Origin of the sequence: Nonomuraea sp. NPDC050547 (assembly GCF_044457345.1) — a bacterium.
Classification (GTDB): Bacteria; Actinomycetota; Actinomycetes; order Streptosporangiales; family Streptosporangiaceae; genus Nonomuraea.
This window is the reverse complement of the sequence record NZ_JBITGW010000009.1, coordinates 333,830-386,867: the sequence shown is the minus strand read 5'-3', so window position 1 is coordinate 386,867 and position 53,038 is coordinate 333,830. Positions and strand designations below refer to the sequence as shown.

General features: G+C 70.8%; 59 protein-coding genes (2 of these 59 cut by a window edge). 27 read left to right on the top strand and 32 right to left on the bottom strand.

Features of this window, described 5'->3' with window-relative positions; translation table 11 throughout:
- The 3 genes from ACIBHY_RS24585 to ACIBHY_RS24575 all read left to right on the top strand — a co-directional run.
- A protein-coding gene (locus ACIBHY_RS24585; protein WP_397307777.1) for a sensor histidine kinase crosses the window boundary here: on the top strand, positions 1-104 show its end. Its footprint begins 1,033 nt before the window's first position; the window shows 104 of its 1,137 coding nt (coding positions 1,034-1,137); the start codon falls outside the window, past its left edge; the stop codon is at positions 102-104.
- Positions 101-766 carry a response regulator gene (locus tag ACIBHY_RS24580; RefSeq protein ID WP_397307776.1) on the top strand — a complete coding sequence of 222 codons (666 nt, stop codon included), beginning with the start codon at positions 101-103 and terminating at the stop codon, positions 764-766. Before ACIBHY_RS24585 ends, ACIBHY_RS24580 begins: the two co-directional genes overlap by 4 nt.
- Before the next feature lie 354 nt (positions 767-1,120).
- Positions 1,121-1,507: a hypothetical protein gene (locus tag ACIBHY_RS24575; protein ID WP_397307775.1), complete on the top strand. Its 387-nt coding sequence runs from the start codon at positions 1,121-1,123 to the stop codon at positions 1,505-1,507.
- Here ACIBHY_RS24575 and ACIBHY_RS24570 read toward each other — a convergent pair.
- On the bottom strand, positions 1,497-1,883 hold the full coding sequence (locus ACIBHY_RS24570; protein ID WP_397247968.1) for an SgcJ/EcaC family oxidoreductase: 387 nt from the start codon (positions 1,881-1,883) through the stop codon (positions 1,497-1,499). The two genes, ACIBHY_RS24575 and ACIBHY_RS24570, sit on opposite strands and share 11 nt — an antisense overlap.
- Positions 1,884-1,967: 84 nt before the next feature.
- On the opposite strand from ACIBHY_RS24570, the gene ACIBHY_RS24565 reads away from it, so the two are divergent.
- Complete coding sequence (locus ACIBHY_RS24565) at positions 1,968-2,201, top strand: hypothetical protein (protein WP_397307774.1); 234 nt, start codon at positions 1,968-1,970, stop codon at positions 2,199-2,201.
- 13 nt (positions 2,202-2,214) lie between these two features.
- Here ACIBHY_RS24565 and ACIBHY_RS24560 read toward each other — a convergent pair whose 3' ends face one another.
- From ACIBHY_RS24560 to ACIBHY_RS24550, 3 genes are all read right to left on the bottom strand, one after another.
- Positions 2,215-5,511, bottom strand: coding sequence for a S8 family serine peptidase (locus ACIBHY_RS24560; RefSeq protein WP_397307773.1), 3,297 nt, complete (start codon positions 5,509-5,511; stop codon positions 2,215-2,217).
- A 270-nt stretch (positions 5,512-5,781) separates the two neighbouring features.
- On the bottom strand, positions 5,782-7,155 hold the full coding sequence (locus ACIBHY_RS24555; RefSeq protein WP_397247962.1) for a carbohydrate-binding protein: 1,374 nt from the start codon (positions 7,153-7,155) through the stop codon (positions 5,782-5,784).
- Between the two features lie 193 nt (positions 7,156-7,348).
- Entirely contained in the window at positions 7,349-8,185 is an 837-nt protein-coding gene (locus tag ACIBHY_RS24550; RefSeq protein ID WP_397247960.1) for an AraC family transcriptional regulator, read from the bottom strand.
- A 35-nt stretch (positions 8,186-8,220) separates the two neighbouring features.
- Between ACIBHY_RS24550 and ACIBHY_RS24545 the strand changes: the two genes are divergently transcribed.
- The gene (locus ACIBHY_RS24545; protein ID WP_397247958.1) at positions 8,221-8,625 is read left to right on the top strand and encodes a DUF2000 family protein; all 405 of its coding nucleotides are present in this window, start codon (positions 8,221-8,223) and stop codon (positions 8,623-8,625) included.
- Here the strand turns inward: ACIBHY_RS24545 and ACIBHY_RS24540 are convergent.
- Both ACIBHY_RS24540 and ACIBHY_RS24535 read right to left on the bottom strand, forming a co-directional pair.
- Positions 8,611-9,279 carry a response regulator gene (locus ACIBHY_RS24540; RefSeq protein WP_397307772.1) on the bottom strand — a complete coding sequence of 223 codons (669 nt, stop codon included), beginning with the start codon at positions 9,277-9,279 and terminating at the stop codon, positions 8,611-8,613. The two genes, ACIBHY_RS24545 and ACIBHY_RS24540, sit on opposite strands and share 15 nt — an antisense overlap.
- The gene (locus ACIBHY_RS24535) at positions 9,276-10,385 is read right to left on the bottom strand and encodes a sensor histidine kinase (RefSeq protein ID WP_397248034.1); all 1,110 of its coding nucleotides are present in this window, start codon (positions 10,383-10,385) and stop codon (positions 9,276-9,278) included. The genes ACIBHY_RS24540 and ACIBHY_RS24535 overlap by 4 nt, the downstream gene beginning before the upstream one ends.
- Positions 10,386-10,507: 122 nt before the next feature.
- Here ACIBHY_RS24535 and ACIBHY_RS24530 point away from each other — a divergent pair, with 122 nt between their 5' ends.
- From ACIBHY_RS24530 to ACIBHY_RS24515, 4 genes are read left to right on the top strand one after another with little or no spacing between them, the layout of a single operon-like run.
- Positions 10,508-11,800: an alpha/beta hydrolase family protein gene (locus tag ACIBHY_RS24530; RefSeq protein WP_397307771.1), complete on the top strand. Its 1,293-nt coding sequence runs from the start codon at positions 10,508-10,510 to the stop codon at positions 11,798-11,800.
- 4 nt (positions 11,801-11,804) lie between these two features.
- On the top strand, positions 11,805-12,449 hold the full coding sequence (locus tag ACIBHY_RS24525; protein ID WP_397307770.1) for an HAD family hydrolase: 645 nt from the start codon (positions 11,805-11,807) through the stop codon (positions 12,447-12,449).
- 19 nt (positions 12,450-12,468) lie between these two features.
- On the top strand, positions 12,469-12,945 hold the full coding sequence (locus ACIBHY_RS24520; RefSeq protein ID WP_397307769.1) for a GNAT family N-acetyltransferase: 477 nt from the start codon (positions 12,469-12,471) through the stop codon (positions 12,943-12,945).
- Positions 12,946-12,992: 47 nt separating this feature from the next.
- Positions 12,993-13,415, top strand: coding sequence for an ester cyclase (locus ACIBHY_RS24515; protein ID WP_397247948.1), 423 nt, complete (start codon positions 12,993-12,995; stop codon positions 13,413-13,415).
- On the opposite strand, the gene ACIBHY_RS24510 is transcribed toward ACIBHY_RS24515, so the two are convergent.
- A complete protein-coding gene (locus ACIBHY_RS24510) occupies positions 13,399-14,430 on the bottom strand; it encodes an AI-2E family transporter (RefSeq protein ID WP_397247946.1) in 1,032 nt (343 codons plus the stop codon). The two genes, ACIBHY_RS24515 and ACIBHY_RS24510, sit on opposite strands and share 17 nt — an antisense overlap.
- A gap of 68 nt (positions 14,431-14,498) precedes the next feature.
- Between ACIBHY_RS24510 and ACIBHY_RS24505 the strand changes: the two genes are divergently transcribed.
- Both ACIBHY_RS24505 and ACIBHY_RS24500 read left to right on the top strand, forming a co-directional pair.
- A complete protein-coding gene (locus ACIBHY_RS24505) occupies positions 14,499-15,434 on the top strand; it encodes a ribose-phosphate diphosphokinase (protein WP_397307768.1) in 936 nt (311 codons plus the stop codon).
- A gap of 1 nt (position 15,435) precedes the next feature.
- Positions 15,436-16,155: a nucleotidyltransferase domain-containing protein gene (locus ACIBHY_RS24500; protein WP_397307767.1), complete on the top strand. Its 720-nt coding sequence runs from the start codon at positions 15,436-15,438 to the stop codon at positions 16,153-16,155.
- Positions 16,156-16,183: 28 nt separating this feature from the next.
- Here the strand turns inward: ACIBHY_RS24500 and ACIBHY_RS24495 are convergent, their stop codons facing one another.
- The gene (locus ACIBHY_RS24495; protein ID WP_397247940.1) at positions 16,184-16,729 is read right to left on the bottom strand and encodes a TetR/AcrR family transcriptional regulator; all 546 of its coding nucleotides are present in this window, start codon (positions 16,727-16,729) and stop codon (positions 16,184-16,186) included.
- 70 nt (positions 16,730-16,799) lie between these two features.
- Between ACIBHY_RS24495 and ACIBHY_RS24490 the strand changes: the two genes are divergently transcribed.
- From ACIBHY_RS24490 to ACIBHY_RS24480, 3 genes are read left to right on the top strand one after another with little or no spacing between them, the layout of a single operon-like run.
- Positions 16,800-17,426, top strand: coding sequence for an FMN-dependent NADH-azoreductase (locus tag ACIBHY_RS24490; RefSeq protein WP_397247938.1), 627 nt, complete (start codon positions 16,800-16,802; stop codon positions 17,424-17,426).
- The gene (locus ACIBHY_RS24485) at positions 17,423-17,737 is read left to right on the top strand and encodes a multidrug efflux SMR transporter (RefSeq protein ID WP_184958408.1); all 315 of its coding nucleotides are present in this window, start codon (positions 17,423-17,425) and stop codon (positions 17,735-17,737) included. Before ACIBHY_RS24490 ends, ACIBHY_RS24485 begins: the two co-directional genes overlap by 4 nt.
- A 20-nt stretch (positions 17,738-17,757) precedes the next feature.
- Complete coding sequence (locus ACIBHY_RS24480; RefSeq protein ID WP_397247936.1) at positions 17,758-18,393, top strand: maleylpyruvate isomerase N-terminal domain-containing protein; 636 nt, start codon at positions 17,758-17,760, stop codon at positions 18,391-18,393.
- Positions 18,394-18,440: 47 nt separating this feature from the next.
- On the opposite strand, the gene ACIBHY_RS24475 is transcribed toward ACIBHY_RS24480, so the two are convergent.
- The 4 genes from ACIBHY_RS24475 to ACIBHY_RS24460 all read right to left on the bottom strand — a co-directional run bounded on the left by ACIBHY_RS24475 (position 18,441) and on the right by ACIBHY_RS24460 (position 22,233).
- Entirely contained in the window at positions 18,441-19,283 is an 843-nt protein-coding gene (locus ACIBHY_RS24475) for an NAD(P)H-binding protein (protein ID WP_397307766.1), read from the bottom strand.
- Entirely contained in the window at positions 19,280-20,200 is a 921-nt protein-coding gene (locus ACIBHY_RS24470; RefSeq protein ID WP_397247932.1) for an NAD(P)H-binding protein, read from the bottom strand. The genes ACIBHY_RS24475 and ACIBHY_RS24470 overlap by 4 nt, the downstream gene beginning before the upstream one ends.
- Positions 20,201-20,352: 152 nt before the next feature.
- Entirely contained in the window at positions 20,353-21,540 is a 1,188-nt protein-coding gene (locus ACIBHY_RS24465; protein WP_397247930.1) for a cation:proton antiporter, read from the bottom strand.
- Between the two features lie 126 nt (positions 21,541-21,666).
- Complete coding sequence (locus ACIBHY_RS24460) at positions 21,667-22,233, bottom strand: TetR/AcrR family transcriptional regulator (protein ID WP_397247928.1); 567 nt, start codon at positions 22,231-22,233, stop codon at positions 21,667-21,669.
- Positions 22,234-22,293: 60 nt separating this feature from the next.
- Here ACIBHY_RS24460 and ACIBHY_RS24455 point away from each other — a divergent pair, with 60 nt between their 5' ends.
- Together ACIBHY_RS24455 and ACIBHY_RS24450 are read left to right on the top strand one after the other, a co-directional pair.
- Positions 22,294-23,427, top strand: a complete 1,134-nt coding sequence (locus tag ACIBHY_RS24455) for an FAD-dependent monooxygenase (RefSeq protein ID WP_397247926.1) — start codon at positions 22,294-22,296, stop codon at positions 23,425-23,427.
- A gap of 65 nt (positions 23,428-23,492) precedes the next feature.
- Positions 23,493-24,311: an NAD(P)H-binding protein gene (locus tag ACIBHY_RS24450; protein ID WP_397307765.1), complete on the top strand. Its 819-nt coding sequence runs from the start codon at positions 23,493-23,495 to the stop codon at positions 24,309-24,311.
- A gap of 36 nt (positions 24,312-24,347) precedes the next feature.
- Here ACIBHY_RS24450 and ACIBHY_RS24445 read toward each other — a convergent pair whose 3' ends face one another.
- The gene (locus ACIBHY_RS24445) at positions 24,348-25,400 is read right to left on the bottom strand and encodes an alpha/beta hydrolase family protein (protein ID WP_397307764.1); all 1,053 of its coding nucleotides are present in this window, start codon (positions 25,398-25,400) and stop codon (positions 24,348-24,350) included.
- A gap of 108 nt (positions 25,401-25,508) precedes the next feature.
- On the opposite strand from ACIBHY_RS24445, the gene ACIBHY_RS24440 reads away from it, so the two are divergent.
- Both ACIBHY_RS24440 and ACIBHY_RS24435 read left to right on the top strand, forming a co-directional pair.
- Complete coding sequence (locus tag ACIBHY_RS24440) at positions 25,509-26,618, top strand: sensor histidine kinase (protein WP_397307763.1); 1,110 nt, start codon at positions 25,509-25,511, stop codon at positions 26,616-26,618.
- A complete protein-coding gene (locus tag ACIBHY_RS24435; RefSeq protein ID WP_397307762.1) occupies positions 26,615-27,262 on the top strand; it encodes a response regulator in 648 nt (215 codons plus the stop codon). The genes ACIBHY_RS24440 and ACIBHY_RS24435 overlap by 4 nt, the downstream gene beginning before the upstream one ends.
- Positions 27,263-27,269: 7 nt before the next feature.
- Here ACIBHY_RS24435 and ACIBHY_RS24430 read toward each other — a convergent pair whose 3' ends face one another.
- From ACIBHY_RS24430 to ACIBHY_RS24405, 6 genes are all read right to left on the bottom strand, one after another.
- A complete protein-coding gene (locus ACIBHY_RS24430) occupies positions 27,270-28,274 on the bottom strand; it encodes an ABC transporter ATP-binding protein (protein WP_397307761.1) in 1,005 nt (334 codons plus the stop codon).
- Positions 28,271-29,236, bottom strand: a complete 966-nt coding sequence (locus tag ACIBHY_RS24425) for an ABC transporter ATP-binding protein (protein ID WP_397247914.1) — start codon at positions 29,234-29,236, stop codon at positions 28,271-28,273. Before ACIBHY_RS24425 ends, ACIBHY_RS24430 begins: the two co-directional genes overlap by 4 nt.
- Complete coding sequence (locus ACIBHY_RS24420; RefSeq protein WP_397247912.1) at positions 29,233-30,105, bottom strand: ABC transporter permease; 873 nt, start codon at positions 30,103-30,105, stop codon at positions 29,233-29,235. Before ACIBHY_RS24420 ends, ACIBHY_RS24425 begins: the two co-directional genes overlap by 4 nt.
- The gene (locus ACIBHY_RS24415; protein ID WP_397247910.1) at positions 30,102-31,157 is read right to left on the bottom strand and encodes an ABC transporter permease; all 1,056 of its coding nucleotides are present in this window, start codon (positions 31,155-31,157) and stop codon (positions 30,102-30,104) included. The genes ACIBHY_RS24420 and ACIBHY_RS24415 overlap by 4 nt, the downstream gene beginning before the upstream one ends.
- Positions 31,154-32,968, bottom strand: a complete 1,815-nt coding sequence (locus tag ACIBHY_RS24410) for an ABC transporter substrate-binding protein (RefSeq protein WP_397247908.1) — start codon at positions 32,966-32,968, stop codon at positions 31,154-31,156. The genes ACIBHY_RS24415 and ACIBHY_RS24410 overlap by 4 nt, the downstream gene beginning before the upstream one ends.
- Positions 32,969-33,081: 113 nt before the next feature.
- The gene (locus tag ACIBHY_RS24405) at positions 33,082-34,716 is read right to left on the bottom strand and encodes an ABC-F family ATP-binding cassette domain-containing protein (protein WP_397247906.1); all 1,635 of its coding nucleotides are present in this window, start codon (positions 34,714-34,716) and stop codon (positions 33,082-33,084) included.
- A gap of 58 nt (positions 34,717-34,774) precedes the next feature.
- Here ACIBHY_RS24405 and ACIBHY_RS24400 point away from each other — a divergent pair, with 58 nt between their 5' ends.
- From ACIBHY_RS24400 to ACIBHY_RS24390, 3 genes are read left to right on the top strand one after another with little or no spacing between them, the layout of a single operon-like run.
- On the top strand, positions 34,775-35,143 hold the full coding sequence (locus ACIBHY_RS24400; protein ID WP_397307760.1) for a DUF2809 domain-containing protein: 369 nt from the start codon (positions 34,775-34,777) through the stop codon (positions 35,141-35,143).
- A 58-nt stretch (positions 35,144-35,201) separates the two neighbouring features.
- Positions 35,202-35,813 carry a Pr6Pr family membrane protein gene (locus ACIBHY_RS24395; protein WP_397307759.1) on the top strand — a complete coding sequence of 204 codons (612 nt, stop codon included), beginning with the start codon at positions 35,202-35,204 and terminating at the stop codon, positions 35,811-35,813.
- Positions 35,788-36,315, top strand: a complete 528-nt coding sequence (locus tag ACIBHY_RS24390) for a type 1 glutamine amidotransferase domain-containing protein (protein ID WP_397247900.1) — start codon at positions 35,788-35,790, stop codon at positions 36,313-36,315. Before ACIBHY_RS24395 ends, ACIBHY_RS24390 begins: the two co-directional genes overlap by 26 nt.
- On the opposite strand, the gene ACIBHY_RS24385 is transcribed toward ACIBHY_RS24390, so the two are convergent.
- Positions 36,308-36,847 carry an AAA family ATPase gene (locus ACIBHY_RS24385; RefSeq protein ID WP_397247898.1) on the bottom strand — a complete coding sequence of 180 codons (540 nt, stop codon included), beginning with the start codon at positions 36,845-36,847 and terminating at the stop codon, positions 36,308-36,310. The genes ACIBHY_RS24390 and ACIBHY_RS24385 overlap by 8 nt on opposite strands.
- A 57-nt stretch (positions 36,848-36,904) precedes the next feature.
- Here ACIBHY_RS24385 and ACIBHY_RS24380 point away from each other — a divergent pair, with 57 nt between their 5' ends.
- A complete protein-coding gene (locus ACIBHY_RS24380; protein WP_397307758.1) occupies positions 36,905-37,411 on the top strand; it encodes a hypothetical protein in 507 nt (168 codons plus the stop codon).
- A gap of 344 nt (positions 37,412-37,755) precedes the next feature.
- Positions 37,756-39,282 carry an amino acid permease gene (locus tag ACIBHY_RS24375; RefSeq protein WP_397307757.1) on the top strand — a complete coding sequence of 509 codons (1,527 nt, stop codon included), beginning with the start codon at positions 37,756-37,758 and terminating at the stop codon, positions 39,280-39,282.
- Between the two features lie 19 nt (positions 39,283-39,301).
- Here the strand turns inward: ACIBHY_RS24375 and lipB are convergent, their stop codons facing one another.
- The 4 genes from lipB to ACIBHY_RS24355 all read right to left on the bottom strand — a co-directional run bounded on the left by lipB (position 39,302) and on the right by ACIBHY_RS24355 (position 41,608).
- Positions 39,302-39,940: a lipoyl(octanoyl) transferase LipB gene (gene lipB / locus ACIBHY_RS24370; RefSeq protein WP_397247892.1), complete on the bottom strand. Its 639-nt coding sequence runs from the start codon at positions 39,938-39,940 to the stop codon at positions 39,302-39,304.
- Between the two features lies 1 nt (position 39,941).
- Positions 39,942-40,130 carry a PspC domain-containing protein gene (locus ACIBHY_RS24365; protein WP_379615231.1) on the bottom strand — a complete coding sequence of 63 codons (189 nt, stop codon included), beginning with the start codon at positions 40,128-40,130 and terminating at the stop codon, positions 39,942-39,944.
- Between the two features lie 63 nt (positions 40,131-40,193).
- The gene (locus ACIBHY_RS24360; protein WP_379615233.1) at positions 40,194-40,700 is read right to left on the bottom strand and encodes an HAD domain-containing protein; all 507 of its coding nucleotides are present in this window, start codon (positions 40,698-40,700) and stop codon (positions 40,194-40,196) included.
- Positions 40,697-41,608 carry an AraC family transcriptional regulator gene (locus tag ACIBHY_RS24355; protein ID WP_397247890.1) on the bottom strand — a complete coding sequence of 304 codons (912 nt, stop codon included), beginning with the start codon at positions 41,606-41,608 and terminating at the stop codon, positions 40,697-40,699. The genes ACIBHY_RS24360 and ACIBHY_RS24355 overlap by 4 nt, the downstream gene beginning before the upstream one ends.
- A gap of 75 nt (positions 41,609-41,683) precedes the next feature.
- On the opposite strand from ACIBHY_RS24355, the gene ACIBHY_RS24350 reads away from it, so the two are divergent.
- The gene (locus ACIBHY_RS24350) at positions 41,684-42,493 is read left to right on the top strand and encodes an NmrA family NAD(P)-binding protein (protein ID WP_397307756.1); all 810 of its coding nucleotides are present in this window, start codon (positions 41,684-41,686) and stop codon (positions 42,491-42,493) included.
- Here ACIBHY_RS24350 and ACIBHY_RS24345 read toward each other — a convergent pair.
- Both ACIBHY_RS24345 and ACIBHY_RS24340 read right to left on the bottom strand, forming a co-directional pair.
- Positions 42,490-43,185 carry a hypothetical protein gene (locus ACIBHY_RS24345; protein WP_397307755.1) on the bottom strand — a complete coding sequence of 232 codons (696 nt, stop codon included), beginning with the start codon at positions 43,183-43,185 and terminating at the stop codon, positions 42,490-42,492. The two genes, ACIBHY_RS24350 and ACIBHY_RS24345, sit on opposite strands and share 4 nt — an antisense overlap.
- Positions 43,182-43,667, bottom strand: coding sequence for a SigE family RNA polymerase sigma factor (locus ACIBHY_RS24340; protein ID WP_397248033.1), 486 nt, complete (start codon positions 43,665-43,667; stop codon positions 43,182-43,184). Before ACIBHY_RS24340 ends, ACIBHY_RS24345 begins: the two co-directional genes overlap by 4 nt.
- A 155-nt stretch (positions 43,668-43,822) precedes the next feature.
- Between ACIBHY_RS24340 and ACIBHY_RS24335 the strand changes: the two genes are divergently transcribed.
- Entirely contained in the window at positions 43,823-44,656 is an 834-nt protein-coding gene (locus tag ACIBHY_RS24335) for an undecaprenyl-diphosphate phosphatase (RefSeq protein ID WP_360458744.1), read from the top strand.
- Here ACIBHY_RS24335 and ACIBHY_RS24330 read toward each other — a convergent pair.
- From ACIBHY_RS24330 to ACIBHY_RS24320, 3 genes are read right to left on the bottom strand one after another with little or no spacing between them, the layout of a single operon-like run.
- Complete coding sequence (locus tag ACIBHY_RS24330) at positions 44,653-46,104, bottom strand: amidase (RefSeq protein WP_397307754.1); 1,452 nt, start codon at positions 46,102-46,104, stop codon at positions 44,653-44,655. The two genes, ACIBHY_RS24335 and ACIBHY_RS24330, sit on opposite strands and share 4 nt — an antisense overlap.
- Positions 46,105-46,123: 19 nt before the next feature.
- Complete coding sequence (locus ACIBHY_RS24325; RefSeq protein ID WP_184958437.1) at positions 46,124-46,285, bottom strand: hypothetical protein; 162 nt, start codon at positions 46,283-46,285, stop codon at positions 46,124-46,126.
- Entirely contained in the window at positions 46,278-47,126 is an 849-nt protein-coding gene (locus tag ACIBHY_RS24320) for an SPFH domain-containing protein (RefSeq protein WP_397247882.1), read from the bottom strand. The genes ACIBHY_RS24325 and ACIBHY_RS24320 overlap by 8 nt, the downstream gene beginning before the upstream one ends.
- A gap of 56 nt (positions 47,127-47,182) precedes the next feature.
- Here ACIBHY_RS24320 and ACIBHY_RS24315 point away from each other — a divergent pair, with 56 nt between their 5' ends.
- Positions 47,183-48,361 (top strand): pyridoxal-phosphate dependent enzyme, encoded by a 1,179-nt coding sequence (locus ACIBHY_RS24315; protein WP_397247880.1) that lies wholly within the window; start codon positions 47,183-47,185, stop codon positions 48,359-48,361.
- 49 nt (positions 48,362-48,410) lie between these two features.
- Here ACIBHY_RS24315 and ACIBHY_RS24310 read toward each other — a convergent pair whose 3' ends face one another.
- From ACIBHY_RS24310 to ACIBHY_RS24300, 3 genes are all read right to left on the bottom strand, one after another.
- Complete coding sequence (locus ACIBHY_RS24310; protein WP_397307753.1) at positions 48,411-49,097, bottom strand: hypothetical protein; 687 nt, start codon at positions 49,095-49,097, stop codon at positions 48,411-48,413.
- On the bottom strand, positions 49,094-51,472 hold the full coding sequence (gene hrpB / locus ACIBHY_RS24305; RefSeq protein WP_397307799.1) for an ATP-dependent helicase HrpB: 2,379 nt from the start codon (positions 51,470-51,472) through the stop codon (positions 49,094-49,096). Before hrpB ends, ACIBHY_RS24310 begins: the two co-directional genes overlap by 4 nt.
- Before the next feature lie 148 nt (positions 51,473-51,620).
- Positions 51,621-51,935: an ArsR/SmtB family transcription factor gene (locus tag ACIBHY_RS24300; protein ID WP_397247876.1), complete on the bottom strand. Its 315-nt coding sequence runs from the start codon at positions 51,933-51,935 to the stop codon at positions 51,621-51,623.
- A 57-nt stretch (positions 51,936-51,992) separates the two neighbouring features.
- On the opposite strand from ACIBHY_RS24300, the gene ACIBHY_RS24295 reads away from it, so the two are divergent.
- Positions 51,993-53,038, top strand: partial view of an MFS transporter gene (locus tag ACIBHY_RS24295; protein WP_397247874.1) — the 5' portion only. Its footprint extends 103 nt past the window's final position; only the first 1,046 of its 1,149 coding nucleotides appear in the window; it begins with the start codon at positions 51,993-51,995; its stop codon lies off the right edge, out of view.

Sequence of the window (53,038 nt, the reverse complement as noted above, 5' to 3'; positions counted from 1 at the left end):
GCGAACGGGTGAGCGCACTCGGGGGCGCGCTCACCGCGGGGCCGAACTCCGGCGGCGGCTTCGCCGTGCGGGCCGACATCCCTGTGGCAGGCTCGGCCGCATGACGATCAAGGTGCTCCTCGCCGACGACCAGGCCCTCGTGCGAGCCGGATTCCGCAGCCTGCTGGCTCGCTCCCGGGACATCATGGTCGTCGGCGAAGCCCAGGACGGCGACGAAGCAGTACGGCTGGCCGCGAGCACCCGTCCCGACGTGATCCTCATGGACATCCGCATGCCGGGCACCGACGGGATCACCGCCACGCGCCGCATCGTCACCAACCCGGCCACTCAGAGCTGCCGCGTCATCATCCTCACCACGTTCGACACCGACGAACACGTCTTCGCCGCCCTGCGCGCCGGAGCCAGCGGCTTCCTCACCAAAGAGGTCGAACCCGCCGACCTGCGCCGGGCGGTCGCCGCCGTCGCCGCCGGCGACGCGCTCCTGTCTCCGGGCGTGACCCGCCGCGTCATCGAGCAGTTCGCCCACCGGCACGACCTCACCCCCAGCGCGGGGGAACGGCTGGCCGCCCTCACCTCCCGCGAACGGGAAACGGTCGAACTTGTGGCGCTCGGCCTTTCCAACCACCAGATCGCCGAACGCCTCGTCATCAGCCCGCTCACCGCCAAGACCCACATCACCAGGGCCATCACCAAGCTGAACGTGCGTGACCGGGTCCAGCTGGTCATCCTGGCCTACGAGAGCGGCCTGATCCGGCCCGGCGGATGACACCCGGACCAAAGGGCGGGGTCTTGGGGTGGGCGGGGTTGAGGTGCCGGTCGGGCTCGACCGGGAGAGCCGTCCGCATCGAAACGTCTTCTTCGGCTTCGTGAGGGCTTGGCGAGCCGGTGGACGCCTACGCGGGTTCCGGGGTCGAGGGTGTTCGGAAGCCTGACAGGCGCGTTGTTCGCGATCGTCGCCGAGTGGTGCGGGGTGATGGCGGGCGTGGCGCGGATCATGGGGTTCTTCTCGCTTGTGTCGGTGAAACGTCGGTGAGATGGGGCGGCAAGGTCGGGGCGGCAGCCTTGGGCGCAGGCGGCAGCGCATGGAGGCGGTGCCCAACCGGTCCAGGGAGATAGGCGTATGTCCAGGCTGTTGAAGGGTGCCGTGGCGTTGCACTGGGTGCAGGTCGTCTTCTTCGCGATCGCCGCCCTGGCGTTTCTCGGAGAGCAACTGGGTGGTACGCCCTCACTCACCGGCTGGTTGACCGGCCTGTTCTATCTCGGGCTGCTCGGGTTCACGATCGTCATCGCCGTCCGTGTCCATCGGGGAAAGAGCCGCCGGGGCGCGATCCTGCTTCAGGGGACCATGGCGGTGATCTTCGGGATCTCGACGGTGTACGTGCTGATCTCGGCCATCGACGGGACGGAGGCGGTGACGACGGTGCTCGCCCTGGCCGCCGTCACCGCGGTGCCGCTGGCCGCCTTCATCCTGCTCAACATGCAGAACGACCGCGAGACTAAGGCTTGAGGATCGGGGTGGTCTGGGCGGAGGCGATCTGCCACCTCCCGTCGTTCTCCACGAGCACGTAGGTCAGCCAGCCCTCGGTCGCGTGCAGCGGGTCGTCGCCGCCGTCCCGCTCGTCGGAGACCCGCTTGAGCACACCGACGATCGCCACGTCGGGACGTACGAACCGGATGTCGGCCACCTCCGCACTCGTCACCACCTTGGCCAGCGGTGTCGCCAACGCGGCCCTCATGGCCTTCTCGACGGCGTCCTTGCCCACCACGCGGCGTCCGCCGAAGTTCACGAGGCTCGTGTTGTCGGCGTGCAGGGCCAGGAACGGCTCGGGGTCGTTCTGGTGGCGGGAGGCGTCGGCCACCAGCTGACGGATCGCGTCTTCCATCACAAACATCCTCTCAAATCGGAGCGCTTCGCTCCGATAAGAACTCTAAAGCGGAGCGAAGCGCTCCGCAAGTAGCGTGGGGAGATGGCCAAGGTCGCGTACGTCGTGGGGATCGACTGCTCTCCGGCGGAGTTCCGGGTGGTCGTCGCCGAGGTTCCCGGGCTGAGGGTGCTCAGGGAGCTCCGTCCCGGCCAGGTCGTCGTGGTGGCCGACGGGCCGAAGGTGGCGGTGGGCGCGCTGCCGGGGGTGGTGTGGGTCCGCGAGGACAAGCCCCGGCACATGGATGAGGGGCCCGGCGCACGGCCGGGCCCCTCCTAGCGAATCAGGCGGATTACTGGACGGTTATCTTGTCCACCTCCACGGTGATGCCCTTCACCTGCGGGGTCGAGGTGGCCGTGGTGACCGAGCCGACTCCCTTGACCACGCCCTTCACCTTCATGGTGTAGGTGAGGGTCCCGCCGGGCGCGCCGGGCGTGCTGGTGACGCGGAGGTCGATGGTGGGCGGACCGGTGATCTGGCCGCCGGCCGTACCCTCGTCGTTCTCCGCGCCGACCGTCAGGCCGAAGCCGGCCGGCGGGTCACCGGGCAGGTTGGCCGGGTCGAAGGTGAAGCTGATGTCCTCGGTGCCGTTGACGCCGATCCACTGCTGGAAGACCTTCTGCGCCGTGGTGCCGAAGAGGTTGACCCGCCATTCGAGCACGAGCCACGTGCTGACGCCGTCGGTGAGGGTCGCGGCGTAGATGCCCGGGGCGCCGGTGCCGTCGAGGTCGGTCCAGTACGGGGCCAGGACGTTGTTCGGACGGGCCGGATCGGGCAGGGTCTGCGGCGTGAAGGAGATGTCCTCGCTGCCGTTCGTGCCACCGGCCACGCTGTAGCCGTTGGAGACGATGCCGATGCGGTTGTACGTCTTGCCCGCGTAGACGTACGGCGGGACGGTGAAGTTGAGCGCCTGCTCGTCACCGATGGGGACGGGTGTGATGCCGAAGTCGGACAACGGCAGGTAACCCGCCGGGCTGGTGCCGGGGGCGATGCCGGGCCTGTCGGGCTGACGGGCGGCCAGGGTCTGCTTGGTGGTGGCGATCTGGCTGCCCACCTTGGTGGCGCCGGTGACCGAGTTGAGGCGCAGCTTGCCGTCGAGCGTGCTGAGCGCGGTGACCTCGGCGTCCTTCAGGGTGTTGTTCTGGACGGAGACCGTGCAGACCGACTCGCCGGTGTCGCGCGGGATGGCGGCCGGGGCGCAGGTCTGGTCGATCGGGACGGCGCCTTCCTTGCGGAAGAACGCGACCGGCAGGTGCAGGTTGCGCGAGCCGCCGACCTGCTTGAGGTTGACCTGGCCGAAGTACTGGCCGTCGGGCAGTTCCGGCGCGGCGATCACGACTTCGATCTTGGCGCTCTTGCCCGGCTTGACCACCACGAGCGGCGGCAGGACGGCGATGTGCGCGCCGTTCACGGTCGTGCCGGTGGCGGTGAAGGTGAGCGTCTTGTTGGTGACGTTGGTGAGCGTGCGCTTGGCGGTGATGACACCGGGCATGGTGGGCGCGTTCACCGACGGCAGGTTGAGGTCGATGCGGTTGAGGGTGTCGGTCTCGGCGGCCACGAAGTTGGCGGCGCTCTCGTCCATGGTCAGACCGGGGTCGCCGGCCTTGGTGAGGTCGATGCGCCCGCCGCCGGTGTCGAACGGGTCGGCCGGGGTGGTCCGGTCCTGCTTGGTGACCTTGGTGGTCGCGGTGCTCTCCAGCGCCGACTTGACCTGGCCGGGCGTCCAGCCGGGGTTGAGGGCGAAGACGAGCGCGGCGGAGCCGGCCACGTGCGGCGAGGACATCGAGGTGCCGGCGATGCTCTGGTACAGGTTGCCGGGCGGGCCTTCGAGCGGGCTCTCCGGCGTCGGCGTCGTTCCGGCGAGGATGTGCAGGCCGGGCGCGGTGACGTCGGGCTTGAGGAAGTCGCCGCCGGGGCCGCGCGAGGAGAACGTGGTGATGGCGTCGCCCTGCCACGTGGTCTTCGTGCCCTGCGCGAACGTTGCGGTGGTGCCGGGGTTGGCCGCGAGGAACGCCAGCAGCGCGTCACCGTCGGGCTTGTCCAGGTGGACGGTCGGCAGCCAGTGGTTGTCGGTCATGATGTCGAGCGGCGTGGAGTTGTAGAGCAGCATGCCCGCGGCGCCGCCCTGCCGGACGTTGAAGCCCTTGAGCACGCGGTTCGGCCCGCGCTCACACGCGACGATCTTCCCGGTGAACAGTCCGGCCGGGGCCGGAGTGGTGCACAGCGCGTTCGAGTACGGCGGCGCCGAGGCGAGCACCACCTGCGCCGGAGTGGCGACACCAGCGGTGACCGTGGACCCGGAGACCGTGGCGGTGTTGGTGCCGGAACCCTTGAGCGTGACCGTGGAGCGGAACGTCCGGGTCTGCGTGGAGGCGGCGACGGTGGTCACCCACGGGCTGACGTGGTTGACGGTGGCGGCGCCGGGTCCGTCGTTGCCGGCCGAGGCCGACACCAGCACACCGGCGGCGTACGCGTCGAGGAAGGCCAGCTCGACCGGGTCGCTGTAGGGGTCGGTGCCACCGGAGATCGAGAAGTTGATCACCCGGACGCCGTCGAGGATGGCCCGGCCGACGGCCTGCGCGGAGTCGGAGGGGAAGCAGCCCTCGGCGCCGCAGACCTTGTAGACCGACACCTGCGCGGCGGGCGCGATCCCGTGGATGGGGCCGCGGCTGATGCCGAGCGGGTTGGCGTCGGCGACGGGACCGCCGGCGGAGGTGGTGGCGGTGTGGGTGCCGTGGCCGTTGGAGTCACGCGCGGAGTCCCCGTACACCTCGCCGCCGATGACGGCGTTGTAGGTGTCCAGGAACGGCCCGCCGCCGATCAGCTTGTTGTTGCAGGCGAACACGTCGGGAGCCGGCGTGAGCGGGTTGTCGCCGAAGTCGCAGATGCGCGGCGTGCCGTCCTTGGTGGGGCCGGGCGCCGGCAGGGTGCCGGGGTCGGCGAAGGACGGGTGCTCCGGCCAGGCGCCGGAGTCGAGGATGCCGACGTTGACGCCCTTGCCGGAGCTGGGCGCGCCGCCGAGCTTGTTGTAGATGGCGGGGGCGCCGATGAAGGCGGGGCTGGAGTCGGTGAGCAGTTGCTCGGGCGCGTCGGACTGGACCGCGGCGACGCCGGGCAGCTTGACCAGGTTCTTGGCCTGGTTGGCGGGCAGGCGCAGGGCGATGCCGCCGTACACGACCCGCAGCTTTTGTCCTGCCTTGGCGGCGGGGACGGTCTTGCCGAGGGCGGCGAGGAAGTCGTTCTCGATCTTCGTGATGTGCGTCTCGTACTTCTTGGCATCGGTGCTGCCCACATCGAGCGACTTGCCGGTGACCGACGGGCTGGTGCCGGGCAGGCCCTTGAGCCCGCCCCGGTACGCCGCGAGCGCGTCGTAGTCGAGCTTGACCATCACGTTCACTTCACCGGCGCTGGTGGCGCTGAGCAGCGCGGCGTCGTTCTTGGCGAGCTTGCCGGTGGCGGACTTGTCGCCGTCGACGAGCTGGCCGCCGGTGAGCGGCGTGACGCGCCACTTGTCCACCGGGGTGGGTGTCGGGCCCGCGATGGCGGGCGGCGCCGCGGTGAGGACGAGTGCGAGGGCGGCGGTGCCCACGGCTAAGCGTCCGGCGACGGATAAACGGGGATTGCTCGGCACTGAGAAACCTCCCTGAAGGGCTGCGTGAGTACCCGCCGGGAGGTGTGTCACCTCGACGCCCCGCCCCGCGGGTGACATGCCAAATGCGGAGCCTAATTCGCAGGTGGGATATGGCCTAGATGGGGAAGTTGCCAGCCCTGACGGGGTGAGCATGGCAACTGTCACCCTGGCCAAACAATGATCGAGCGCCCCCAGGAGCCGCCGCTCCGGGGGCGCTCGCCTACCGGACTAGATCCGCTGCCAGAGGGCAGGGACGGCCGGCGGTGTCCAGCCAGGCTGGGAGGTGTGGGACTGCAGGCAGCGGTAGGAGGCGCCGTCATAGGTGACGGTGGCGCCCGCCGCGTACGCGGTCCACGGTGCCCACGTCCCGCCGGGGGGTGTCCCGGTGGGGGTCGAGGTCGGGGTGGAGGTGGGAGTTCCGGTGCCGCCGGGCAGCGTGAGCCCGTACGTCTGCAGGATCTCGTTCACCGGCTGGTGGAAGGTCGTTCCGCCGCTGGAGCAGTTGCCGGAGCCACCGGAGGTGACGCCCTGCGCCTGGTTGCCGGAGAAGAAGGAGCCGCCGGAGTCGCCGGGCTCGGCGCAGACCGAGGTGCGGGTGACGCCGGTGATCGTGCCCTGCGGGTAGGTGACGCTGGTGTTGTGCGCGCCGATCGTCCCGCAGTGGTACTGGGTGGTCGAGCCGGAGCGGCAGATCGAGGCGCCGACCGCGGCCTGCGTCGATCCGGTGATGGTGATGTTGCCCTGGCTGTAGCCGTTGACCCGGTTGGTGGGCGTCCACTGGCTGTTGACCTCGACCCAGGCGTAGTCGTTGCCCGGGAAGGAGGAGCCGCGGAAGGTGCCCTGCGCGACGCGGTTGAAGCCGGTCGTGGTGGCGCCGGTGTTGCCGCAGTGGCCGGCGGTGACGAAGCCGCCCTGGCTGCCCGGCCGGTTCACGGCGAAGCCCACCGAGCAGCGGCTGCCGCTGCCGATGTAGTAGGCGTCGCCGCCGCGTACGTCGTAGAAGGGCCTGGGCTGCTCTTCCGACTTCTGCAGCTGGACCAGCGCGGCGTTGACGCCGCTCGACTCGACGAACTTCTGCGCGGCGACGAGGTCCTTGGCCTGGAGCACGACCTTGTTGGCGGTGATGTCGGCGTACCAGACGTGCACGCCGGCGGGCATGCGGCGGGCCAGCTTGTCGAAGCGGGCGGTGACGGCCTTCAGATCGTTGACCGAGTGGGACACCAGCACCGGTTTGGCGCCCAGCTCGGTGATCTGCGAGAAGCCGGCGGACTGGGTGGTGGCCAGGACCAGTTCGGCGGTCGGCCCGGTCACCCAGAGACCGCCGAAGTTCGTGCCCAGCCGGGCGGAGTAGTCCGCTTCCACCTGGGCGGCGGCGGCTTCGTTGACCAGCCGCGCGAGCGCCTGGTCAGCGGTCAGACCGAGGTCGCGCTGGAGCGCGGCGACGACCTTGGGGTCGGGGTTGGCGACGACGGCGGCCTGTTCGCGCGCCTGTGCGTAGGGGTTGGGGGGTTCGCCGGCGGAGGCGGCGAAGGCCACCACCGGGACGACTGCCAGGGTGAGGGCGAGCGCGACGCTCATCCCCACGACGTGCCTGCGGAGCATGGGGTTTCTCTCCTCGAATTGGGGGGCGCGCCGTCAACGTAAGTGGGAAAGCCGCCTTTCCGGGCATATCAACCTGTTAGGAACGGCGCGTTATGGCAGCACGGGAGAATCAGCGTTTCCGCAGGTGAAGCGCATGATTGAAGATCCGGTGAACGCGGGTGGCCGGACCATAACATCTGGTCCCAGCATCACGTTATGCCAGAGTGCTTGACAGCTGGTACGCGCCCGGGGTCAGCCCGTAGACGCGGGTGAACCACCTGGTCAGGTGGCTCTGGTCAGAGAAGCCGGCCGCGGCCGCGGCGTCGCTGATGGGCAGGCCGCCGGCGATCAGGCGGCGGGCCTCGCGCAGGCGAAGCTGGCGCTGGTAGTCGCTGGGCGGCATGCCGTACTTGGCGTGGAAGGCCCGGTAGACGGCGAACCGGCTGCGGCCGGCGGCCCCGGCCAGGTCGTCGGCGGTCAGGTCGTCGAGGAACGCCTCGTGCAGGCGGTCGCGGACGAGCGTGGCGACCTGGTCGTCGGCTCCCGCGGCGATGAGGCGGGGAGGGGTGGTGGCGGCCCGCCGTACCAGGGAGGCGAGCGTGACGGCGAGCAGTTCGTCGCGGCGCAGGGCGCTCGCGCGGTCGTCGAGCAGTGCGGTGTGCAGACGGCGCAGCGCGCCCGCGAGCACGGGGTCGGCGACCACCGGCGCCGCGAACAGCGGCAGGCCCGCGCGGTCCCCGGCGAGGTCGGCGAGGGCGCCTTCGACCAGGCTCGGCCCGATGTGCACCATGCGGTAGGTGAAGCCCAGTTCCGTGGTGGAGTGCCCGTCGTGGGGCTCGTCGGGGTTGAAGGCCATGATCATGCCGGCGGCGCTGGTGTGGGCGGCGCCGCGGCAGCTGAAGGACTGCGCGCCGTCCTCGGTCACGCCGAAGGAGTAGCTGTCGTGGCTGTGGCGGTGGTAGACGTGCTCGACGAAGTGCGCGTGCATCGCCTCCAGCGGGCGATCGGGCGCACGCCAGTAGCTCGACCAGTCCTGCGCACGAGCCTTCAAGACGTCTCCGGTACGGCGGGGCCATGCTCACGAGCATGCGTTTCGATACAAAGATAGCCATCGTGGTCCGCCCCGACCTGGCCACCTGGCAGAAGCTCAACGTGACCGCGTTCCTGGCGGGGGCGGTCGCCGGCGCGTACCCGGAGACGATCGGCGAGCCCTACGCCGACGCCTCGGACAACGGCTATCTGGCCCTGTTCCGGCAGCCGGTGCTCGTCTACGCCGCCGACGACCTGCGGCCGGTCAGGGAGAAGGCCGTGGCCAAGGGTGTGGGGACGGCCGTGTTCATCGAGGAGATGTTCAAGACCGGGCACGACGCGGACAACCGGGCGGCGGTCCGCGCCGTCGCGGCCGACGACCTGGCGCTGGTCGGGCTGGCCGTCTACGGTCCGCGCAACCTGGTGGACAAGCTGCTCAAGGGCCTGTCACTGCACCCCTGACGTGCCGGGGCGCAGCAGGCCGCTCTCGTAGGCGGCGATGACGGCCTGGACCCGGTCGCGCAGGCCGAGCTTGCTCAGCACGTTGCTGACGTGCGTCTTCACGGTGTGCTCGCTGACCACGAGCGTGGCGGCGATCTCGGCGTTGGACAGGCCGCGGCCGAGCAGGGTGAGCGTCTCGCGTTCGCGGTCGGTGAGCGGGTCGAGCGAGCGCGGCGGCGGGCCGGGGCGGGCGTTGCGCCGGACCATGTCGTCGATGAGGCGGCGGGTGACGGCGGGCGCGAGCAGGGCCTCGCCGCTGGCGGCCACGCGTACGGCGTGGACCAGGTCGTCCCTGCGCACGTCCTTCAGCAGGAAGCCGCTCGCGCCGGCCTGGAGGGCGTCGTAGACGTAGTCGTCCTGGTCGAAGGTGGTGAGCATGATGACCTTGGCCGGCGTCTGCGCGCAGATGATCCGGGCGGCCTCGATGCCGTCGAGTTCGGGCATGCGGATGTCGAGGAGGGCCACGTCGGGGGCGTGCGCGCGGACGGCCTCGACGGCCTCGCGTCCGTTGGCCGCCTCCGCCACCACGGACATGTCGGGCTGGGAGTCCACGATGAGCGCGAACCCGCTCCTGACGAGTTCCTGGTCGTCCGCGACGACGACGGTGATGGTCACTGCTGGTCTCCGATCGGCAAGTTCACGACAACCTCAAATCCCGAAATATCCGGCGTCACGGCCACCGCGCCGCCGTACGCGGCGGCCCGCTCGCGCATGCCCATCAGCCCGTGGCCGCCGCCCTTCCCCGGCGACGAACCGCGGCCATCGTCGGCGACCGTGATCAGCAGCTCGTCGTCCTTCCAGTCGAGCCGGACCACGCCGCTGGTGGCCTGCGCGTGTTTGACCATGTTCGTCAGCGCCTCCTGCACGATCCGGTAGACGGCCACCTCGGCGTCGGCCGGGAGCGGGGACGGGGTGCCCGTGACGGCCAGCCGTACCGTGGGGCCGGCTTCCGAGACCCGCGCGACCAGGCCGGCCAGGCCGGCGAGCGTGGGCTGCGGGGCGCGCGGCCCTTCCTCCTCCTTCAGGAGGTTGAGCATCCGCCGCAACTGCGCCTGCGCGTCGCGCCCGGCCGCGCCGATCGCCTCGAAGGCCTTCTCCGCGCGTTCGGGAGCGGCCCGTACGGCGAGCGGCCCCGCCTCCGCCTGCACGATCATGATGCTGATCCCGTGGGCCAGGATGTCGTGCATGTCGCGGGCGATCCTGGCCCGTTCCCGTTCGACGGCCCGCTCCTCCAGTAGCGCCGCGCGCTCGCGGTAGTGCACCGTGGCCCGGCCCAGCGCGTAGGCGCCCAGCGCGCTGAGCACGCCGCGGATGAAGGTCACCGGCGAGACGCCGATGGCCGGCGCGATGCTGAGCAGGATCGCCAGCGAACGTTTCCAGCGGGGTGACAGCGCGGCGACGGTGTAGAGCGCGACCAGCCAGCCGTACCAGATGGGCTGGGCCGGCAGGTCGGGGTCGCGCAGGGAGTAGATGGCGGCGGAGGCGACGCACAGGGTCAGCACGGTCAGCGGGTACCGGCGGCGCACCAGCAACGGCACCACCCCGAGCAGGACCGGCCAGTACTCGACCATGCTCCACGGCTCCGGGCCGAGCTTCCGCGTGGTGTAGAAGAAGGGCACGCTCTGCCCGACCAGCACCAGCAGGGCGATGGCGAAGTCGACGACGAGGGGCGGCAGCCCGCGTAGCCAGGCGGCGGCCCGCCGCTCCCAGCTACGGAACATTTCGGACACAAGGCCTCAGTATCCCCTTGTGGACGGGCGCCGAAATCCCCCGCGCGACCGAGGACGGAGATCGCCCGCACCGGCGATGCCCTCAAAGCCCGATTTTTCGAGACTTGGACTTCATGAAACTCGTCGCCACGGCGCTGCTGACCCTGTTCCTGCACACTCCGGCCGCGCAGGCGGAGGTGAAGACCACCGACATCACCTTCACCACACGGGACGGCCAGAAGCTCGGCGGCCGCATCTTCGAGCCCGCCGGAACCGCGGGCAAGCGGCCGGGGCTGGTGCTCGTGCACGGCTCCGGCGGCGGCAACAGCTGGCGCGACCTGGAGACGGAGGCGGACGCGTTCGCCCGCCAGGGCCTGGTGGTCCTGGCACCCGACAAGCGCGCGGCGGGCTACAGCTCGACCCGCCGCGACTACCACGAGCTGGCCGGCGACGCCCTCGCCGCCTTCGCGGCGCTGAAGCGGCACCCCTCGGTCGGCCGGGCCGGGCTGTGGGGCGTCAGCGAGGGCGGCTGGGTCGCGCCGATCGCCGCCAACCGGAGCACGTCCGTGGAGTTCCTGGTCACCGTGGGCGGCCCCGGGCTCAGCCCGCTGCGCACCCAGTCGTGGAACGCGGCCGGCAAGCTCGACCGCGCCGGGATCCAGGGCTCGCTGCGCAGCGCGTACGCCCGGACCTTCCACCGCCTGGCCGCCGACGCCGGGCTGTTCGCCTCTGCCTATCACGACCCGGCCCCCGAGCTGCGCCGGATCAAGCAGCCCGTGCTGGCGTTGTGGGGCGCCGACGACAACCAGGTGCCGCCCGCCGAGAGCGCGGAACGTTTCCAGGCGAACATCCCCTCCGGGCTCACCGTCAGGTTCTTCGCCGGGGCCGGCCACTCCCTGCACCAGAGCTCGGGCGCGCTCACCCCCGGCTACGCCGACGCCGTGGGCTCCTGGGTGCGCGAGGTCGCCGCGGGCAGGGTCCCGGCGGCCGTCACCGAGCCGCTGCCCGCCCAGCCGCGCAGCGTGGACACGCCGCCCTCGGCCTGGTGGGAGTCGTGGCAGCCGCAGATCGGGACCATGGCCCTGCTGTCGCTGGCGTTCCTCGCCTCCACCGTCCGGCGGCTCGGCCCCGGCAACTGGCCCGCCCGCCTGGTCGCCGTCTCCGGGTCGCTGTCGCTGGTGGCGTTCGCGTACACGCTGGTCTCGCTGCCGCTGTCCTCGACCTCGCGCGGCGTGCAGGCCGGGCCGCTGCTCATGGGCCGCCCGCTGACCTGGCTCGCCGCGCAGCTGCTCGCCGCCGTTGCCGCGGTGGCCGCGCTCACCTGCCTCACGCAGTGGCGCGCCTCCTCCTTCCGCGTACGGCTGGCCGCCGTCGCCGGCCTCGTCTTCATCCCGTGGGGGGTGTACTGGGGCCTGCTCGTACCCTGAGGTGGTGGAAGCCTGTGTATTCGACCTTGATGGCGTGCTCGTCGACTCCGAACCCGTCTGGGAGGAGGTACGGCGCGCCTTCGTCGCCGAGCACGGCGGCGTCTGGCAACCCGACACCCAGTCCAGGCTGATGGGCATGAGCACCGGCGAATGGGCCGCCTACCTGCACGAACTCGGTGTACGGCGCCCGCCCGACGAGATCGCCCGCGGCGTGGTCGATCGTATGAAGGCCCGCTACCACGACAGGGGCGTCCCCCTGCTGCCCGGCGCCGTCGAGGCGGTGGCGCGGATGGCCGCGGCCGTGCCGCTGGGCCTGGCCAGTTCCTCGCCCCGCGCGCTGATCGACACCGTGCTGGCGGAGACCGGGCTCGGCGCGCACTTCGCGGCGACCGTCTCCACCGAGGAGGTCGAGCGCGGCAAGCCCGCCCCCGACGGCTACCTGGCCGCCGCCCGCGACCTGGGCGTGGCGCCCGAGCGGTGCGTGGCCGTGGAGGACTCCAGCAACGGCCTGCGCTCGGCGCACGCCGCCGGCATGCGGGTGCTCGCCATCCCGCACCCGGTCTACCCGCCCGCCGCCGACGCGCTGGCGCTGGCCTGGAAGGTGCTGCCGGACCTGGAAGCCCTGACGCCGGCCGCGGTGACGTCTTGACGCCCGCGGCGGTGGCCGGATGATCAGGCCCAGGCTTGAGGCGGACCTGGGCGCCTGCGTCGAGGCGCTGGCCGAGGTTCAGAAGGCCGACGGCTACCCGGTCTCGTGGCCGGCGGATCCGCGGGGCTGGCTGGCTCCGCCGTCCATGGTCCGGGCGTGGATCGCCGTGGAACCCGGAGCGGTCGTCGGCCACGTGGGGCTGGTGCCCGAGGATCTGGACCCCGCCGTGGCCGAGATCGTCGGCAGCGCGCGGGCGCTGACCGTCGCCAGGCTCTTCGTGACGCCGGGCGGGCGGGGCAGGGGTCTGGCGGAGAAGCTGATGGCGACCGTACGCGGGCAGGCGGACGGCCCGCTCGCGCTGGAGGTCTCCGACGAGGGGATGGCCGCGATCGCCCTGTACGAGCGCACCGGCTGGCGGCGGGTCGCCACCACCCGGGCCACCTGGCTGAACAACGCCGGCCAACCGGCCGTGATGCACCATTACGTCATGCCATGACCCGGACTTGAGCGGTCCTTGCCCCGTTTCCGGATAAGAACCCACTTATGGCACAAGCTACGAACATCCTGCTCGGCGCGCTCAACGCGTCGGCCACCGGCGACGCCTCGGCGATCCGGAAGTTCTACTCGCCCGACGTGGTGGGCTGGAGCGCGGGCGAGGACATCGCCTCGATCGAGGACCTCATCGCCGAGGCCGTCGGCAGGAGCGACGCCCTGTCGGAGATCCAGGTGCGGGCGGTGCCGGTCGAGTTCCCCGGCGGCCCGGTGGTGGCGGAGTGGACGATGACCGCCCTGCACACCGGACCGCTCAGGCTCGACGACGACCTGGAGATCGAGCCCACCGGCCGCCGCCTCGAACTGCGCGGCGCGATCTTCGCCGAGCTGACGGACGGCAAGATCGCCGACTTCCGCCAGTACTGGGACCCGGCCGACCTGCTGGAGCAGCTCGGCCTCATGGACGGGGAGTGATCTCCCGCCCGGCGACCAGGGGCGTGGCCCACCGGGTCGCCGGATCGGCGTCGAGCAGCACGGCCCGGACGAACGCGCTGAGCGGCACGGCCAGGATCGCGCCCAGCGCGCCCAGCACGTAGGCCCACACCAGCAGCGACAGCATGGTCAGCGTGGTCGACAGCCCGGCCGAGGCTCCGGCGTACTTGGGCTGGATGACCGACTGGATCACGAAGTTGAGCACGCAGTAGACGGCGATGACCCACAGCATGGTGGCCGGGCCCGACGCCAGCAGCGCCAGGAGCGCCGGCGGCACCAGCCCGATGATGAAGCCGACGTTGGGGATGTAGTTGGTGATGAAGGCCAGCAGTCCCCACAGCAGCGGCAGCGGAACCCCGAGGATCGCCAGCGCCACCGTGTCCAGCACGGCCACGACCAGCCCGAACAACGTCGAGACGACCAGGTAGTTGCAGGTGCCCTTGGCGAACCCGGCCAGCGCCGAGACCAGTGGCGACGGCGACAGCCGTTGGATCGCCCCGTGCATGAACCTCGCGTCCAGGCTCATCCCGAACAACAGCAGCACGATCAGCACCACGGCCGACATCACGCCGAGCAGCCCGGTCAGGATGCCCTGAGCGGCCCTGACGAGCTGACCCATGTCCAGTCCGCTGAAGATCGTCTTGGCCTGCTCCGAGGTGATCCCGAGCCGCCCGAGCTCGGCTGTCAGCGACGCCAGCAGCTCCTGGTACTTGGCGGCGTAGGTCGGCACCAGCGTGGCGAGCTGGGCGAGCGCCACCACCAGGGAGAGCGCCAGGGCGCCCATGACGACGATGACCGTGGCCAGCGGCACGAACACGGTGACCCAGCCGGGCGCGCCCTTGCGCGCCAGCCACCTGCGCAGCGGGCTGACCGCGATGGTCAGCGTGAGCGCGAGGAAGGCGGGCCCGATGATCTGGCTCATGTGCTTGATCCCGGCGAGCGCGATGACGGCGGCGGCGGTGCCGATCAGCAGGCGCAGGCCACGGGACAGTTGCATGGCCGCTACGTTATGGCAGCTCACGACCGCGAAGCGTGGTCAACGCGCCGACCACTATCCTGCGTGGCGTGCGCGACATCACTGTCTTCAGCGGAAGTGCCCACCCCGAACTGGCCGAGGAGATCTGCGCCCATCTGGGCACGCCCTTGCACCCGGCCGGCGTGAAACGGTTCGCCAACGACGTCCTGGAAGTACAGTTGCCGGCCAACTGCCGCGAGCGCGACGTGTATCTGATCCAGCCCCTGGTCCCGCCCACGCAGGAACACCTGGTGGAGCTCCTGCTCATGCTGGACGCCGCGCGCGGCGCCTCGGCCGCCAGGATCACGGTCGTCCTCCCCCACTACGCCTACGCCCGCTCCGACAAGAAGGACGCCCCGCGCATCTCCATCGGCGCCCGGCTCGTGGCCGATCTCATGGTGGCCGCGGGAGCGAGCCGCGTGCTGACGATGACGCTCCACTCGCCGCAGGTACACGGCTTCTTCAGCGTGCCGGTCGACCACCTGCACGCGCTGCGGGAGCTGGCCGACCACTTCCGGCAGTACGACCTGTCCAACACGGTCGTGGTCTCCCCCGACCTGGGCAACGCCAAGGAGGCGGCGGCCTTCGCCCGGCGGCTCGGCGCCGGCGTCGCGATGGGCGCCAAGCAGCGTTTCAGCGACGACCGCGTGGTGATCAGCTCGGTGATCGGCGACGTGGCGGGCAAGGACGTGATCGTGCTCGACGACGAGATCGCCAAGGGCACCACCATGATCGAACTGCTCGACCGGCTCAAGGAGCGCGGCGTCAGCAGCGTCCGCGTGGCCTGCACCCACGGCCTGTTCTCCAGCGGGGCGATCGAACGGCTCAGCGACCGGCCCGAGGTCGAGGAGATCGTCTGCACCAACACCGTGCCCGGTCACAAGTCCGGCGGCAAGCTGACCGTCCTGTCCATCGCGCCCGCCCTGGCCGAGGCGATGCGCCGCATCCACGAGGGCGAGTCCGTCAGCGCCCTGTTCGGCGCCTGACATGCACACCGAGACGGACCTGCTGCTCACGCGCTTCCTCGGCGAGATCAGGCAGGAGGTCCCGCTGCTCGCCCTGTGGGCGCACGGCTCGCTCGGCGCCGGTGACTACCAGCCGGGCCGCAGCGACCTCGACCTGATCGCCGTCGTCGAGTCCCCGGTCACCGACCCGACGCGGCTGGAGGAGATCCACGGCGACTTCCCCGAGCTGCTCCACTGCTCCTACATCGTCCGCGACGAACTGCCCGACCTGACCGCGCGGCACCTCACCGCCGCGCACGGCGAGCTGTTCCACCGCCCCGTCACGGCCGTGACCCGCCGCGAGCTGCACTCCAGCCCCGTCGAGCTGTACGGCGCCGCCGTCCCCGACCTGCTTCCCGAGGTCAGCGACGCCGAACTGCACGCGTTCATCCGCGCCGACCTGGCCGATTTCTGGCTGCTGAAGACCGACGGCTTCAAGCGCTGGCTGCAGGACATCTGGGTCGACCTCGGCCTGATCACGGTGGCCAGGGCGACGGTCACGCTCAGGGACAACCGCCTGATCACCAAGCGGGAGGCGTTCGACGTGCTGGCCGAGCTGGGCGCGCCGGAGCGGGTGGTGGCCGACGTCAGGGCCCGCCGCTACGGCTCGCCCGGCCCCAAGCTCGGCCGCGCCCGCCGGGCGATGCTGGCCCGCTCGTTCATCCGCGCCACGATCCACCGCACCCTGGCCAAGGACGCCTAGAGGCCGCGTGGAGAGTGGCGGCCACCGCCTAAAGGGCGGTGGTCAGCCTGGCCAGGGCGTCGGCGATCTGCTTCTTGGTCAGGCCGCGCTCGCGCCGCTGGTAGGTGTAGACCTCCGGGGCCAGCGGCGCGAGCAGTACGTCCACCAGCGCGTCGGGACCCGGCGTGCCGGCGGCGGCCAGCAGCGAGCGCACGTGCACGCGCCAGAAGCCGTAGGCCCCGGTCTCGAAGCGCTGCCTGCCCACCTCGGTCCCCAGCACCAGGTGGGCGTGGTCCTCCAGCAGGTCGCACATCGCCGCGTAGAAGGCGGCCAGCCGCTCGGCGGGCGGCGCGCCGGGGCCCAGCGGCGGCGGGCCCTGCATGAGCCGCTCCTGCAGCGCCCGCTCGTGCTCGTCCAGAAGCGCGACGGCGATGGCGGCCCGGTCGGGATAGCGGCGGTACAGGGTGCCCCGCCCGACGCCCGCCGCCTTGGCGATCTCGTCCATGGTGACGTCCTGCGGCGGCCGGCCGGCGAACAACTCCGCCGCCGCCCGCAGAATCTTGGCCCGGTTGCGGGCGGCATCGGCTCTTTCCATACCCAGGAATATATCCGGACAGTGCGTCCGTTTAAGCGGACAGTCCGTCCACTTAACTCCGGAGAGACCCATGCTGCTTCACCTGGACGCCAGCGCCCGCCGTGCCTCCTTCTCCCGTGAGCTGTCGCGCGCCTACGCCGACGCCTGGCGCGCCGCCCACCCCGGTGCCGGATACCTCTACCGCGACCTGGCCGCCGACCCGGTCCCGCACATCACCGAGGCCTGGACCGAGCTGTGCGACCACGTGCTCCGGCACGAGATCACCGACATCTCCCGGTACGGCGAGGCCGTCTCCACCCCCGCCCAGAGCGAGGCCTGGCAGACGCTCAAGCCGCTGCTCGACGAGGTGGTCGCCGCCGACGTCGTGCTGATCGGGACCCCGATGTACAACTACTCGATCCCGTCGTCGCTGAAGGCCTGGCTCGACCAGATCACCTTCCCGAAGATGTCGCTGCGCGGCCGCCGCTTCGTGGTGACCTCCGCCCGCGGCGGCGCCTACGGCCCGGGGACCGTCCGCGAGCCCATGGACTACCAGGAGCGCTACCTGCGCGACTTCTTCAAGGGCCACTTCGACGTGGAGGACGTCTCCTTCATCAGCACCGAACTGGCCAACGCCCTGATCGACCCCCGGCTGTCGCACCTGCGCGAGCAGCACGAGGAGTCGCGCCGTGCCGCCCTCAAGGAGGCGTCCAAGTGAACTGGCTCATTCTCGCCCTGGCCGGCCTGGTCGAAGTCGCCTGGTCGCAGAGCATCAAGCCCACCCAGAACTTCACCCGGCCCATCCCCACCCTGGTCAGCCTGCTGCTGATGGCGGCGGCGGTGTTCCTGCTGTCACTGGCCATGAACACGCTGCCCGTCGGCACCGCCTACGCGGTCTTCACCGGCATCGGCGCCGTGGGCGCGATCGTCCTCGGCATCGTGCTCAACGACGACCCGGTGTCCGTGGGCAGGATGGCGGCGCTGGCGCTGATAGTCGGCGGGATAGTGTTGGCGCGAGTAACGACCTGACCCCTCCGAAAGGCATGCGCATGGGTGAGATTCGGGAGTCCTACCTGATCGCCGCCGGCTCGGCGGTCGCGCTGCTCGGCCACCCCGCGGTCGCCGCCGCGTGGGAGAAGCCGAGCGCGCTGACCGAGTTCAGCGTCCGCGGGCTGGCCGGACATCTGGGTCACCAACTGGTCAGAGTGGACGAGGTCCTGCCGCGACCGGCCCTCCAGCCGCCCATCGCGCTCATCGAGCACTACATCAGTTCGCCCTGGGTCGAGGCCGGGCTCGACCACGAGAGCAACCTGACCATCCGGCAGGGCGGCGAGTCGATCGCCGCCTGCGGTCCCGGCGTGCTGGCCGGCCGGATGGCCGAGGTGCTCGCCCACCTCACCGCGGCGCTGCCCGCCGAACCTGCCGACCGGGTCGTGCACCTCGACTGGAACGGCTGGTCACTGCGGCTGGACGACTTCCTGCTCACGCGGCTCATGGAGATCGTCGTGCACTCCGACGACCTGGCGGCCAGCGTGGGGCTTGAGACGCCCGAGCTGCCGGACTCGGTGATCGATCCGGTCGTCGACCTGCTGGCGCGGCTGGCCGTACACCGGCATGGGGCCACGGCGGTCATCCGCACGCTGAGCAGGGCCGAGCGGGCGCCCGCCACCATCAGCGCCTTCTAGCCCTGCCCAGGAGTCACCGGCTCATCTGGTTGATGAGCCGGTGCGGATCAGCGGAAGTCGTGAGCGTGGTCGGCCGCCCATCGGGCGAACGAGGTGGGCGGACGGCCCGTGAGGCGTTCGAAGGTGTCAGAGCCGGGGACCCTGCCGCTCCCTCCGGCCGACGTGCCGTAAAGGTCCAGCAGCCAGTCGATGACCTCGTGGTCGACACCCTGCTCGGGGTCGTACCACTCCGCTCGCGCCTGCTCAGGCGTCAGCTCCACGAAGCGGACCTCCTCCCCGATCGCCTCGCCGATGAGCCGCACCTGCTCGGCCACCGTCAGAGCCTCGGGACCGGCAAGGACGTAGATCTGCCCGGCATGCCCCTCTTCGACCAGGGCGCGAGCGGCCACCAGAGCGATGTCGGCCTCATGCGTCGGCCTGGTGACCGCCTCGCCGAATGGCCGTCGCACCTCGCGCTTGTCCCGGATGTCTGCGGCGTAGTCGAGCCAGTTGGCGGCGAACTCGCTGGGCCGTGCGAGTGTCCACTCCAGACCGGACTCCTGGACCGCGACCTCCACCGCGCGGTAGCCGCCCTCCTCGTCGTCGGCCTCCTCCTCGGCCAGCGCTCCGGACAGGACGACGATGCGCCGCACCCCGGCCCGCCTGGCCATCGCGACCACCTCCCTGGCCGTCTCCGCCACCGGGAACAGGTACATGCGCTCGACGCCCTTGAGCGCCTCCGCCAGGGACTCGGGGTTCTCCAGGTCTCCGCGTACCACCTCCGCCCCCTCCGGCAGCCCGGCGCTCTCCGGCCGGCGCGTCAGCGCCCGCACGCGTACGCCCGCCCGCAGCAGTTCGGCCACGACGCCGCGCCCGACCCTGCCGGTCGCTCCCGTCACCAGTACCGTCATCGCCGGCCCTCCCTGCCGCTCACCTGGAAGTCCGCCCTGTGGTCGCGCGCCCACTGCGCGAACGTGCGGGGCGGCCGTCCGGTGAGGCGTTCATAGGTGTCGGTGGCGGGTATGAGGTCCGGCTCGTCGGCCAGGGCCGCCCGCAACTCCAGCACCCAGTCCAGGAGCTCGTGGTCGACGCCCTGCTCGGGGTCGTACCACTCCGCTCGCGCCTGCTCAGGCGTCAGCTCCACGAAGCGGACCTCCTCCCCGATCGCCTCGCCGACGAGCCGCACCTGCTCCAGCTGGGTGACCTTCTCCGGCCCCGTGATGGTGTACGCGGCCCCGAGGTGCTCGTCGGTGAGCAGCGCGGCGACCGCGATCTCCGCCACGTCGGCCTCGTGCACGAGCGCACTGCCCGATTTCGGGTACGGCGCGCGCACCGCACCGGTGCCGCGGATCTCCTCGGCCCAGTCGAGCGCGCCACTGGCCAGCAGACCGGGGCGGACATGCGTCCACTCGGCCCCACTGGCCTCGACGGCCAGTTCGACCATGCGATGCCCGTCGCGCTCCTCGTCGAGGTGGCGCCGCAGCGCGGACCCATGCGGTTGGCCGGGCCCCTGCCCCGGGGCCGGGTCGAAGCCGGCGGCCACCGCCGAGTGGACCACGAACCTGCGTGTCCCCGCCGCGACCGCCGCCTCGACGAAGCTCCCGCCGGCGAACGGGAACAGATGCACCCGCTCCACCCCGTCAAGCGCGGCCGCCCATGTCTCCGGCCGTTCGAAGTCCCCCTGGACCACCTCGGTCCCTGCCGGAAGCAGAGCCGCGGCGGCCTGCGGGTCACGGGCCATCGCGCGTACGCGCTGACCGGCGCCGACCAGCCCGGCGACCACCCTCCTGCCGACTTTTCCGCTCGAACCTGTTACCAACAGCGTCACGTAGACTCCCCTGCGGTTACCTGAAGGTTGCCGAGGAACCGCCGCGCCCGTGCCCGCGTTCGCGGCGGTTCCGTTGTCCCGGAGGATGCTAGGACGGATTTTGATTTTTCGCCTATGGACCGATCTATGGACCGATCTACGGCGCGGCTGAGCTAGGGCCGATACCTCCGGGCGGCGACGGGCGAGCCCAGCCCGTGCAGGACGACGCTGCCGAGCACAGTGATCACCAGTGCCGTCAGCACGAGAATGGCAACGTCGTCGTGCAGTTCGTTGAAGGCCAGGAGCCCGAACACGATCGACGTCGTCCCACGCGGCCCGAGCGACCCGATGAGCAGCCCTTCCTTGGCAGGCACTCCGGACCCGATGAGCGACAACATCACCGGCGCGATCCGCACCACTGTCAGCGCTGCCACGCAGAACACCAGCAGCCTCCAGTCCACACCTCCCCACAGCGCGAACAAGGCCGCCGTCCCGAAGACGAACCACATGACGACACCGAGCAAAAAGCCGATGTCGTCGATCAGTTCCATCTCCCGGCGCGTCTCTTCGCTCTGCCGTACGGCATGGAAGACGAACCCGCACACGAACGACGCGACGAACCCGTTGCCGCCGATGGCCACCGCGGTGCCGTACGTCAGCAACGGCGCCGCGACCACGACCAGCCGCTTCGACTGGGTGCTCATGAATCCCGCCCGTCCGGCGCGGCTCACCAAGAAGCCCAGCAGCGCCCCCAGCGCGAGGCCCACCAGGATCGCCTTCGCCGCCGAAGGCCAGGCCGAGCCCAGTGCGTCCCCCGGCGTCTGTGTCTTCGTGCCGTCTCCCGCCAGGACCAACGCGAAGAGGATGATCGGCGACACGACCCCGTCGTTGTATCCGCCCTCCACGTTGAGCACGTCTTTCACCCGCGCCGGCAACCGCGGATCCCGCAGAATCGCCTGCGCGGGCGCGTAGTCGGTGGGCATCACCACACACGCGATCACCAGCAGCACGGGCCACGCCACCTCCGGCAGCAACCACCACCCCATCGCCACGGTGAGCGCCAGGCTCAAGGGCAGCGCGATCAGCAGAACCCGTAGCGCCGCCCCGGGACTGCGGCCCAACATCCCGTCCTGGACGTCGGCCGCGTCGATGAACAACAGCACCGCCAGAATGATCTCCGCCGCCCGCAACGCCGCGTGCGTGTTGAGCGTCTCCCCGATGCTGTCGCGAACCGTCAGTCCCACGAGCGCCCCCGCCACCACCGCGACAACGGGCGCGGTGAGCCGCCATTGCTCGAACTTCCCGGCCATCAGGGACCAGACGACGAGTGTGGCGCCAACGGCGATGATCGAGGAAATCACGACCGGTATCGTCGCAGGTCCGCCCCCTGATCTCAGCGCGCCGCACGGTACGCCGCGAGCTCGGCGGGACTGAGCCGGAGTCCTGCGCCCGTCAAAGCCGACGGCAGCCCATGAGACGGCGCATCCCTAGGACACGATCGAGCGAAGGGCCGTGACGACGTCGCGGCCCTTCATCGCGCTCGCGGGGTCGAGCAGCCACTGGCCCAGCAGCCCGGTCAGCATGGCCTGGTAGAACGTGCCGACCAGGCGGGCGCGCTCCGGCTCGGCGGCCGGGTCGATGCCCTGGAACAACTCCGCCAGCCCCGTACGCGCCTCGCCCATGACGCCGATCAGCTGGGCGCGCACCTCCGGCAGATGGTCGATCTGCCCGAGCAGGTCGAACTGCGTGACCCAGAGCGGCCGCATCCGCTCGAACGATTCCACGACCCGGTCCCAGGCGCTCTCGAAACGTTCGAGCGGGGTGACGTCCGGCTTGAGGTCGGCGGTGAGCGTGGCCCCGAGCTCGTCGCCCCATTCGCGCATGACGTCGAACAACGCCTCGTTCATGAGTGTGTCCTTCGAGCCGAAGTGGTAGCCGATCGCGGCCAGGCTCACACCCGAGGCGTTGGCGATGTCGCGCGCCGTCGTGCGCGAGTAGCCCTTCTCCAGCAGACAGCTCTTGGCACCGGCCAGCAGTTCCTCGCGATTTCCCATGGCAGAAGATTAGCACAAACGTCTTGCACAAGCGTCTAAGACAAGTGTACCGTTCAGGACATGACGAACATCCTGATCTCCGGCGCCAGCGTCGCCGGCACCGCGACCGCCTACTGGCTGCGCCGCCACGGCTTCACCGTCACCGTCGTCGAGCGGGCCACCGAGATCCGCAAGGGCGGCTACAAGGTCGACATCCGGGGCGCCGCGCTCACCGTGATCGAGCGGATGGGACTGCTGGAGGCCGTCCGGGCGCACAGCACCGAGATGACGATCGCGACCAACTACGACGCCCGCGGCCGGGTCATGGCCACCATGGACGCCGACCTGTTCGGCGGCCGACAGAAGGACGACGCCGAGATCATGCGCGGCGACCTCACCGAACTGCTCTACGAGCTGACCCGCGACGAGGTGGAGTACGTGTTCGACGACTCCATCACCGCCATCGACGAGGACGGGACCGTCGCCTTCGAGCGCTCGGCCCCGCGCCGCTTCGACTACGTCGTGGGCGCCGACGGCGTGCACTCCAACGTCCGCGGGCTGGCCTTCGGCGAGGAGAAGCGGTTCGCCCGCGACCTCGGCTACCAGATCGCGATCGCCACCGTGCCCAACCACCTGGGCCTGGATCGCGAGGAGGCGGTGCACCTGGCGCCGGGCCGTACCGCCAACGTCTACAGCACCAAGCAGGACGGCGACGCCAAGGCGCTGTTCATGTGGTCGGGCGAGCAGGACGTCCACGAGGCCTTCGCCGGGGTCGGCTGGGAGGTGCCCAGACTGCTGGAGGCGGTGCGGCGGTCGGACGACTTCTACCGCGACACGCTCACCCAGATCCACATGGACTCCTGGTCGAAGGGGCGCGTGGTGCTGGTCGGCGACGCCGGTTACTGCGCCTCGCCCGCCTCCGGCCAGGGGACCAGCCTGGCGCTGGTCGGCGCGTACGTCCTGGCGGGCGAGCTGGCAGGCGGCTCGCTGGAGGGCTACGAGCGCGAGATGCGGCACTTCGTCGAGGAGAACCAGAAGCTCGGCCCGACGAACATCAAGGGCATCGTCCTGGCGTCGGCCGGCATGATCTGGTTCCAGCTCAAGATGATCAAGCTGCTCCCCCGCCTGCCCTGGAAGGACGCGATGATCGACCGCATCGCGGGCGGCATCGGCCGGGCGGCCAACGCCATCTCGCTGAAGAAATATGTGGAATAAAGCGTTCCGTTCTGTTAGAGTGATATCAGAACGTTCCGTTCCACACTCTTCAGAAGGAGCTTCCCATGACTTTCCTCGTCACCGGCGCCACCGGTACGGTCGGCCGCAACGTCGTCGCCGAGCTGCTTGAGGCCGGCCACCAGGTGCGGGCGCTGACCAGGAACCCCGAGAAGGCCGGGCTGCCCGAGGGCGTCGAGGTCGTCGCCGGCGACCTCGCGCAGCCCGAGACCCTCGACGCCGCCTTCGCCGGCGTCACCGCCGTCCACCTGATCAACTTCGCCGGCGACAACTACGAGCCTCTGGAGAACGGCGACCTGATCGTCAAGCTGGCCGAGAAGCACGGCGTACGGCGGGCCACCGTCCTCGGCGGCCGCGCCGACGGCCCCCTGGAGCAGGCGCTGACCGGAAGCGAGCTGCAGTGGACGCTGCTCAGCCCGGTCGAGTTCATGTCCAACACCAAGCAGTGGTGGGCCGAGACGGTCCGCGCCGGCGAGGTCATCAAGGAGCCGTTCGGCGGGCGGCTCAGCGCGATGGTGCACGAGCGCGACATCGCCGCGGTGGCGGCCAAGGTCCTCGTCGACGGCGGCTACGACGGCCAGGAGCTCGTGCTGACCGGCCCCGAGGCGGTCACGACCGAGGAGAAGGCCCGCCAGCTCGGCGCGGCGATCGGCAAGGAGGTCGCCTTCGAGGAGCTGACCGAGGCCGGGGCCCGCGAGATGTGGGCCGCCAAGGGCATGGGCCCGGAGCTGATCGAGTTCCTGGTCGACGCCCTCGGCAACACCCCCGAGATCGGCTACACCGTGGTCGACACCGTCGAGCGCGTCACCGGCCGCCCGGCGCGTTCCTTCGCCCAGTGGGCGCAGGAGAACGCGGCCGCTTTCTGAGCCGCCGGGGGCTCTCCGCGGAGAGCCCCCGCTCACCTACTTCCAGCGCTTCACCACGGAGTCTTCCGGCCGGTCCAGCAGCGGCGCCTTCTCGCCGCGCAGGTGCCTGTCCAGGAAGGCTCCTACGTATGTCCGGGTCAGCAAGAGTCCGCGGGTGCCGCCGATCTCGGAGTCGGGCAGGCCGATCTGCGGCTGCAGGACGCCGTAGTCGGTGAAGCTCGCGTGCACGCTGCCGTCGATCGTCAGCCAGCGCTTCCAGCCCGTCATGTTCGCGAACGCCTGGCCCCAGGTCGTGTCCTTGCCGGCCGGCTCGTGCGAGGCGGGGTTGCCGAGCAGCAGGAACGGCCGCGCGAGCCGCCCGGGAACCGGGTTGAACGTGCCGTCCAGGTTGACGCCCGCCCTGATCCGCCGGTCGGCGAGCATCGCGTGCGCGGTGGTGTTGCCGCCGGCCGACATGCCCACCATCGCAACGCCGCCCACCCGCCACCGCTTCTTCACCTCGTCCAGCACGAACCGGACGTCCTTAACCCGGCTCGCGGCCACCTTCGCCAGGTCCTGGCCCTTGACGCAGGCCAGGCAGGTCGTGGTCCGGCCGTCGGGGAAGGTCGCGACGGCCTCGTAGGTGTGCTCGACCGCGGCCACGAGATAGCCGCGGCTGGCGAAGTCCTCCGCCAGCGTGGTCATCGTCGCCCTCGGCCAGCTGAACCCCGGCGACATCAGCACCAGCGGCAGCCGCCCCCTGCGCGGCACGGCGTCGGTGGTGGCATGCGTCTTCGTCCGCGAGAGGATCTCCGGCGGGACCTCGGGGAACTGCTTCAGGATCAGCGCCGACTCCTCCGGGCTGACGTAGCGCACCGGCTTCCCGCCCGCCTTCCTGGCCGGGTACCAGACCGAGACCAGCAGCTCGCGGCTCTTGGCCGCGGGGTTCCACGGATCGGGCCGGGAGGAGTCCACGAGATGCAGGGTCGACAGGCCCACGGGGGCCTCGCCGGTGGGCCGCGGCAGCTCAGGCGTGGTGGCGGCCTGGGCTGCGGTGCCGTTCGCGAGGGTCAGCGCGGCGGCGGTCACGAGGGTCAGGGTGCGTTTCATGGCCCCAGACTCGCGGTGACCCGCCCGCTCACGCCCGCTGCGAACGTCGATCGGCACCCCCTACTTTCGTCGTCATACGCGCAGGTCAACCGGCCATACCCTCGAAGCATGCCCCGTGTCCTCCTCGGCCTCGCGATGTTCGCGCTCTCGCTCGGGCCCGCCACCGGTCAGCTCGGCGTGGCCTCCGGGCTGCCGTTGCCTGTGCTGCTCGCGATCGCCGGCGTCGCGGCCGTCGCCGCCTGGCACGCCCCGCGCGCGTGGTGGCCGCTGGCCGTCGTGGGCGCGGCGGCGTACGCGGGGCTGGGGATCTGGCCGCCGATCATGCTGGCCTCCTACTACGCGGGCGCCACCCTGCGGCGCGGCCGTGACGTCGCCGCCTACCTGGGCGCCGCCGCGCTCGTCGTGGCTCTGTCGGTCGCGATCGGCCGGGCGGTCGGCGGCGAGCGGGAGATGGTGACGGCCACGCCGGTCAACGCGCTCTTCATGGCCCTGCTCACGATCGTCGTGCCGCTGCTGGCCGGGCTGTGGATACGGGCGCGGGCCGAGGTACGCGCCGCCGCCCGCGAGCGCGCGGAACGCCTGGAGCAGGAGCAGGTCATGCGCGCCGAGCGGGCCCGCGCGCACGAACGCGCGCGCATCGCCCGTGAGATGCACGACGTCGTCGCGCACCGCGTCTCGCTGATGGTGCTGCACGCCGGCGCGCTGGAGATGCGCGCCCCCGACGACGGTACGGCGCGGGCCGCCGCGCTGATCGGCGGCATCGGCAGGGAGGCGCTGACCAACCTCCGCGACGTGCTCGGCGTCCTGCGGCACGACACCTCCCGCGACCCCCAGCCCACGCTCGCCGACCTCGACCGGCTGCTCGACCAGTCCCGCGAGCTGGGTATCGAGGTGACCCGCCGGGACGAGGGCGAACGCCGTCCCCTGCGTGACGCGGTGGAGCGGACGGCGTACCGGATCGTCCAGGAGGCCCTCACCAACGTGCACAAACACAGCGGCGGCGCCCCGACGGCCGTGACCCTCCGCTTCGAGGGCGCGGACCTGGAGATAGAGGTACACAACGCCCGCCCGGCCCCGACCGCGCCGGCGACGGCGCCGGCGCCGTCGGGGTGGGGCCTGGTCGGGCTGCGGGAGCGGGTGGAGCTGATCGGCGGCACGCTCGCGGCCGGCGCCGCACCCGACGGCGGCTTCCGGGTACGCGCCAGGATCCCGGCATGATCCGCGTCCTGGTCGTCGACGACGAGGAACTGGTCAGGTCCGGCCTGCGGATGATCCTGGAGGCGGCGGGCGGCATCTCGGTCGTCGGCGAGGCCCGCGCCGGCGACGAGGCCGTCACCGCGGCGGCCAGGCTGCGTCCCGAGGTGGTGCTCATGGACGTGCGGATGCCCGGCACCGACGGCCTGGCCGCCGCCGCCCGCGTCCTGGCCGGGGAGCGGGCACCGAAGGTGGTCATGCTGACGACGTTCGACCTGGACGAGTACGTCCACGAGGCGCTCCGGCTGGGCGCGGTCGGCTTCCTCCTGAAGGACACGCCGCCCAGAGAGCTCGCCGCTGCCGTCCGCACCGTGGCCGCGGGACAGGCCATGCTCTCGCCCACGGTGACCAGACGCCTGATCTCCGCCTTCGCCGACCGGGCTCCCTCACGCGCGGACCGGGCCCGCGAGCGGCTCGCCCTGCTCACCGGCCGGGAGGAGGACGTCATCCGCTGCCTGGCCCGCGGCCTGTCCAACGCCGAGATCGGCCGCGAACTCCACCTGATGGAAGCCACGGTCAAGGCGCACGTCAGCCGCGTCCTGGCCAAACTCGGCCTCGCCAACCGCGTCCAGGCCGCCGTCCTCGTCCACGACGCCGACCTGGGCTGACCTCGTATCAGGTGGTCAGAGCCGCGTAGTGGCAGGCCTGCTGTGCGCTGGGCACGGCGGGCAGGATCTCCAGCGTCTCGGTCCTGCACCTGGCCGCCACCCCGGCCTCCTCCGCCTTGCCCAAGGCCAGCACCTGGCAGCGCGCGTGGAAGCGGCAGCCGCCCGGGATGCGGGTCGGGTCCGGGGGCTCACCGGTCAGGATGACGCGTTCCGGCGACTCGGGCAGCACCGACATCAGCGCCTGCGTGTACGGGTGGCGCGGCGCGGTCAGGACCTGCTCGACCGGGCCGGACTCGACGATGCGGCCCAGGTACATGACCGCCACCCGGTCGGCGATGTTCCACGCGAGGCCCAGGTCGTGGGTGACGACCAGGGCCGACAGGCCGAGGTCGGCGCGGAGCCTGAGCATGAGGGCGAGGATCTCGCCGCGTACGGAGGCGTCCAGCGAGGCGACCGGCTCGTCGGCCACCAGGACGCGCGGGTTGAGCGCGAGCGCCCCGGCGATGACGACGCGCTGACGCTGGCCGCCGGACAGCTCGTGCGGGTAGCGCAGGAAGAAGCGCTCCGGCGGCCGGAGCCCGGCCCGTGACAGCGCCTCGGCGACGACCTTCTCCTCGTCGGGCAGGCCGTGGATGCGCGGACCCTCGGCGACCGCCTCGTACACGGTGTGGCGGGGGTTGAGCGAGCCGGTCGGGTCCTGCAGGACGAGTTGCACCTCGCGCCGGTAGGCCTTGAGCGAGCGGGAGTCGTAGGACAGGGACGCGCCGCCGTATCGGACGGTGCCGGAGCTGGGACGCTCCAGGCCGAGCAGCGTGCGCGCGAGCGTGGTCTTGCCGCAGCCGGACTCGCCGACCAGCGCGACGATCTCGCCCTCGCCGATGGCCAGGTTCACGCCGTCGACGGCGCGGGCGCGCCGCCCGCGCGAGGCGAAGTCCACGTGCAGGTCCTGCGCCTCCAGCAGGGTGGTGCGGGTGGCGGCCGTCCGCTCCACGGGCGTCTCGGTCTCGGTCATGACGCCTCCTTCACGTGCACGCAGGCAGCGGAACGGCCGGCGCCGGCGGACCAGAGCTCGGTGTCCAGGGTCGGGCAGGCCTCGACCGCCACCGGGCACCGGGGATGGAACGAGCAGCCGCCGGGCAGTTGCATCGGATCGGGCGGGTCGCCGCCGAGGCCTTTGGGCGCCATGCGGGAGACCGGGTCTCCGACGGTCGGGAAGGCGGCGGCCAGTGCCTTGCTGTAGGGGTGCTTGGCGTCGTGGAAGACCTCGTGGGAGGGGCCGTTCTCGACGATGCGGCCGGCGTACATGACGGCCAGCTCCCCGCACACATCCGCCAGGACCGACAAATCGTGAGAAATCATGATCAGGGAGATGTCCTGGGAAGCCACCAGCTCCTTGATCAACGTCAGCACCTGAGCCTGGACCATCACGTCGAGCGCGGTCGTCGGCTCGTCTGCGATGATCAGCCGGGGCTCGCAGGCCAGCGCCATCGCGATCATGATCCGCTGCCGCTGCCCGCCGGACAGCTCGTGCGGGTAGCTGCGCGCCCGCCAGGACGGCAGACCCACCTGGTCGAGCAGTTCGGCGACCCGCTTGCGCGCGCCCTCCGGCTTGGCCAGGCCGTGCACCAGCAGCGGCTCGGCGATCTGGTCGCCGATGCGGCGTACCGGATTGAGGCCGTGCTGCGCGCCCTGGAAGACGATCGACGCCTCCGCCCAGCGGACCGCCCGCAGGCGGCCCCACTTCATGGTCAGCACGTCCTCGCCGTCGAGCAGGATCTTGCCGGTGACGCGGGCGTCGGCGGGCAGCAGCCGCAGCAGCGACATGGCCAGCGTCGACTTGCCCGATCCCGACTCGCCCGCGACGCCCAGCGCCGCGCCCGCCGCCAGCTTCAGCGAGACCCCGCGTACCGCCGGAACCTCGCCCGAGGCGATCCGGTAGGTGACGTGGAGGTCGTCCAGTTCGAGCAGGCTCATCGCAACCTCGGGTTCAGCACGGCTTCCAGGGCCCGGCCGACCAGCGTGAACGCCATCACGACGGCGACGATGCACAGGCCGGGGATGACGATGTACCACCAGGCGCCGTTGGAGGCGGCGTTCCAGTCGTAGGAGCCGCGCAGCATGGTCCCCCACGACGTCCTGTTGGAGCTCACGCCGAGGAAGGCCAGCGTGGACTCGGTGACGATCGCGCTGGCCACCTCCAGCGTGGTGCTGGCCAGCAGCAGCGGCGCCACGTTCGGCAGCACGTGCCTGGTCATGATGTGCCAGTGCCCCGCGCCGAGTGCCTTCGAGCGCTCGATGTACGGCCGCGCCTCCACGGCCAGCGTCTGCGCCCTGATCAGCCGCGCCGTGGACGGCCACGCCGTGACCCCGATCGCCACGATGATCGTCGTCATGCTGCCGCCCAGGATGGCGGCCAGCACCAGCGCGGTCACCAGCGACGGCAGCACCAGGAACCAGTCGGTGACCCGCATCAGCGCGGCGCCGATCCAGCCGCGGAAGTGCCCGGCGGCGATCCCGATCACGGTGCCGATCACCATGGCGAGCACGGCGGCCAGGAACCCGATGAGCAACGAGGTCCGCGAGCCCCACCAGATCAGCTCCAGGATGGAGCGCCCGGACTCGTCGTTGCCCAGGGCGCTGTCCGTGCCGGGCGCGCCGAACCTCTTCCCGGTGTCCGAGACCACGCCGGTCACGCTTTCGTCGATGAACAGCGGCGCGATCAGCGCCAGCACGACGGCGACCAGCAGGATGGCCAGCCCGACGACACCGGCGGGCTGGCGGCGGAACGTGGTCCAGAACCGGCTGAACGCCATCTTCCTGCGCGTCCACGTGAGCGCGGTCATGCCGACCTCACCCTCGGGTCGAGAACGTGGTAGACCACGTCGGCCAGCGTGTTCATGAGGATCACCGAGACGCACAGCAGCATGAACGTGCCCTGCATCAGCGTGAAGTCCGGCACCTTGATCGCCCGGTAGAACAGCTGCCCGAGTCCCGGCCAGGTGAAGATGGCCTCCACCGTGACCGCGCCGCCCACGACGAAGCCGATGCGCATGAAGACCAGCGTCACGGTCGGCAGCAGGGCGTTGGGCACGGCGTGGCGGCGCCGTACCTCGTCGTCGCGCAGGCCCTTGGCCCGTGCGGTCGTGATGTAGTCCTGACCGACCTCGTCCAGCAGCGACGAGCGCATGACCAGCAGGTACTGGGCGTAGACGACGCCGACCATGGTGAGCACGGGCAGCACCATGTGCATGCCGACGTCCAGGACGTACGCGAAGCCGTCCGGGGCGTCCACGCTCTCGATGCCGCGGGTGGGGAAGATGCCCGGGATCGGGCCGATCCCGTTGCCCAGCGCCATGAGCAGCAGCAGCCCGAGCCAGAACGTCGGCACCGACCAGAAGATCAGCGAGGTGCTGGTGGAGAAGCGGTCGAAGCGGCTGCCGCGCCGCCAGCCCGCCTTGGTGCCCTGCCAGACGCCGAGGCCGACGGCGACCACCAGGGCCGTGCCCGCCAGAAGGATCGTGGCCGGCAGACGGTCCCAGATCAGGTCGAGGACCGGGCGCTTGTACTCGTAGGAGGTGCCCAGATCCAGCCGGAGCGTGCCGGTCAGGAAGTCGAGGAACTGGTCGAACAGCGGCTTGTCGAGCCCGAGCCGGCGGCGTTCGAGGTCGAGCTGGGCCGGTGTCATGTTCCTGCCCTGGGCCAGGGCCCGCACCGGGTCGCCCGGCAGCATGCGGAACAGGAAGAACGTACCGATGATCACCATGCCGATGCTGAGCAGAGCCCCGCCCGCCTTGACCGCCGCGTAGCGCAGCGTTCCCCGGTAGGCGGGGCGCTCGTCACCGGGACCCGCCGCCTGCTCGGCGGCGGGTTCGATGGCTTCGAGCGGAGCTGTCATTCGCGTTCGTCCGCGACGCCCTTGCGCCGCCTGACCAGGAAGAATCCGGCGCCGCCGACCACGATGACCGCGGCCACGATGCCGATGATCAGGCCGGTGTTGGAGCCGCCGGCGCCCGAGCCGGAGGCGCCGGCCGCGGTGGCCTTGGCGTCCAGCGTGTAGAAGGGCCAGAAGCTGCTGCCGCCGTAGATGATGCCGTCACCCTCGGGGATCGAGGTGACGCTGGTGATCGTGTTCTTGCGGTAGCCCTCAAGGTCGTTCGGGTAGTAGATGGCGATCACCGGAGCGTCGGTGTAGAGCTTCTTCTGCATCTGCTTGATGATCTCGGCGCGCTTGGGGCGGTCGAGCTCCTTCAGCTGATCCTGGTAGAGCTTCTCGAAGTCGGGGTTGCAGTAGAAGGACTCGGTGCCGCCGCCCTCGCCGGCCGCGTTCGGCCGCCGGCTGCACAGGTGCGTGGCCAGGACCTCTTCGGGGTCGGGGTTGACCGACCAGCCGCTGATCGCGATGTCGAACAGGCCGGTGACGCCGGTCTCCTCGGTGAACTTGCTGGAGTCGAGCCGGTTCGTGGTCAGCGTGATGCCGACCTCCTTGAAGAACCCGGTCAGGTACTCGGCCAGCTTGTCCTCGACGGGAGTGTCGGTGTGGATGCTGAAGCGGAACTCGAGCTTCTTCTTGCCGTCGGGCATCGTGCGGACGCCGTCGGCGCCCTTCTTGTAGCCGGCCTCGTCGAGGATCTTGTTGGCCGCGGCCACGTCGTAGGAGATCTTCTCCGCGCCGGCGGCCTCCCAGAAGAAGTCCGTGTACATCGGCGGCACGATCGAGCCGTCGGCCGGCTTGGCCAGGCCGTTCTGCACCTCGGCGACGAGCTTGGCCTTGTCGATCGCGTGGTGCAGCGCGGTGCGGACCTTCGGGTCCTTCAGCGCCGGGTGGCCGTCACCGACGGGCTTGTCGTCGGTGGTGGTGGCGCCGTGGTTGATCTGCAGGTACGCCGAGCGCCTGCCCTGCTTGTTCCACTGCTCGATGTTGGCGTCACCGGCGAGCGCCTCGAAGTCGGAGGGGGCGAGGCGGCCGATGAGGTCGATGTCGCCCTTCTTCAGCCCGACGATCGCGGCGGCCGGGTTGTCATAGAAGATGACCTGCAGCTCGTCGATCTTGGGCTTGCCGCGCCAGTAGTCGGGGTTGGCCTTCAGCTTGACGTACTGGTCCTTCTTGTGTTCCGTCGCGATGTACGGCCCGCTGCTGACGGCCGGATACTGGTCGGCCTCGAACTTGGCGATGTCGGTGACCTTCTCCCACACATGCTTCGGCATGATCGGGATGGGGTTCTCCAGCATCGAGGCCTGCGGGGCCTTGAGCTTGATGGTGAGGTCCTGGCCCGAGGCGGTGACGCTCTCGAAGTTCTCGACGGCCGGGCCGTTGGCGGTCTTGGCCGCCTCGTCCGTCATGATCTTGTTGAAGGTCCAGGCGGCGTCGTCGGCGGTGACCGGCTTGCCGTCCGACCACTTCGCCTGCCGGATCTTGAACGTCCAGGTGAGGCCGTCCGGCGACGACGTCCACGATTCGGCCAGGTCGGGGCTGGGCTTCAAGGTCTTGGAGTCGGGGACCGTGAGGAAGCCGAACATCCAGCGGTGAACCGAGGTCGAGATCAGCCGGACCGCGAGAAAGGGATTCATCGAGTCGACGGCCTGGGTCGCGCCAACGCGGACGATCTTCTTCCCCGCCGCCGGTTCCTGAGCGAGGGCCATTTGACCCTGACCTGCTATGACAAGTGCCACGCTCAGCGCCGACAGGCGCGCGAGCCATCTCTTCATGTGTGCCTCACCTTCAGGCGGGGGGTTCCCTGTGTAGAGAAAGGCACACCATCCCGTAGTCGCGTGTCAACGAGTGGCGGAAAATTGTTTCATTCTCGTTTCCTGGAGCGGTGTTAATTTTCAAAGACCTGCCCGGCGTCGACCTTGAGATGGCGATCCACCTGCACGGCCTCCAGCATGCGCCGGTCATGGGTCACCAGCAGCAGTGTGCCGGGGTAGCTCGCCAGCGCCGACTCCAGCTGCTCGATCGCCGGCAGGTCGAGGTGGTTCGTGGGCTCGTCGAGCACCAGCAGGTTGACGCCCCTGGCCTGCAGAAGCGCCAGCGCCGCGCGGGTCCGCTCGCCGGGTGAGAGCGTCGCGGCGGCGCGCGGAACATGCCCCGCCCGCAGCCCGAACTTGGCCAGCAGCGTACGCGCCTCACCCGGAACCAGCCCGGCCTCGCGGGTGAAGGCGTCGATCAGCGGTTCCTCACCCACGAACAGCCCTCTGGCCTGGTCCACCTCACCGACCACGACGCCGGGACCCAGCGCCGCGTGACCCTCGTCCAGGGGAACACGGCCGAGCAGCGCGCCGAGCAACGTGGTCTTGCCCGAGCCGTTGGCCCCGGTGATCGCCACGCGCTCCGCCCAGCCGATCTCCAGGTCGACCGGGCCCAGGGTGAAGCCGCCCCGCCGGACCACGCCCTGGCGTACCGTGGCCACGACGGCGCCCGCGCGGGGAGCGACGGCGATCTCCATCCGCAGCTCCCACTCCTTGCGCGGCTCCTCCACGACGTCCAGGCGCTCGATCATCTTCTCGGTCTGCTTGGCCTTCGCCGCCTGCTTCTCCGTGGTCTCGATGCGGGCGTTGCGTCCGATCTTGTCGTTGTCGGGCATCTTGCGGCGGGCGTTCTTGACGCCCTTCTCCATCCACGCCCGCTGCGTGCGCGCGCGGGCCTCCAGCCCGGCGCGGGTGTCGGCATACTCCTCGTACTGCTCGCGCGCATGCCTGCGGGCCACCTCGCGCTCGTCCAGATAGGCCTGGTAGCCGCCCCCGTACAGGTTGACCTGCTGCTGGGCCAGGTCCAGCTCCAGCACCTTCGTCACGGTCCTGGCCAGGAACTCACGGTCGTGCGAGACCACCACGGTGCCCGCCCGCAGCCCCCGCACGAACGTCTCCAGCCGGTCGAGCCCGTCGAGGTCGAGGTCGTTGGTGGGCTCGTCGAGCAGGAACAGGTCATACCGGCTGAGCAGCAGGGACGCCAGCCCGGCCCGAGCCGCCTGCCCGCCGGACAGCGTCGTCATGGGCTGATCCAGATCGACCTTCAGCCCCAGCTCGGCGGCCACTTCCTCGGCCCGCTCGTCCAGATCCGCGCCGCCCAGCGACAACCAGCGCTCCAGGGCGACGCTGTAGAGGTCGTCGGCACCCGCGGCCTCCTCGACGATGGCCTGAGTGGCCTCGTCGAGGTCCTTCTGCGCCTTGGTCACGCCCGTACGCCTGGCCAGGAACGCCCTGACCGTCTCCCCCGGCCGGCGCTCCGGCTCCTGCGGCAGGTGGCCGACGACGGCCGTGGCCGGGCTCAGCCGTATCTCGCCCTCCTCCGGCGCGTCGATCCCGGCGAGCATCCGCAGCAACGTCGACTTGCCCGCGCCGTTGGCGCCGACCAGCCCGATCACGTCACCAGGACCCGCCACCAGGTCGAGCCCGGAGAACAACACCCGCTCCCCGTGCCCGGCGGCCAGGTTCTTCACTACCATCGTCGCGCTCACGTGCATTGATGCTAGCCAGCCGGGCGCGCCCCGGTCGAAGCCATTTAGGCTCTGGGGAATGTCCCGCCTGCCCACCGCAGTACTCGCCGCCGTCACCGTGGCCGCGGGACTGGGCGTACGCGCGCTGTTCTCCGGCCCCTTCGCCAAGTACTCCGGCGACGCCCTCTACACCGTGCTGATCTACCTGGTGATCGTCTTCATCCGCCCGCACGTGCGCCCGTGGATCGCCAGCCTGCTGGCCTGCGGGGTGAGCTGGGTCATCGAGTTCACCCAGCTCGCCGGCATCCCCGCGCTCCTGCGCCCGCTCCTCGGCAGCACCTTCAACCCACCCGACCTCTTCTGGTACGCCGCCGGCGCCACCCTGGCCGCGGCGGCCCATCACCTCATCCTCCGCCGCGCGCCTTCAGGAGGCGGGGCCGACGCGTGAGTGCCGGGCCATTGGTTGTACCGATCCGCCGAATTGCGCGACGCTAAGGCCGGTGTTCATGCGTACCTTATGGCGAATCCTGCTGGTGGCCGCCGCACTCACCGGAGTCGCACTCGCACTCGTCGAACTACGCGATCCCTGGGTGACGTTCACGGTGCAGAGCAACACCGTGCTGGCCGCCTACTACCTGTGGCTCCTGGCCGCCCGCCGCGAAGGCGGCCCCTCCGTCCGCGGCGCGGTCACCCTCTATCTGGTCGTGACCGGAGTCGTCGCCTTCTTCGCCCTCCCCCTGCCCCAGTCCGCCCGTAACCTGCTGCTCCACGGGGTCACGCCGCTGATGGTCCTGGTCGACTGGACCGCCTTCACGCACACCCGCCGCCCCGGCTGGGCCGACCCGTTCAAGTGGCTGGCCTTCCCCCTGGGATACGCGGTGCTGGTGTTGCTCACCGCCCCGGATCTACCGGTCAGAATGGCCCGCCGCCATCTGCGCCTGACCGAGATCGGCTTCTTCGACTATGTGCTGGCGGGGCTGGGATTCAGCGCCGTGTTCCTCACTGCCGGGTACGCGCTGATCGCCCTCACGCATATCTCCACCACACCCGGAAAGGGGGCCCAAAAAGGGAGAAGTCACCATGCAGGGAAAGATGATCGCATTCCTCGCAGCCCCTGAAGGCGTAGAGCAGATCGAACTGCTCGACCCCTGGAAGGCCGTCAAGCAAGCCGGCGGCACCCCGCGCCTGATCTCCACCACCTCCGGCTCCATCCAGGGCTTCAACCACCTCGACAAGGGCGACGTCTTCGCCGTGGACGCCACCGTCGACGAGGTGAGCGCCGCCGACTTCGACGCCCTCGTACTCCCCGGCGGCGTGGCCAACCCCGACCTCCTGCGCACGGTCCCGCGGGCCGTCGACTTCGTCCGCGGCTTCTTCGACAGCGGCAAGCCGGTGGCGGCCATCTGCCACGCGCCATGGACCCTCATAGAAGCCGGCGTGGTCCGCGACCGCACCCTCACCTCCTGGCCCAGCCTGCGAACAGACCTGCGCAACGCCGGAGCCACCTGGGTCGACAAGGAGATCGTGGTGGACACCGACGCCCCGAGCACCCTCATCACCAGCCGCAAACCCGACGACCTCAAGGCGTTCTGCCACGCCCTGGTGGACGCGATCACCTGACGCGGGCCGCCGTCACCCGGCCAGCCAGAGCCGCGACGTCAACCGGACCCGTGGTGTCCACCCGATGCACAGGCCCGAGCGCGAGCGGTTCCGCCTGCCGTACCCAATGACGCCAGAGCTCATCGTCCACCCGGGAGTCAAGATGAATCGGGTGCCGCCCGGCACGCGCCCGATACCGGCGCAGGGCAAGATCCGGGGGAACGTCACACCAGACCTCCTGAGAAGCCGCCACACCCGCCCGCCGCAACCCGTCCACGACCACCGGACGAAGATCCCGCAACCAAGGACTCTCCAGTACGGCACCGCCGCACGCATCGGCCAGCAGAGTCCAGAGGGTCTCACCGGCGGCCTTACCGAGCCTGCGACTCCACTCGGCTCGGGATGAGCCGGGCGGGGCGGCGCCGAGCACGTCGGCCAGCGTCTCCTTCACCCGGTCCTTGCTGAGAAGAGGCAGCGCGAGAGCACCGGCCAGCGCTTGGGCCAACGTGGTCTTGCCCGAGCCGGGCAGGCCGTTCACGAGGACGACGAGCATGCCCGGATGCTAGATCACCGCCTCCCGTCGGAGCCGCATATGTGAAGATGTCCAGCCATGGCGGACTTGTACGAACTGCTGGTGACAGCCGATCTTCCCGATGACCTCTCAGAAACCGAAGTGGCCGAACTCCGATGGCACCTTGGGCTCGGGCCGGAGCCTGAGGCGTTCACCATCGTGACCGATTTCCCCGCCGAGTTCGTCGGCGACCCTGACGATCCCCGGGTCGCGGCGAGCGGGGAAGGTTATTGGGCGGCGGTACGACTCCCCGCGCTGGCCCAGCGCGGGGCCGCCGCCAGGATCCGCGGAGTGCTCTTCTCGGCGCTCGAGCGTCGCGGCCCCGAGGAACGACGCCCCGGATGGGCGTTGACCTCGCGCCAGGAGATCCACGCGGACGACTTCGACCTGGCGACGCAATTCATCCGATGGCTTGACCGGAGGGTGCGCGAGTCGGCGTTCGACCTCTCCCTGCACCTGCGCTTCTACGAGGACGACGCCCTCGAACCGGCCTCTCTGCGGGACGGCGAACTCGTGACCGGGAAGACCGGGGCCCCTCTCCCCTGAACTCTGACCAGGTACGTCGGCGCGCCGCGACGGACCGGGTGACCCCGCCCTGGCGCCCAACGGGGCGACCTCCGGGCATGGGCTTCGACTCCGGAGGTTGAGGCTCGGCTCGACTGGACAACACAGCCTTGCCCCACCGCGCGAAGCGCGCACCACGGCTGGACCGAGCCTGTCGGGTGGAGACGGGCAGGACGTACGGAGCGCAGCGGAGCACCTTTGGAGAGCCTCGTATGGGGGCGAAATACCAAGAGGATCTCTTACTACCTTGAAACTCTCGTGTAACCGCTTGATCGGAGGAACGAATTGGTCTAGAGGTAGACCAAAGAACCCCCCGAGGAGACCACATGACTGTGGATGAGGATTCCAAACGACTCGCCGAGCTGGGTTACAAGCAGGAACTCGCACGAACCTGGAGCGGTTTCTCCAATTTCGCCATCTCCTTCTCGATCATCTCCATCCTCGCCGGCTGCTTCACCACCTTCTACCAAGCCTGGAACAACGGCGGCCCGGTCGCCATCTCCTGGGGCTGGCCTCTGATCTCGATTTTCATCCTGATCATCGGCTTCTGCATGTCTGAGCTCGTCTCCGCCTATCCGACGGCGGGCGGCATCTACTGGTGGGCGACCAAGCTGGGCAAACCCATCCACGGCTGGTTCACCGGCTGGCTGAACCTGGTGGGCCTGATCGCGGTCACCGCCTCGGTCGACTACGGCTGCGCCACCTTCCTCGACCTCACGCTCACGCAGTTCTTCCCCACCTGGGAACCGAGCCTGGCCAGGGTGTTCGGCTTCTTCGCGGTGATCCTCATTCTCCACGCGCTGATCAACATCTACAGCCATCGCCTGATCTCGGTGCTGCAGAACGTCTCCGTCTGGTGGCACGTGGCGGGGGCCGCGGTCGTCGTCGGGCTTCTGGTGTTCCTGCCGCAGCAGCACCAGTCGGTCTCGTTCGTGTTCACCGAGACGATCAACAACTCCGGCTTCGGCGACGGGACGGGCGGCCTGCCGTTCTGGTTCTACGTGCTGCCGCTGGGCTTCCTGCTGACGCAGTACACGATCACCGGGTTCGACGCGTGCGCGCACGTCTCGGAGGAGACCCACGGCGCGGCCACGTCGGCGGCCAAGGGGCTCTGGAAGTCGATCTTCTACTCGGCGATCGGCGGCTGGATCGTACTGCTGGCGTTCCTGTTCGCGGCCACGGACGTGGACGCGATCAACGAGAGCGGCGGCGCGGTGGCGACGATCTTCACGACCGCGCTCGACTGGGCTCCGGCGACGCTGATCCTGGCGATCTCGACGCTCGGCCAGTTCTTCTGCGGGATGAGCTGCGTGACCTCGATGTCGCGGATGACCTACGCGTTCTCGCGGGACGGCGCGGTGCCCGGCTGGCGGCTGTGGTCACGCGTGAACGACAACCGCACCCCGGTCAACGCCATCCTCGCCGGCTGCGGCGTGGCGCTGCTGATCACGCTCCCGGCCCTGTGGGCCCCTCCCGGTACGGCCGCGCCGGTCGCTTTCCTCGCGGTGGTTTCGATCGCGGTCATCGGCCTCTACCTGGCCTTCCTGATCCCGATCTGGCTGCGGCTGAAGCAGGGCGCCGCGTTCGTGCCGGGACCGTGGACGCTGGGCTCGAAGTACAAGGTCCTGAACTGGATCGCCATCATCGAGATCATCGTGATCTCGATCTACTTCATCATGCCGGTCTCGCCGAAGGGGGTCCCGGGCAACGCCGAGTTCACCTGGACGGCGGTCAACTACGCGCCGCTCGCGGTGGGCGTGGTGCTGGCGGGCATCGCCCTGTGGTGGACGTTGTCGGCCAAGCGCTGGTTCACCGGGCCCCGCCGTACCGTGGACGAGGTGCCCACGCCTTAAGAGACGAGGTCCCCACTCCCTAGGCGGAGGCCTCGAAGGCGGTCGCGACGATCTCGCGGACCTCGGTCATGGTGGCGGCGTCCAGCTCGCGCTTGACCGAGGTCATGTCGACGTCCGGCATGCCGCACGCCACCGCCCAGTGCCAGGGTTCGAGGTCGCCGTCGACGTTGAGCGCGAAGCCGTGGCTGGTGACGCCGCGGCTCTGCCGCATCCCGATCGACGCGATCTTGCGGCTGGTCTCACTGGTCCAGACGCCGGTCAGGAGCTCGTGGCCGGGCGGGGTGTCGCGGCGCTCGGCGGGCAGGCCGAGCTTGCCCAGCGCCTCGACGAGGCGGAGCTCCACCTCGCGGACGTAGTCGACGATGCCCTCGTCCTCACCAAGCTTGACGATCACGTAGCCGACGAGCTGGCCGGGGCCGTGGTAGGTCAGCTGGCCGCCACGGCCGGTCTCCACGACCGGCACCCCGCGGGCGGGGTCGGGCAGGTGCTCCAGCGGTGTGCGCCGCCCGACGGTGAAGACCATCGGGTGGCTCAGCAACCACAGCGTGTCGCGCCGCTCGTCTCTCTGCCGTTGACCGACCAGGTCGGTCATGCGGTCCATGGCCTCGTCGTAGCCGACGAGATCGTCCTGGATGAGCGTGAGCGGGCGCGACTTCATACTAGTGAGCGTAGCTCCGCGGGCCGTTGGGCAGGACGATCCAGAGAATGATGTAAAGCACCCACATGGGGCCGGGCAGCAGCGACAGCAGCAGCCACAGCGCCCTCACGACAGTGGGCGACCAGCCGAGCTTGTCCGCGATGCCACCGCAGACGCCGGCCAGAATCCTGTGCTCCTTCGAGCGGTACATCTCGCTCCTCCGTTGGTTGCGAACTCACCCGGTAAAACGGACAACCAGGTGATTCGCGTTCCACTATGGACCCTGAGAAAACCCTGACAGGGTGAGCCATTCGGCGGCGAGGTCGAAATGTTGCCTGGTCAGTCCCCTTTTCGGGTCGACCTGGACGAGGAAGAAGTCGCCGACGTCCGGGTGGTCCCTGAGATAGTGCTCGTCGGCGGAGAACAGCAGGTCGTCGAACCACACGAACGGCCGCCCCCGCACGTACGCGGCCACGTGCGGCGTCTTGAACATCTCCCCCACCTCGCTCGGACGATCCTGGGCCACCCGGATGACCGGCAAGGTGGGCAGCCCGAGGCGGGGGGCGATCCATTCGTTGGCGTGGTGTTCCCAGGTGGTCGCCCACACGAGTTCGGCGCCGGCCCGCACGGCCAGTTCGAGCAGCCAGGTGCCGTGCCGCGGGTTGAGGTGGACCGTGTAGGTCTCGCCTTCGAGCACGCACCGGTAGCGCCGGAAGTCCGCGGACGGCCGGCCGAGCGGGTTGAGCACGCCGTCGATGTCGACGAGCACCAGGGGTTTCATCCGACCTTGTATTCCTGGGGACTGACGCCCCGTACCCGTTTGAAGGCGGTGCTGAGGGCGAACGGGCTGCCGTAGCCGACCTTCCTGGCGACGGAGCCGATGGTGGCGCCGGGCTCGCGCAGCAGGTCGGCGGCGAGGGCGAGGCGCCAGTCGGTGAGGAAGGCCATCGGCGGCTCGCCCACGAGTTCGGTGAAGCGCCTGGCCAGCGAGGCCCGCGAGACGCCGACCTCGGCGGCCAGGGAGGCGACGGTCCAGGGGTGGGCGGGGTTGTTGTGGAGCATGCGCATGGCCTTGCCGACGATCGGGTCGCTCTGGGCGCGGTACCAGGCGGGCGCCTCGTGGTCGGCGAACCAGGAGCGCAGCGTGGAGATCAGCAGCAGGTCGAGCAGCCGGTCGAGCACGGCTTCCTGGCCGGGTTCGTCGCGGACCATCTCGGCGCCGAGCAGGCCGATCAGCGGCCCGCCCGGGAGCACGAGGAGCTTCGGCAGCGCCTCCAGCAGCCGTCTGCCGACCTCGGTCTCCATGGCGTAGGTCCCGACGATCATGATGGTGTCGCCGTCGGCGCTGTTTCCCCAGGTACGCACGCCCAGATCCATGGACTGGTAGAGCGATTCGCCGTCCAGCGTGGTGCAGTGCTGGTCGGCCCCGATGATGATCTGGGGTGTGGTGTCCGGCTGATCGGCCACGACGTACTCGTCCGGCCCGCGCACGATCGCCACCTCACCGGGGCTGATCCGGACGGGCCCGCCGCCGACAGGCACCACCCACGCCTGCCCCTTGACCACCCCCACCACGGTGAGCGGCGCCTGGTCCTCCACCCGCATCGACCAGGGCGGATCCAGGAGGGCACGCAGCAGAAAAGCGCCCCGGGCACGTGGCCCGTCGAGGAGTGCGGCAAGCTGGTCCATGGTTGAGACGATCGCATATGGAATGGCGCGTTTCAACCATGTCCAGTCTCATTCACAGCCGCTTAACTATGAGGCATGACGAACAACACGACACTGGTTCTCGGTTCCAACGGCAAGACCGGCCGCCGCGTGGTCGAGCGGCTTGAGGCGATGGGCCTCGACGTGCGCAAGGGCTCTCGCCCGGCGTTCGACTGGGAAGACGACTCCACCTGGGCGCCCATCGTCCGCGACGTCCACGCCGTCTACATCACCTACTACCCCGACCTCGCCTTCCCCGGCGCGCTCGACCGGATCCGCACCTTCACCGAGATCGCCGTCACGGCGGGCGTGCGCAGGCTGGTCCTGCTGTCCGGCCGCAACGAGGAACTCGCCCAGGAGGCCGAGCAGGTCGTCCTCGGCGCCGGCGTCGAGGCGACGGTCGTGCGCTGCTCGTGGTTCATGCAGAACTTCGACGAGGGCTGGCTCCTGGACCCGGTGCTGAGCGGCACCATCGCGCTGCCCGCCGGCGCGGTCACCGAGCCCTTCGTCGACGTGGAGGACATCGCGGACGTCGCCACCGCGGCACTGACCCAGGACGGCCACGCCGGCAAGGTCTACGAGCTGACCGGCCCCCGCCTGATCAGCTTCGCCGAGGCCGCCGCCACGATCAGCGCCGCGACCGGGCGCGAGGTCACCTACGTCTCGGTCACGCCGGAGGAGTTCGCCGCCGGCGCCATCGCGGCCGGCGTGCCCGAGGACGAGGCCCACGGTCTCAACGCGCTGTTCGCCGAGGTCCTCGACGGCCGTAACGAAAACCTCGCCGACGGGGTACGGCAGGCCCTCGGCCGACCGGCCCGCGACTTCGCCGAGTACGCCGAGCAGGCGGCTCCGGCGTGGAAGGTCTAGGGCCGGTCGTAGACCCCGGCCGACCAGGCCCCGGCCTGTACGCCCAGGTCGGCGGCGAGCGAGAGGGCGACGTCGTACCGGATGAGCTCGGCGGCGGCGTACCTGCCGTCGCAGAGCCCCTTCTCCTTGTCGGCCAGCACGCAGTCCTTGAGCGGCCGGTCCACCACGGGGGCGTTGGCCGGGAACACCCAGACGCGCACGCTCGTGGCCTTCCCCGCCACCTCGAACCGGGTCCCGTGGCCGGCGCACGGGGCCGTGGCCCCGTCCCTGTCGGCCCCGCCCTTGAACGACAGCACCACCCAGGCGCCCGGTTCCTCGCACCGCACCACAAGGGTGGAGGACTTGGGGGTGAGTTTCAGGTCGTGGCCGACGGCCGACTTGTCGGAGTAGAGACCGTCGGAGCGGTCCTTGCCGCCGAGAGTGAGGGAAGGCTCCCGCTCGACCGTCCGCGACGGCGTCACCGAGGGGGTCGCGGCGGCCACCGGGACCGGATCCGGGTTCGGGCTCTGCCCGGGGATCAGCAGGAACGCGACCAGCGCGGCGGCCCCCGCCAGCACCGCGCTCATCCCCCACCGGATCATCAGCATCCTGCGGCCCCGCCGTACGATCTGGGTCACGTCTGTCGCCCTTTCGGGTGCGGGTGCGGTGCGCTCGTCCAGCAGCGCCCGCAGGTCGTCCTCGGTGAACGTCATCGCGCCGCCTCCTCGGACCGGATGCCCGGATGTACGCGCAGCTTGGCCAGCGCCCTGCCGAGCTGCGTCTTCACGGTGCCGAGCGAACAACCCAGCACATGGGCGCACTGCGGGAGCGTCAACTCCTCGAAGTAGTGCAGGACGATCACCGCGCGCTGCCGCCCCGACAGCTCCCGGATCGCCGACCACACCGCGGCCTTCTCCTCCGCCTCGGCCGAGAAGTCGCCGCCCGGGATCTCGGGCAGCCGCTCGGTCGGCACCTCGCCCCGCCACCTCCGCCGCCACCAGGAGGCGTGGGTGTGGGTGAGGATGCGGTAGACGTAGGGATCCGGGTCGCCGTCGATCCGCCGCCAGGCCGTCCACGCCTTGGCCAGAGCGGTCTGGACGAGGTCGTCCGCGGTGTCCCAGTCGCCGGTGAGCACATAGGCGGTACGGCGCAGCCGCGCTGACCGCGTCATCACGTACTCGGCGAAAGTGTCCATCACCGGTACTACGGTCTGGACCGCCCAACCGGACGACACCCGTTTCCAGAAATTTCCGGACCCATCCCGCTCCCCGAGAGCAACGCTGTCACCACCCAACCCCAACGACCGATAACCTCGCTTCGTCAAAGAGACGGGCGTGGGAGGGTATACGCGTGATCGGCTGGCTCGAAGCTGTGGTCCTGGGCCTGATCCAGGGCCTGACGGAGTTCCTCCCGATCTCCTCCAGCGCACACATCCGCGTCGTCTCCGAACTCGTCGGCTGGGACGACCCGGGCGCCGCCTTCACCGCGGTGATCCAGCTCGGCACCGAGACGGCGGTCCTGATCTACTTCCGCAAGGAGATCTGGGAGATCGTCTCCACCTGGACCCGCTCCCTGTGGACACCCGCCCTGCGCGGCGCGTTCCACGCCAGGATGGGCTGGTTCATCATCGTCGGCTCGCTCCCCATCGGCATGCTCGGCCTGCTGTTCAAGACCGAGATCGAGACCGTCTTCCGCGACCTGCGCATCATCGCCACCACGCTCATCGTCTTCGCGATCATCCTGTGGTTCGCCGACCGCACCGCCCGCAACAAGCTCACGCTGGAGAAGCACCTCAGCTTCACCCACGCCATCGTGTACGGCTTCGCCCAGTCGCTGGCCCTGATCCCCGGGGTCTCCCGCTCCGGCGGCACCATCACCGCCGGCCTCCTGCTCGACTACCGGCGCGAGGACGCGGCCAAGTACTCCTTCCTGCTGGCCATCCCGGCGGTGCTGTCGTCGGGCCTGCTGGAGCTGACCGAGATCGGCGAGGGCCAGGCGCCCGCGTGGGGCCCGACGATCCTGGCCACGATCATCTCGTTCGTGGTCGGCTACGCGGCCGTGGCCTGGTTCCTGCGCTACATCAGCACCCACCGCTTCACCGGCTTCGTCATCTACCGGATCGCGCTCGGGGCGTTCATCTTCCTGTGCATCGCGCTGGGCTGGATCTCGCCCCTGCCCGGCTAGAGCGAGTAGCCCGGCGGGCGCACCGCCGGATGCGCGGTGGTCAGCTGGGCGGCGAGGCCGAGCAGGTGGGGTTCGCCGCCGGGCGGCGCGATGAGCTGCACGGCGATCGGCAGGCCCGTCGAGTGGGTGGCGATCGGCACCGACAGCGCCGGCCAGCCGCACATGTTCCACGGGCCCGTCGCCGGCGCGTACCTGGCGTTGGCCAGCACGTTGCTGAACAGGCCCCGCTGTGCCCACCCGTCGGCCCGGGGCGGCACCGCGGCCAGCGTCGGGGTGATGAGCACGTCCGCGTCGCCGAACCAGCGGTCGGCGCCGTAGCCGCTCCAGCGTTCCCTGCCCTTCGTGCCGTCGAGGGAGAGCCTGGCCAGCACCCGTCCGGCCCGGCCGAGGGCGCGGCTGCGGCGCTCCAGGCGGGCGCGGTCCAGGCCGTCGGCGGCCTCGCCCGAGCGGGCCAGCCAGGCGGCGATCGTGGCGGGACCGAGCCAGGCGGGCAGGCGCTCCTCGTGCTCCACGATCGTGTGCCCGGCCACGCGCAGCGTCTCGGCGGCCGCCTCCACCGCCGCCCGGAACTCCCGGTCCATGGACAGGCCCGCGGGTAGCGGCTGCGGCGCGTAGGCCACGCGCAGGTCGAACGGTCCGTTCGCGTCCGGCCGGATCGGACGGTGCTCCCAGGTCTGGTCGTCACCGTCGTCGGCCCAGACCGAGCGGAGCATCGGGCGCGTCGGCTCCGTCCGCGAGCCGGTCCGCCACGACTCGGCCAGGCCCGGGTCGGCGGCCAGCACCGACAACGTCAGCGACAGGTCGGCCACGCTCCACGCCAGCGGCCCGTTCTCGGTCAGGCCCCGCCAGTCGTTGACCGGCGGCGGGACCACGCCCGGACCCGGCTTCAGCGCCATCACCCCGCAGCAGGCCGCGGGGATGCGCAGCGAGCCCATGCCGTCGTTGCCGAGGGCGATCGGGACCATGCCCGCCGACACCGCCGCGGCCGCGCCGGACGAGGAGCCGCCGGCCGTACGGGAGAGGTCCCAGGGGTTTCTGACGGTGCCGTAGGCACTGTCGCCGAAGCCCACCAGGCCCAGCTCGGGCAGGTTGGTCAGGCCCACCACGACCGCGCCCGCCGCGCGCAGGCGGGCGACGGCGGGATGGTCCTCACGCGCGGGAGCGGCGGACGTGGCGGCCGAGCCGTGGCGGCACGCCTCGCCCGCGACCTCCAGGTTGTCCTTGACCGCCACGGGCACGCCCGCCAGCGGCAGGTCGGCCAGGTCGCGGCGCTTGCGCACCGCCCGCGCCTCCTCGACCGCGCGCCCCCTGACCAGGCGGAAGGCCCCGAGCCGTGGATCACGCTCGGCGATCACCTGGAGATGCTCCTCGACGACGGTCTCCGGCGCGACGTCCCCATGCCGTACGGCTGCCGCGATCTCCACGGCGGACCTTCCTGCCCACAACATGCATAGAGTCTGCAGGTTTCTAGCGTTCGGTGCGAGGCTCCCGACCTGCTTCCTTCAGGGCCAGGCGCAACGCGAACTCGATTTGCCCGTTCACGCTGCGCAGGTCGTCGGCCGCCCACTTGGCGATGGCGTCGTAGACGGCCGGATCCAGGCGCAGCAGGAGCTTCTTCTTGTCAGGCATAGAGGCTGCCGGCGTTCACCACCGGCTGGGTCGCGCGGTCGCCGCACAGCACGACCAGCAGGTTGGAGACCATCTGCGCCTTGCGCTCCTCGTCGAGGTCGACCACGCCCTCGGCGGCGAGCCGGTTCAGCGCGAGCTGGACCATCCCCACCGCGCCCTCGACGATGCGCGTCCGCGCCGCGACCACCTGGGCGGCCTGCTGGCGGACCAGCATCGCCTGGGCGATCTCGGGCGCGTAGGCCAGGTGGGTGATGCGCGCCTCCAGCACCTCGACCCCGGCCAGCTCGGTGCGCTCCCGCAGTTCGGTGGTGAGCTCCTCGGCGACGGTGGCGCCGTCGCGCAGGCTGGTGCGGGACTCCTCGTGCGAGTCGTACGGATGGGTGGTGGCCAGGTGACGCACCGCGGCCTCCGACTGGATGGAGACGTACTCCTCGTAGTCGTCGACGGAGAACACGGCCCGCGCGGCGTCGGTGACCCTGTAGACGACGACGGCGGCGATCTCCACCGGGTTGCCGTCGGCGTCGTTCACCTTCAGCCTGGCCGTCTCGAAGTTGCGGACCCGGAGCGTGACCTTGCGCTTCGTGGTGAGCGGGAGCACCCACTGCAGGCCGGCGTCGGTGACCGTGCCGACGTAGCGGCCCATGAACTGCACGACATTGGCCTCGTTCGGGTTGATCACGGCGAACCCGGTGAGCATGAGCAGCACGACCAGCCCGAGGACGATCGCGAGCACCAGCCCGGACAGCCCGCCGTTGAGCAGGGTCAGCCCCGCCACCGCGGCCAGCGCGATCGCCACGATCAGGGCCAGGAAGCCGTTGAGGCGGAAGGCACGTCGTTCCATCGCGACTCCTTGCTATCGAAGTGATATCACGATGATAGCCCACTAGGCTCGAACGCGTGACCGCTCCATCGCTTGCCGTCGCCCAGCGCTCACTGGGCGACCCCTCGATCAGCTATCCCCTCGTCCCCCCGCTCACCCGCGGCTGTCCCAAGACCGGCACCGACGCCCTGGCCTACCCGCTCGACGTGGACTACGACTACGACCGGGTGCCCGCCGGGTTGTTCGAGCAGGCGCCGCTGCCCGACATCGCGCGGTGGTCGCCGCTGCTGCCGCCGCTCCACGCGCCCACCCTGGGCGAGGGCGGCACCCCGCTGCTGGAGCTCGACGGCGGCGTCCACCTCAAGGACGAGTCCCGCAACCCCACCTGGTCGCACAAGGACCGGCTCAACCGCGTCACCGTCAGCGCCGCGCTCGCCGCGGGCGCCCCCGGCGTGGTCGTCGCCTCATCCGGCAACCACGGCGCCTCAGCCGCCGCCTACGCCGCCCGCGCCGGGCTCAAGGCCGTCGTGCTCGCCTCCGCCGACTCGCCGCCCGCCGTCCAGTCGTTCGTGCGCGCGTACGGGGCGAAGGTCCTGACCGTGGACGCGGACAGACGCTGGCCGCTGCTGCGCGACATCGTCGACGAACTCGGCTACCACCCGGTCAGCAACCAGACCGTCACCCACACCGGCCACCCCTACGGCCCCGAGGGCTACAAGACCATCGCCTACGAGCTGTTCGCGCAGCTCGGCCGGGTCCCGGCGGCGGTGTTCACGCCGACCGGCTACGGCGAGCTCCTCTACGGCGTCTGGAAGGGCTTCACCGAGTTGCGCCGCACGGGCGCGACGACGGACGTGCCGCTCATGTTCGCCTGCGAACCGGCCGCCGGCGCCCCGACCGCGCGGGCGCTGGCCGACGGCGAACCCGCCGCGATCGTCGACGCCGGCCCTTCCGACGCCTACGCCATCCTGTGCGCGGTCGGCGGGCACCGCGGCGTGCTCGCGGTCCGCGACAGCGGCGGCCTGGCGCTGCCGGTCGGCGACGACGCGATGCGCGCCGCCCAGCGGGAGCTGGCCGATCAGGGCGTCTGGCAGGAACTCTCGGGCGCCGCCGGCCTGGCCGCCTACCGCGCGCTGGGCCGTACCTTCGACGGGCCTGTGGTGTGCGTCGGGACGTCCAGCGGCTTCAAGGACCTCGGCGTGGGCACGCGCCCGGCAGAGGTCCTCGCCGACCCCACCTGGCGCGACGCCCTCTAGTGGGCGCCTTTCAGCGGGTGCGGTGTGCCTTTGACGGTACGGCGGGCCGCTACGAGCCCTCGTGCAGCCAGACGCGCAGCGGCCCGATCGCGGTGAACCCGTGGCGGGCCGCCGCCGCGACGTCACTCTCGTACCCGACGAGCGCCCGCCCGGGGAACAGCCGAGCGGCCATCGCCAGCACACCCGCCCAGGCGTCGTCCACGTCGCGACCGGCGGCGAACACGTTCGAGACGCCCACCACCCGCTCGTCGCCGCTGAGCACCGCGCCGCAGACGATCTCACCCTCGGCCCGTCCGGCCAGCACCCGGGCCCCGTCCAGGACCGCGGGCAGGAACAGCTCGTTGTCGTGCCCGCCGCTCCAGGCTCGTTCCCATGCGCGCAGGACGGCGGCGTCCTCGACCCGCTCCCAGCCCACCTCGCCCGGCACGGCCACGTCCTCGGGCGGCTCCCGGTGGATCCAGCTCGCCTCGAACAGCACCTCGAACCCGCCGTCCAGCTCCAGCGCGGCGAAGCTGTCCTTCACCGAGGCCCACGGGCCCGCGTCGATGCCGTCCAGCACGTCGGCGGCGGTGGCCGCGGGGTCGAGGGTGACGGCGTCGGGGTAGTAGGGCGGCGTCCTGCGGTCGCTGCTCCACACCGCGGGGCCGAAGCGCCCGGTGACTCCGTGCGCCCGCGACATCAGGTCGCACCACTCGGCGTTGTTGCGCGCCGCCGCCAGCACCCTCTCGTCGGTCATTTCCCCATTATCCGGGCATTGGTGTGGCGGGTGGCCTTCGCCGTCAAAGGGTCCTCCGGCCAGGGATGCTTGGGATAGCGCCCGCGCAGCTCGGCCCGTACCGCCCGGTAGCCGTCGCGCCAGAACGAGGCCAGATCCGCCGTGACCGCCGCCGGGCGGCCCGCCGGGGACAGCAGGTGGATGAGCAGCGGCACCCCGGCGATCTTCGGGGCGTCGTCCCAGCCGAACAGCTCCTGCAGCTTGACCGCCAGCACCGGCTGCCCGCCCGAGTAGTCGACGCGGATCCGCGACCCGCTCGGCACCTCGATCCGCTCCGGGGCGACCTCCTCAAGCCGCCGGCTCCACGGGATCAGCCTGCGCAGCGCCGTGGCCACGTCGATGCGTTCCAGGTCGGAACGGCGGCGCGCCCGCGACAGCTCCGGCTCCAGCCACTGCTCGGCCAGATCGGGCAACGCGTCCATGTCCGGCCACGGGTCGCCGGCCGCCCGATGACAGAAGGCCAGCCGTTCGCGCAGGGCGACGGCCTCAGGAGTCCACGTGAGCACGTCCTCGGTACGCAGGCCGTACAGCAGAGCCTCCCGCACCTCGGCGCCCCGCAGCGGCTTGGACCCCAGCTCGATCGCGCCCATCCGCTCGACCCGCCGCGCCACCACGTCACCGCGCCGCTCCCCGGGCGCCACCTTCCAGGCCACCTCGTCCTCGACCGTGACCTCGCAGGCCAGCCGGGCCGTGTCCGCGTCGATCACCACGGCCTGCCGGATCCGCGCGGTCGCGGAACCCGCCGGCCGGTCGGCCACCGCGATGGCCAGCCACTCGGCCTCTCCCAGCCGCGAACCCTCGCCGAGCCGCGCCTGCGTACCGGACGCCATGAGATAGGCCCCGCCCCTGCGCCGCGCCACCCGCTCGGGAAACGCCAGCGCCACCGTCACCCCGGCCACCGCGTCGACGGTGCCCCGCCGCCCTCCCGTCGCCGCGGCGGCCCGGGTCAGGCGTTCGACCTCCTTGCGCCAGCGGGGCAGCGCGCCGCGGCGGGCTGAGCGCCAGACCTCGGCCAGGTCGTCTGAGGCGTCCCTGGGGAGCTGGTCGGACAGCAACGCGACCACCTCGGCGGAGCCCGGTCCGGCGTCAAGGAGCGCCCTGGCCAGTCGCGGGTGCACGCCCACCTGCGCCATCCGCCGCCCACGATCGGTCACCCGCGCCGTTCCGGGCTCAAGGGCTCCAAGCGTTTCGAGGGTACGGGCGGCCGCCGACATCGCGGCCGGCGGCGGCGAGGTCAGGAGGCGCAGGCCGGTGGCGTCAGGAGTGCCCCAGCAGGCGGCCTGGAGGGCGAAACCGGTCAGGTCGGCCAAGGCGATCTCAGGTTGCGGATGGTCGGGCAGGCGCTGGTGTTCGGCCTCGGTCCAGCAGCGGTAGACGGCGCCGGGCGCCTCGCGGCCCGCCCGTCCGGCCCGCTGCACGGCCGCCGCCTTCGAGGCGCGGACCGTGGTGAGGGAGCCGAGCCCCCTCGCATGGTCGGTACGCGGTTCGCGGGCCAGCCCCGAGTCCACGACCACGCGTACCCCGGGCACGGTCAGGCTCGACTCGGCCACCGACGTGGCCAGAACGACCCGGCGGGCCTCGGCGGGGGCGAGCACGGCGTCCTGGACGTGGGCGGGGGCCTGGCCGTGTACCTGGAGCACCTGCACGTCCTCGTCGGCGAGCATCCTGGCGACCTTGCCGATCTCGGCGACGCCGGGCAGGAAGCACAGCACGTCGCCCTGCCGTTCGGCCAGCGCCCGCCGTACCGTCGAGGCGACGTGGGACAGCAACGCGGGGTCCACCCGCAGCCCGTGCGGCGGCGCGAGCGCGCGGGACGGCGGCGCCCACACGGTCTCGACGGGGTGCAGGGCGCCGGTGGCGGCCACGATCGGCGCGTCGCCGAGCAGGCGGGCCAGGGGCGCGGCGTCGGCGGTCGCGGAGGTGGCCAGCAGGCGCAGGTCCGGGCGGAGTGTCTCGCGGACGTCGAGCAGGAAGGCGAGGGCGGTGTCGGCGTCGAGGTGGCGTTCGTGGCACTCGTCGAGGATGACGACGTCCACGCCGGGGAGTTCTTGGTCGTGCTGGAGGCGCTGCAGCAGCACGCCTGTGGTCACGACCTCGACCATGGGGTTGCGGCCGACCTTGCGCTCGCCCCTGATCGTGTAGCTGACACCCATCCTGTGCGCGGCCGCCCGTACGGCCAGCCGCCGCGGCTCGGCCACCAGCACCCGCAACCCTTCGTCGGCCAGCGCGAGGGGCACCACCGTGGTCTTGCCGGTGCCGGGGGGCGCGGTGAGCACCGCGCTGCCATGCCGTTCGAGCACATGCGACAACTCCCCCAACACCCCAGCGATCGGCAACCCATCCCCCAGGCCGAGCGCGGCGATGGCCGGATCGAGCGCGTCCGGCGGCCCCGCGAGAGGCGAGCCGGGTGTGCCCGACGACCCGGATGGCGTGCCGGTGGTTGTGGGGTTGGGTGAGGGGGTTCGGGGTGGGGTGGGCACGGGTTCAGGCGGGGTGGGCGGCGGTGAGGATGGAGTTGATCAGGCCGGGGAAGCGGGCGTCGAGGTCGTCCCTGCGCAGGCTGAGCATGCGTTCACGACCGTTCAGCCGGGTCCTGGTGACGCCGGCCTCGCGCAGCGCGCGGTAGTGGTGCGACAGCGTCGACTTGTGGATGTCGAGGTCGTCTCCGGCGCTGGAGCACGACAGCTCGCGGCCGTCGGAGAGCTTGACGACCAGTTCCAGCCGCACGGGGTCCCCCAAAACCCTCAGCACCTCCGTGAGCTGGATGTCCTTCGCGTCCGGATGCGGAAGCTGGCGCATGATGTCACTCTACTTCAGTTCTATTGTTTGACAACCATCCAACTATAAGCCAGCGTAGTGGGAGTGAATTCCAGGCTTTATCCACTTGCTGTGGGAAATTTCGCTGTTGGGACGGGCATGTTCGTCACGGCGGGACTTCTCCCTCCGATCTCCCGTGACCTGCAGATCTCCGTGGCGGCGGCCGGGCAGTTGGCGACGGTGTTCGCGCTGGCCTACGCCATTCTCTCGCCCGTGCTGGCGGCGCTCACGGCCAGGTTGCCGCGCAAGCGCCTGCTGGTGATCGCGCTCGCCGTCTTCATCCTGGGCAACGCCTTGACCGCCATCGCCCCCACCTACCCCTTGATCCTGGCCACGCGGGTGATCGCCGCGGCCGGGGCGGCCATGTTCACGCCGACCGCCTCCGGCGTCGCCAACGCGCTGACCTCGCCGGAACGCCGGGGCCGCGCGCTGGCGCTGGTGATGGGCGGGCTCAGCGTCTCCTCGGCGATCGGGGTGCCGCTGGGCACCTGGCTCGGCGGTGCGGGCGGCTGGCGTTCGACGATCTGGCTGGTGGTGGCGCTCGGCGTCGTGGGCCTGATCGGCGTGGCCGTTCTGGTGCCGGAAGTGGTGATCCCCTCCTCGGGACGGCTGCGCGACCGCTTCGCCCCGCTGGCCGACCGAGGTGTGGTGGCGGTGCTGACGACCCAGTTGCTGATCTTCTCCGCGGGCTTCACCGCCTACACCTACATCGGTTCCCTCTTCGACCTGCCGCTCCCCGCGGTGTTGTGGGCGTGGGGGCTGGGCGGGATCATCGGCAACCAGCTCGGCGGCCGCCTCACCGACGCGTACGGCCCACGCCGGATGGTCTTCCTGAGCCTCGTCGCCGCGACCGTCTTCCTCGCCCTGATCCCGGTCGCGAACCTGTCCCTTCCGATCGCCCTGGTCTGGGCCTTCCTCTGGGGAACGGTGGGCTGGCTGATGGCTCCCGCGCAGCAGTACCGGACGGTCGCCGCGGTCCCCGACAGCGTGCCGATCGGACTGGGACTGCTCTCGTCGGCCCAGTACGCGGGCCTGTTCGTGGCCGGCCTCACGGGCGGCCTGGCCTTGGAGTGGTACGGCAGAGC

Excerpts from the sequence above, each read along its gene's own strand:
- ACIBHY_RS24580 (WP_397307776.1), top strand. The coding sequence starts at position 101 with ATGACGATCAAGGTGCTCCTCGCCGACGACCAGGCCCTCGTGCGAGCC.
- ACIBHY_RS24575 (WP_397307775.1), top strand. The coding sequence starts at position 1,121 with ATGTCCAGGCTGTTGAAGGGTGCCGTGGCGTTGCACTGGGTGCAGGTC.
- ACIBHY_RS24570 (WP_397247968.1), bottom strand. The coding sequence starts at position 1,883 with ATGGAAGACGCGATCCGTCAGCTGGTGGCCGACGCCTCCCGCCACCAG.
- ACIBHY_RS24565 (WP_397307774.1), top strand. The coding sequence starts at position 1,968 with ATGGCCAAGGTCGCGTACGTCGTGGGGATCGACTGCTCTCCGGCGGAG.
- ACIBHY_RS24555 (WP_397247962.1), bottom strand. The coding sequence starts at position 7,155 with ATGCTCCGCAGGCACGTCGTGGGGATGAGCGTCGCGCTCGCCCTCACC.
- ACIBHY_RS24545 (WP_397247958.1), top strand. The coding sequence starts at position 8,221 with ATGCGTTTCGATACAAAGATAGCCATCGTGGTCCGCCCCGACCTGGCC.
- ACIBHY_RS24535 (WP_397248034.1), bottom strand. The coding sequence starts at position 10,385 with ATGTTCCGTAGCTGGGAGCGGCGGGCCGCCGCCTGGCTACGCGGGCTG.
- ACIBHY_RS24530 (WP_397307771.1), top strand. The coding sequence starts at position 10,508 with ATGAAACTCGTCGCCACGGCGCTGCTGACCCTGTTCCTGCACACTCCG.
- ACIBHY_RS24520 (WP_397307769.1), top strand. The coding sequence starts at position 12,469 with ATGATCAGGCCCAGGCTTGAGGCGGACCTGGGCGCCTGCGTCGAGGCG.
- ACIBHY_RS24515 (WP_397247948.1), top strand. The coding sequence starts at position 12,993 with ATGGCACAAGCTACGAACATCCTGCTCGGCGCGCTCAACGCGTCGGCC.
- ACIBHY_RS24510 (WP_397247946.1), bottom strand. The coding sequence starts at position 14,430 with ATGCAACTGTCCCGTGGCCTGCGCCTGCTGATCGGCACCGCCGCCGCC.
- ACIBHY_RS24500 (WP_397307767.1), top strand. The coding sequence starts at position 15,436 with ATGCACACCGAGACGGACCTGCTGCTCACGCGCTTCCTCGGCGAGATC.
- ACIBHY_RS24495 (WP_397247940.1), bottom strand. The coding sequence starts at position 16,729 with ATGGAAAGAGCCGATGCCGCCCGCAACCGGGCCAAGATTCTGCGGGCG.
- ACIBHY_RS24490 (WP_397247938.1), top strand. The coding sequence starts at position 16,800 with ATGCTGCTTCACCTGGACGCCAGCGCCCGCCGTGCCTCCTTCTCCCGT.
- ACIBHY_RS24480 (WP_397247936.1), top strand. The coding sequence starts at position 17,758 with ATGGGTGAGATTCGGGAGTCCTACCTGATCGCCGCCGGCTCGGCGGTC.
- ACIBHY_RS24475 (WP_397307766.1), bottom strand. The coding sequence starts at position 19,283 with ATGACGGTACTGGTGACGGGAGCGACCGGCAGGGTCGGGCGCGGCGTC.
- ACIBHY_RS24460 (WP_397247928.1), bottom strand. The coding sequence starts at position 22,233 with ATGGGAAATCGCGAGGAACTGCTGGCCGGTGCCAAGAGCTGTCTGCTG.
- ACIBHY_RS24455 (WP_397247926.1), top strand. The coding sequence starts at position 22,294 with ATGACGAACATCCTGATCTCCGGCGCCAGCGTCGCCGGCACCGCGACC.
- ACIBHY_RS24450 (WP_397307765.1), top strand. The coding sequence starts at position 23,493 with ATGACTTTCCTCGTCACCGGCGCCACCGGTACGGTCGGCCGCAACGTC.
- ACIBHY_RS24445 (WP_397307764.1), bottom strand. The coding sequence starts at position 25,400 with ATGAAACGCACCCTGACCCTCGTGACCGCCGCCGCGCTGACCCTCGCG.
- ACIBHY_RS24440 (WP_397307763.1), top strand. The coding sequence starts at position 25,509 with ATGCCCCGTGTCCTCCTCGGCCTCGCGATGTTCGCGCTCTCGCTCGGG.
- ACIBHY_RS24435 (WP_397307762.1), top strand. The coding sequence starts at position 26,615 with ATGATCCGCGTCCTGGTCGTCGACGACGAGGAACTGGTCAGGTCCGGC.
- ACIBHY_RS24430 (WP_397307761.1), bottom strand. The coding sequence starts at position 28,274 with ATGACCGAGACCGAGACGCCCGTGGAGCGGACGGCCGCCACCCGCACC.
- ACIBHY_RS24425 (WP_397247914.1), bottom strand. The coding sequence starts at position 29,236 with ATGAGCCTGCTCGAACTGGACGACCTCCACGTCACCTACCGGATCGCC.
- ACIBHY_RS24420 (WP_397247912.1), bottom strand. The coding sequence starts at position 30,105 with ATGACCGCGCTCACGTGGACGCGCAGGAAGATGGCGTTCAGCCGGTTC.
- ACIBHY_RS24415 (WP_397247910.1), bottom strand. The coding sequence starts at position 31,157 with ATGACAGCTCCGCTCGAAGCCATCGAACCCGCCGCCGAGCAGGCGGCG.
- ACIBHY_RS24410 (WP_397247908.1), bottom strand. The coding sequence starts at position 32,968 with ATGAAGAGATGGCTCGCGCGCCTGTCGGCGCTGAGCGTGGCACTTGTC.
- ACIBHY_RS24400 (WP_397307760.1), top strand. The coding sequence starts at position 34,775 with ATGTCCCGCCTGCCCACCGCAGTACTCGCCGCCGTCACCGTGGCCGCG.
- ACIBHY_RS24395 (WP_397307759.1), top strand. The coding sequence starts at position 35,202 with ATGCGTACCTTATGGCGAATCCTGCTGGTGGCCGCCGCACTCACCGGA.
- ACIBHY_RS24390 (WP_397247900.1), top strand. The coding sequence starts at position 35,788 with ATGATCGCATTCCTCGCAGCCCCTGAAGGCGTAGAGCAGATCGAACTG.
- ACIBHY_RS24385 (WP_397247898.1), bottom strand. The coding sequence starts at position 36,847 with ATGCTCGTCGTCCTCGTGAACGGCCTGCCCGGCTCGGGCAAGACCACG.
- ACIBHY_RS24380 (WP_397307758.1), top strand. The coding sequence starts at position 36,905 with ATGGCGGACTTGTACGAACTGCTGGTGACAGCCGATCTTCCCGATGAC.
- ACIBHY_RS24375 (WP_397307757.1), top strand. The coding sequence starts at position 37,756 with ATGACTGTGGATGAGGATTCCAAACGACTCGCCGAGCTGGGTTACAAG.
- lipB (WP_397247892.1), bottom strand. The coding sequence starts at position 39,940 with ATGAAGTCGCGCCCGCTCACGCTCATCCAGGACGATCTCGTCGGCTAC.
- ACIBHY_RS24365 (WP_379615231.1), bottom strand. The coding sequence starts at position 40,130 with ATGTACCGCTCGAAGGAGCACAGGATTCTGGCCGGCGTCTGCGGTGGC.
- ACIBHY_RS24360 (WP_379615233.1), bottom strand. The coding sequence starts at position 40,700 with ATGAAACCCCTGGTGCTCGTCGACATCGACGGCGTGCTCAACCCGCTC.
- ACIBHY_RS24355 (WP_397247890.1), bottom strand. The coding sequence starts at position 41,608 with ATGGACCAGCTTGCCGCACTCCTCGACGGGCCACGTGCCCGGGGCGCT.
- ACIBHY_RS24350 (WP_397307756.1), top strand. The coding sequence starts at position 41,684 with ATGACGAACAACACGACACTGGTTCTCGGTTCCAACGGCAAGACCGGC.
- ACIBHY_RS24345 (WP_397307755.1), bottom strand. The coding sequence starts at position 43,185 with ATGACGTTCACCGAGGACGACCTGCGGGCGCTGCTGGACGAGCGCACC.
- ACIBHY_RS24340 (WP_397248033.1), bottom strand. The coding sequence starts at position 43,667 with ATGGACACTTTCGCCGAGTACGTGATGACGCGGTCAGCGCGGCTGCGC.
- ACIBHY_RS24330 (WP_397307754.1), bottom strand. The coding sequence starts at position 46,104 with ATGTTGTGGGCAGGAAGGTCCGCCGTGGAGATCGCGGCAGCCGTACGG.
- ACIBHY_RS24325 (WP_184958437.1), bottom strand. The coding sequence starts at position 46,285 with ATGCCTGACAAGAAGAAGCTCCTGCTGCGCCTGGATCCGGCCGTCTAC.
- ACIBHY_RS24320 (WP_397247882.1), bottom strand. The coding sequence starts at position 47,126 with ATGGAACGACGTGCCTTCCGCCTCAACGGCTTCCTGGCCCTGATCGTG.
- ACIBHY_RS24310 (WP_397307753.1), bottom strand. The coding sequence starts at position 49,097 with ATGACCGACGAGAGGGTGCTGGCGGCGGCGCGCAACAACGCCGAGTGG.
- ACIBHY_RS24300 (WP_397247876.1), bottom strand. The coding sequence starts at position 51,935 with ATGCGCCAGCTTCCGCATCCGGACGCGAAGGACATCCAGCTCACGGAG.